The sequence below is a fragment of the Pseudarthrobacter lactosi genome (genome assembly GCF_055412785.1).
In genome coordinates, this window is record NZ_JBVAYS010000001.1 from 1484700 (window position 1) to 1541283 (window position 56584).

At 64.5% G+C, this 56584-nt stretch carries 54 protein-coding genes and 1 tRNA gene (2 of these 55 only partly in view); 24 read left to right on the forward strand and 31 right to left on the reverse strand.

Annotation, left to right across the window (positions count from 1 at the left end; all coding sequences use genetic code 11):
• Positions 1-164, forward strand: partial view of a hypothetical protein gene (locus tag ACZY0Q_RS06845; RefSeq protein ID WP_463915387.1) — the 3' portion only. Its footprint begins 112 nt before the window's first position; 164 of the gene's 276 nt are visible here — the last part of the coding sequence; its start codon lies beyond the left edge, outside the window; its stop codon occupies positions 162-164.
• 197 nt (positions 165-361) lie between these two features.
• Here ACZY0Q_RS06845 and tuf read toward each other — a convergent pair whose 3' ends face one another.
• The 7 genes from tuf to ACZY0Q_RS06880 form a co-directional block, all read right to left on the reverse strand.
• Positions 362-1552, reverse strand: a complete 1191-nt coding sequence (gene tuf, locus ACZY0Q_RS06850; protein WP_056344396.1) for an elongation factor Tu — start codon at positions 1550-1552, stop codon at positions 362-364.
• Between the two features lie 245 nt (positions 1553-1797).
• On the reverse strand, positions 1798-3912 hold the full coding sequence (gene fusA / locus ACZY0Q_RS06855) for an elongation factor G (RefSeq protein WP_463915388.1): 2115 nt from the start codon (positions 3910-3912) through the stop codon (positions 1798-1800).
• A gap of 69 nt (positions 3913-3981) precedes the next feature.
• Entirely contained in the window at positions 3982-4452 is a 471-nt protein-coding gene (gene rpsG / locus ACZY0Q_RS06860; protein ID WP_011692813.1) for a 30S ribosomal protein S7, read from the reverse strand.
• Between the two features lies 1 nt (position 4453).
• Positions 4454-4828 (reverse strand): 30S ribosomal protein S12, encoded by a 375-nt coding sequence (gene rpsL, locus ACZY0Q_RS06865; protein WP_011692814.1) that lies wholly within the window; start codon positions 4826-4828, stop codon positions 4454-4456.
• Positions 4829-5161: 333 nt separating this feature from the next.
• Positions 5162-9061, reverse strand: a complete 3900-nt coding sequence (locus ACZY0Q_RS06870; RefSeq protein WP_354222843.1) for a DNA-directed RNA polymerase subunit beta' — start codon at positions 9059-9061, stop codon at positions 5162-5164.
• Between the two features lie 111 nt (positions 9062-9172).
• A complete protein-coding gene (gene rpoB, locus ACZY0Q_RS06875) occupies positions 9173-12682 on the reverse strand; it encodes a DNA-directed RNA polymerase subunit beta (RefSeq protein ID WP_463915389.1) in 3510 nt (1169 codons plus the stop codon).
• Positions 12683-12977: 295 nt separating this feature from the next.
• On the reverse strand, positions 12978-13448 hold the full coding sequence (locus ACZY0Q_RS06880) for a hypothetical protein (RefSeq protein ID WP_463915391.1): 471 nt from the start codon (positions 13446-13448) through the stop codon (positions 12978-12980).
• Between the two features lie 223 nt (positions 13449-13671).
• Between ACZY0Q_RS06880 and ACZY0Q_RS06885 the strand changes: the two genes are divergently transcribed.
• Positions 13672-14871 carry an acetyl-CoA C-acetyltransferase gene (locus ACZY0Q_RS06885; RefSeq protein ID WP_463915393.1) on the forward strand — a complete coding sequence of 400 codons (1200 nt, stop codon included), beginning with the start codon at positions 13672-13674 and terminating at the stop codon, positions 14869-14871.
• Between the two features lie 16 nt (positions 14872-14887).
• The gene (locus ACZY0Q_RS06890) at positions 14888-15385 is read left to right on the forward strand and encodes an aminoacyl-tRNA deacylase (protein WP_463915394.1); all 498 of its coding nucleotides are present in this window, start codon (positions 14888-14890) and stop codon (positions 15383-15385) included.
• Between the two features lie 69 nt (positions 15386-15454).
• On the opposite strand, the gene rplL is transcribed toward ACZY0Q_RS06890, so the two are convergent.
• The 9 genes from rplL to ACZY0Q_RS06935 all read right to left on the reverse strand — a co-directional run bounded on the left by rplL (position 15455) and on the right by ACZY0Q_RS06935 (position 22047).
• A complete protein-coding gene (gene rplL, locus ACZY0Q_RS06895; RefSeq protein WP_056344416.1) occupies positions 15455-15832 on the reverse strand; it encodes a 50S ribosomal protein L7/L12 in 378 nt (125 codons plus the stop codon).
• A gap of 80 nt (positions 15833-15912) precedes the next feature.
• On the reverse strand, positions 15913-16512 hold the full coding sequence (gene rplJ / locus ACZY0Q_RS06900) for a 50S ribosomal protein L10 (protein WP_058931710.1): 600 nt from the start codon (positions 16510-16512) through the stop codon (positions 15913-15915).
• 305 nt (positions 16513-16817) lie between these two features.
• Entirely contained in the window at positions 16818-17936 is a 1119-nt protein-coding gene (locus tag ACZY0Q_RS06905) for a GNAT family N-acetyltransferase (protein ID WP_463916274.1), read from the reverse strand.
• An 8-nt stretch (positions 17937-17944) separates the two neighbouring features.
• Positions 17945-19063 (reverse strand): GNAT family N-acetyltransferase, encoded by a 1119-nt coding sequence (locus tag ACZY0Q_RS06910; RefSeq protein WP_463915395.1) that lies wholly within the window; start codon positions 19061-19063, stop codon positions 17945-17947.
• A gap of 151 nt (positions 19064-19214) precedes the next feature.
• Entirely contained in the window at positions 19215-19922 is a 708-nt protein-coding gene (gene rplA / locus ACZY0Q_RS06915) for a 50S ribosomal protein L1 (protein WP_160673153.1), read from the reverse strand.
• Positions 19923-20064: 142 nt separating this feature from the next.
• On the reverse strand, positions 20065-20496 hold the full coding sequence (gene rplK / locus ACZY0Q_RS06920; protein WP_141141219.1) for a 50S ribosomal protein L11: 432 nt from the start codon (positions 20494-20496) through the stop codon (positions 20065-20067).
• A 129-nt stretch (positions 20497-20625) separates the two neighbouring features.
• Complete coding sequence (nusG, locus tag ACZY0Q_RS06925; protein WP_463915396.1) at positions 20626-21492, reverse strand: transcription termination/antitermination protein NusG; 867 nt, start codon at positions 21490-21492, stop codon at positions 20626-20628.
• 116 nt (positions 21493-21608) lie between these two features.
• Positions 21609-21893: a preprotein translocase subunit SecE gene (gene secE / locus ACZY0Q_RS06930; protein WP_463915397.1), complete on the reverse strand. Its 285-nt coding sequence runs from the start codon at positions 21891-21893 to the stop codon at positions 21609-21611.
• A gap of 81 nt (positions 21894-21974) precedes the next feature.
• Positions 21975-22047, reverse strand: a tRNA-Trp gene (locus tag ACZY0Q_RS06935).
• Between the two features lie 275 nt (positions 22048-22322).
• Here ACZY0Q_RS06935 and ACZY0Q_RS06940 point away from each other — a divergent pair.
• Positions 22323-23540, forward strand: coding sequence for a pyridoxal phosphate-dependent aminotransferase (locus ACZY0Q_RS06940; RefSeq protein ID WP_426987262.1), 1218 nt, complete (start codon positions 22323-22325; stop codon positions 23538-23540).
• Between the two features lie 209 nt (positions 23541-23749).
• Here the strand turns inward: ACZY0Q_RS06940 and ACZY0Q_RS06945 are convergent, their stop codons facing one another.
• Both ACZY0Q_RS06945 and ACZY0Q_RS06950 read right to left on the reverse strand, forming a co-directional pair.
• A complete protein-coding gene (locus tag ACZY0Q_RS06945) occupies positions 23750-24433 on the reverse strand; it encodes a LuxR C-terminal-related transcriptional regulator (protein ID WP_463915398.1) in 684 nt (227 codons plus the stop codon).
• Positions 24430-25875, reverse strand: a complete 1446-nt coding sequence (locus ACZY0Q_RS06950) for an ATP-binding protein (protein WP_463915399.1) — start codon at positions 25873-25875, stop codon at positions 24430-24432. Before ACZY0Q_RS06950 ends, ACZY0Q_RS06945 begins: the two co-directional genes overlap by 4 nt.
• A 124-nt stretch (positions 25876-25999) precedes the next feature.
• Here ACZY0Q_RS06950 and ACZY0Q_RS06955 point away from each other — a divergent pair, with 124 nt between their 5' ends.
• The 9 genes from ACZY0Q_RS06955 (at position 26000) to ACZY0Q_RS06995 (ending at position 34019) form a co-directional block, all read left to right on the forward strand.
• Positions 26000-27580, forward strand: coding sequence for a PspC domain-containing protein (locus ACZY0Q_RS06955; RefSeq protein WP_463915400.1), 1581 nt, complete (start codon positions 26000-26002; stop codon positions 27578-27580).
• A 1-nt stretch (position 27581) separates the two neighbouring features.
• On the forward strand, positions 27582-27875 hold the full coding sequence (locus tag ACZY0Q_RS06960) for a hypothetical protein (protein WP_463915401.1): 294 nt from the start codon (positions 27582-27584) through the stop codon (positions 27873-27875).
• 3 nt (positions 27876-27878) lie between these two features.
• Positions 27879-28130, forward strand: a complete 252-nt coding sequence (locus ACZY0Q_RS06965) for a PspC domain-containing protein (protein WP_463915402.1) — start codon at positions 27879-27881, stop codon at positions 28128-28130.
• Positions 28131-28308: 178 nt separating this feature from the next.
• On the forward strand, positions 28309-29271 hold the full coding sequence (locus ACZY0Q_RS06970) for an ABC transporter ATP-binding protein (RefSeq protein ID WP_463915403.1): 963 nt from the start codon (positions 28309-28311) through the stop codon (positions 29269-29271).
• On the forward strand, positions 29268-30134 hold the full coding sequence (locus ACZY0Q_RS06975; protein ID WP_463915404.1) for an ABC transporter permease: 867 nt from the start codon (positions 29268-29270) through the stop codon (positions 30132-30134). The genes ACZY0Q_RS06970 and ACZY0Q_RS06975 overlap by 4 nt, the downstream gene beginning before the upstream one ends.
• Before the next feature lie 64 nt (positions 30135-30198).
• Positions 30199-31458 (forward strand): sensor histidine kinase, encoded by a 1260-nt coding sequence (locus ACZY0Q_RS06980; RefSeq protein ID WP_463915405.1) that lies wholly within the window; start codon positions 30199-30201, stop codon positions 31456-31458.
• Entirely contained in the window at positions 31455-32087 is a 633-nt protein-coding gene (locus ACZY0Q_RS06985; protein WP_463915407.1) for a response regulator, read from the forward strand. The genes ACZY0Q_RS06980 and ACZY0Q_RS06985 overlap by 4 nt, the downstream gene beginning before the upstream one ends.
• A gap of 96 nt (positions 32088-32183) precedes the next feature.
• Positions 32184-33209 (forward strand): ATP-dependent 6-phosphofructokinase, encoded by a 1026-nt coding sequence (locus tag ACZY0Q_RS06990; protein ID WP_463915408.1) that lies wholly within the window; start codon positions 32184-32186, stop codon positions 33207-33209.
• 93 nt (positions 33210-33302) lie between these two features.
• Entirely contained in the window at positions 33303-34019 is a 717-nt protein-coding gene (locus tag ACZY0Q_RS06995) for a GNAT family N-acetyltransferase (RefSeq protein ID WP_463915409.1), read from the forward strand.
• A 27-nt stretch (positions 34020-34046) separates the two neighbouring features.
• Here ACZY0Q_RS06995 and ACZY0Q_RS07000 read toward each other — a convergent pair whose 3' ends face one another.
• The 6 genes from ACZY0Q_RS07000 to ACZY0Q_RS07025 all read right to left on the reverse strand — a co-directional run bounded on the left by ACZY0Q_RS07000 (position 34047) and on the right by ACZY0Q_RS07025 (position 39481).
• Positions 34047-35552, reverse strand: a complete 1506-nt coding sequence (locus tag ACZY0Q_RS07000) for a DHA2 family efflux MFS transporter permease subunit (RefSeq protein WP_463915411.1) — start codon at positions 35550-35552, stop codon at positions 34047-34049.
• A gap of 3 nt (positions 35553-35555) precedes the next feature.
• A complete protein-coding gene (locus ACZY0Q_RS07005) occupies positions 35556-35996 on the reverse strand; it encodes an ankyrin repeat domain-containing protein (protein WP_463915413.1) in 441 nt (146 codons plus the stop codon).
• Positions 35996-37078: a CAF17-like 4Fe-4S cluster assembly/insertion protein YgfZ gene (gene ygfZ, locus ACZY0Q_RS07010; protein WP_463915415.1), complete on the reverse strand. Its 1083-nt coding sequence runs from the start codon at positions 37076-37078 to the stop codon at positions 35996-35998. Before ygfZ ends, ACZY0Q_RS07005 begins: the two co-directional genes overlap by 1 nt.
• A 51-nt stretch (positions 37079-37129) precedes the next feature.
• The gene (locus tag ACZY0Q_RS07015; protein WP_463915416.1) at positions 37130-37852 is read right to left on the reverse strand and encodes a flavodoxin family protein; all 723 of its coding nucleotides are present in this window, start codon (positions 37850-37852) and stop codon (positions 37130-37132) included.
• Between the two features lie 74 nt (positions 37853-37926).
• Positions 37927-38541: a nitrobindin family protein gene (locus tag ACZY0Q_RS07020; RefSeq protein ID WP_463915417.1), complete on the reverse strand. Its 615-nt coding sequence runs from the start codon at positions 38539-38541 to the stop codon at positions 37927-37929.
• A 172-nt stretch (positions 38542-38713) separates the two neighbouring features.
• Positions 38714-39481, reverse strand: a complete 768-nt coding sequence (locus ACZY0Q_RS07025) for a permease (RefSeq protein ID WP_463916276.1) — start codon at positions 39479-39481, stop codon at positions 38714-38716.
• 348 nt (positions 39482-39829) lie between these two features.
• On the opposite strand from ACZY0Q_RS07025, the gene ACZY0Q_RS07030 reads away from it, so the two are divergent.
• From ACZY0Q_RS07030 to asd, 8 genes are all read left to right on the forward strand, one after another.
• Positions 39830-40528 carry a winged helix-turn-helix transcriptional regulator gene (locus ACZY0Q_RS07030; RefSeq protein ID WP_056344481.1) on the forward strand — a complete coding sequence of 233 codons (699 nt, stop codon included), beginning with the start codon at positions 39830-39832 and terminating at the stop codon, positions 40526-40528.
• Positions 40529-40768: 240 nt separating this feature from the next.
• Positions 40769-41740: a mycothiol synthase gene (gene mshD / locus ACZY0Q_RS07035; protein ID WP_463915418.1), complete on the forward strand. Its 972-nt coding sequence runs from the start codon at positions 40769-40771 to the stop codon at positions 41738-41740.
• A gap of 148 nt (positions 41741-41888) precedes the next feature.
• The gene (locus ACZY0Q_RS07040) at positions 41889-44138 is read left to right on the forward strand and encodes an RNA degradosome polyphosphate kinase (RefSeq protein ID WP_463915419.1); all 2250 of its coding nucleotides are present in this window, start codon (positions 41889-41891) and stop codon (positions 44136-44138) included.
• 10 nt (positions 44139-44148) lie between these two features.
• A complete protein-coding gene (locus tag ACZY0Q_RS07045; RefSeq protein WP_463915420.1) occupies positions 44149-45117 on the forward strand; it encodes an NUDIX hydrolase in 969 nt (322 codons plus the stop codon).
• A 251-nt stretch (positions 45118-45368) separates the two neighbouring features.
• Positions 45369-46172 carry a thymidylate synthase gene (locus tag ACZY0Q_RS07050; RefSeq protein WP_463915421.1) on the forward strand — a complete coding sequence of 268 codons (804 nt, stop codon included), beginning with the start codon at positions 45369-45371 and terminating at the stop codon, positions 46170-46172.
• Entirely contained in the window at positions 46169-46753 is a 585-nt protein-coding gene (locus ACZY0Q_RS07055; protein WP_463915422.1) for a dihydrofolate reductase, read from the forward strand. Before ACZY0Q_RS07050 ends, ACZY0Q_RS07055 begins: the two co-directional genes overlap by 4 nt.
• 1 nt (position 46754) lies before the next feature.
• Positions 46755-46973, forward strand: coding sequence for an NF038396 family protein (locus ACZY0Q_RS07060; RefSeq protein ID WP_463915424.1), 219 nt, complete (start codon positions 46755-46757; stop codon positions 46971-46973).
• 91 nt (positions 46974-47064) lie between these two features.
• The gene (gene asd, locus ACZY0Q_RS07065) at positions 47065-48207 is read left to right on the forward strand and encodes an aspartate-semialdehyde dehydrogenase (protein ID WP_463915426.1); all 1143 of its coding nucleotides are present in this window, start codon (positions 47065-47067) and stop codon (positions 48205-48207) included.
• Between the two features lie 88 nt (positions 48208-48295).
• Here asd and ACZY0Q_RS07070 read toward each other — a convergent pair whose 3' ends face one another.
• Together ACZY0Q_RS07070 and ACZY0Q_RS07075 are read right to left on the reverse strand one after the other, a co-directional pair.
• Positions 48296-49273 (reverse strand): hypothetical protein, encoded by a 978-nt coding sequence (locus tag ACZY0Q_RS07070; RefSeq protein ID WP_463915427.1) that lies wholly within the window; start codon positions 49271-49273, stop codon positions 48296-48298.
• A 235-nt stretch (positions 49274-49508) separates the two neighbouring features.
• The gene (locus ACZY0Q_RS07075) at positions 49509-50606 is read right to left on the reverse strand and encodes a winged helix DNA-binding domain-containing protein (protein WP_463915428.1); all 1098 of its coding nucleotides are present in this window, start codon (positions 50604-50606) and stop codon (positions 49509-49511) included.
• Between the two features lie 37 nt (positions 50607-50643).
• Between ACZY0Q_RS07075 and ACZY0Q_RS07080 the strand changes: the two genes are divergently transcribed.
• Positions 50644-51144, forward strand: a complete 501-nt coding sequence (locus tag ACZY0Q_RS07080) for a hypothetical protein (protein WP_463915429.1) — start codon at positions 50644-50646, stop codon at positions 51142-51144.
• Positions 51145-51146: 2 nt separating this feature from the next.
• On the opposite strand, the gene ACZY0Q_RS07085 is transcribed toward ACZY0Q_RS07080, so the two are convergent.
• Genes ACZY0Q_RS07085 through ACZY0Q_RS07100 form a run of 4 tightly spaced genes read right to left on the reverse strand, consistent with a single transcriptional unit; the run spans position 51147 to position 54422 of the window.
• A complete protein-coding gene (locus ACZY0Q_RS07085) occupies positions 51147-52214 on the reverse strand; it encodes a UDP-N-acetylmuramate dehydrogenase (protein WP_463915430.1) in 1068 nt (355 codons plus the stop codon).
• Positions 52215-52235: 21 nt separating this feature from the next.
• Positions 52236-53510 (reverse strand): MFS transporter, encoded by a 1275-nt coding sequence (locus ACZY0Q_RS07090; RefSeq protein WP_463915431.1) that lies wholly within the window; start codon positions 53508-53510, stop codon positions 52236-52238.
• Between the two features lie 4 nt (positions 53511-53514).
• Positions 53515-53952, reverse strand: a complete 438-nt coding sequence (locus ACZY0Q_RS07095; protein ID WP_463915432.1) for a MaoC family dehydratase — start codon at positions 53950-53952, stop codon at positions 53515-53517.
• Between the two features lie 2 nt (positions 53953-53954).
• On the reverse strand, positions 53955-54422 hold the full coding sequence (locus ACZY0Q_RS07100; RefSeq protein WP_463915433.1) for an FAS1-like dehydratase domain-containing protein: 468 nt from the start codon (positions 54420-54422) through the stop codon (positions 53955-53957).
• Between the two features lie 103 nt (positions 54423-54525).
• Between ACZY0Q_RS07100 and ACZY0Q_RS07105 the strand changes: the two genes are divergently transcribed.
• The gene (locus ACZY0Q_RS07105; RefSeq protein ID WP_463915434.1) at positions 54526-54903 is read left to right on the forward strand and encodes an ArsR/SmtB family transcription factor; all 378 of its coding nucleotides are present in this window, start codon (positions 54526-54528) and stop codon (positions 54901-54903) included.
• Positions 54900-56561: a SulP family inorganic anion transporter gene (locus ACZY0Q_RS07110; protein ID WP_463915435.1), complete on the forward strand. Its 1662-nt coding sequence runs from the start codon at positions 54900-54902 to the stop codon at positions 56559-56561. Before ACZY0Q_RS07105 ends, ACZY0Q_RS07110 begins: the two co-directional genes overlap by 4 nt.
• Here the strand turns inward: ACZY0Q_RS07110 and ACZY0Q_RS07115 are convergent.
• Positions 56551-56584, reverse strand: the end of a protein-coding gene (locus ACZY0Q_RS07115; RefSeq protein ID WP_463915436.1) for a DUF3188 domain-containing protein. It continues 191 nt past the right edge of the window; 34 of the gene's 225 nt are visible here — the last part of the coding sequence; its start codon lies off the right edge, out of view; its stop codon occupies positions 56551-56553. The genes ACZY0Q_RS07110 and ACZY0Q_RS07115 overlap by 11 nt on opposite strands.

A 56584-nucleotide genomic window follows, 5' to 3' on the forward strand; every position in this document is an offset into this window, starting at 1 on the left:
TAGCCGCCGTAGGCACGTTGCTGGCTGCCGCCGTCGCACCTCCCCGCACAGCCGGGACCTCCCCCAGCGGCGAGTCTGCGCCGGCGGAACCTGCCGCTGGCGTGGCGCCCCTACCTGGCTGGCTTGGCGCCTGGAGCTTGGCCACGGCGTCAAGCCACCCCTGAAGGTGACCGGCACGGTAACCCGCTTCATAAGATTCGTCCCTCACGGCATTCCCTCCAAAGGGCAGGCCTGCCTGCACAGTAAATCCATTGATTGGATTAATAGTAACAAAGAACAGCCCCGCTGCACTAGCAGCGGGGCTGTTCCAAACTTTGCGTCAAGCCGTCAGACGGCCATCGGCTCCGTAATCAACAAGTTATTACTTGATGATCTTGGTAACGCGTCCTGAACCAACGGTGCGGCCGCCTTCGCGGATAGCGAAGCCGAGGCCCTCTTCCATGGCGATGGGCTGGATGAGCGCAACGGTCATCTCAGTGTTGTCGCCAGGCATAACCATTTCCGTGCCTTCCGGCAGGGTGATAACGCCGGTTACGTCCGTGGTGCGGAAGTAGAACTGCGGGCGGTAGTTCGAGTAGAACGGGTTGTGGCGTCCGCCTTCATCCTTGGAGAGGATGTAGACGTTGGCCTCGAAGTCGGTGTGCGGGGTGATGGAACCCGGCTTGACGACAACCTGGCCACGCTCTACGTCATCGCGCTTCAGACCGCGGAGCAGGAGGCCACAGTTCTCGCCGGCCCATGCTTCGTCGAGCTGCTTGTGGAACATCTCGATACCGGTAACCGTGGTCTTCTGGACCGGACGGATGCCGACGATCTCGACCTCGGAGTTGATGGCGAGGGTGCCACGCTCGGCGCGGCCCGTAACAACGGTGCCACGGCCGGTGATGGTGAAGACGTCCTCGATAGGCATCAGGAACGGCTTGTCACGGTCACGTACCGGGTCCGGAACGGACTCGTCAACAGCAGCCATCAGGTCCTCAACGGACTTGACCCAGATGGGGTCGCCTTCGAGAGCCTTCAGACCGGAAACGCGAACAACCGGTGCCTCATCGCCATCGAAGCCCTGAGCCGAAAGCAGCTCACGAACTTCCATTTCAACGAGGTCCAGCAGCTCTTCGTCATCAACCATGTCGGACTTGTTCAGCGCGACCAGCAGGTAGGGAACGCCAACCTGGCGGGCAAGCAGAACGTGCTCGCGGGTCTGAGCCATCGGGCCGTCAGTGGCGGCAACCACGAGGATTGCACCGTCCATCTGTGCAGCACCGGTGATCATGTTCTTGATGTAGTCAGCGTGACCCGGAGCGTCTACGTGTGCGTAGTGGCGCTTCTCGGTCTGGTACTCAACGTGGGAAATGTTGATCGTGATGCCACGCTGGCGCTCTTCCGGAGCAGAGTCAATCGACGCGAAGTCGCGCTGCTCGTTGAGAGTCGGGTACTTGTCGTACAGCACCTTGGAAATGGCGGCAGTCAGCGTCGTCTTACCGTGGTCAACGTGACCAATGGTGCCGATGTTGACGTGCGGCTTAGTCCGCTCGAACTTTGCCTTTGCCACAGGTTCCTCCTAGAACGTTTTCAAATGACTTACCCTTCAACCGCGCTTATCGCGGCAGAAACTCAGGCAAGTCTACTTGGGGGGCTTTGGATTGGTGAAATTGCAGATTCAGGAACTAATACTAGTCCCTAGAGCCTGTTCGTGCAGGTGGCCGGGGCCCGGCAGGACCGAACCCGGCCACCTGCACCAGGTGAGTTTCCGTGAACCGGAAACGCACCCGAGTTTTTGCTGCGAAAGTCCGGAGACTACTCGCCGCGATTCTTCTGGATGATCTCGTCGGCAAATGCCTTGGGGACCTCCGCGTAGCTGTGGAACGTCATGGAGTACACAGCGCGGCCCTGGGTCTTCGAGCGCAGGTCACCGATGTAGCCGAACATGCCGGACAGCGGGACGTGCGCACGGATGACCTTGACACCCTGTGCGTCTTCCATGGACTGCATCTGGCCACGGCGGGAGTTGAGGTCACCGATTACTTCACCCATGTATTCCTCAGGGGTGCGGACCTCTACATCCATCAGCGGTTCGAGCAGAATGGGGTTCGCCTTGCGTGCGGCTTCCTTGAAAGCCATACGCCCGGCGATCTTGAACGCCATTTCCGAAGAGTCAACATCGTGGTAAGCGCCGTCAATCAGCGTCGCCTTGATGCCAACAACCGGGTAACCGGCCAGGACGCCGTCGTTCAGTGCATCCTGGATACCGGCGTCAACCGACGGGATGTATTCGCGCGGAATACGGCCACCGGTGACCTTGTTCTCGAACTCGTAGAGCTCGCCCTCGGAAGTATCCAGCGGCCCAATGGCAATCTGGATCTTTGCGAACTGACCCGAACCACCGGTCTGCTTCTTGTGCGTGTAGTCGTGACGCGCAACAACATTCTTGATGGTTTCGCGGTAAGCGACCTGCGGCTTGCCGACGTTGGCCTCGACCTTGAATTCGCGGCGCATGCGGTCCACCAGGATATCCAGGTGAAGCTCGCCCATGCCGGCGATGATGGTCTGACCGGTGTCTTCGTTGAGGGAAACCTGGAAGGTCGGGTCCTCAGCGGAGAGCTTCTGGATAGCCAGTGAGAGCTTCTCCTGGTCACCCTTGGTGTTCGGTTCGATGGCAACCGAGATCACAGGCTCCGGGAAGCTCATGGACTCGAGGACGATCTGGGCGGCGGAGTCACACAGGGTGTCGCCCGTGGTGGTGTCCTTCAGCCCGATCGCTGCGTAGATGTGGCCGGCGGTAGCGCCCTCAACGGGCATTTCCTTGTTGGCGTGCATCTGGAACAGCTTGCCGATGCGCTCCTTCTTGCCCTTGGTGGAGTTGACCACCTGGGCACCCGCTTCGACGTGACCGGAGTACACGCGGATGAAGGTGAGCTGGCCGAAGAACGGGTGCGCAGCAATCTTGAACGCCAGAGCCGAGAACGGCTCCTCGGAGGAAGGCGCGCGCGTGAGTTCCTTCTCTTCGTCGCGAGGATCGTGACCGATCATCGGCGGAACGTCGAGCGGGTTCGGCAGGTAGTCAACCACGGCGTCAAGCATCGGCTGAACGCCGCGGTTCTTGAACGCGGAGCCACAGAAGACCGGGTAGAGCTCAGAGTTGATCGTCATCTTGCGGATGCCGGCCTTGAGCTCCTCGACGGTGAGTTCTTCACCTTCGAGGTACTTCTCCATGAGCTCTTCGGTAGCGTCAGCCACCGTCTCAACGAGGGCAGCCCGGTATTCCTTGGCCTTCTCCAGCAGATCCGCGGGGATCTCCTGGACCTCGTACTTGGCACCCATGGTGACGTCACCCTTGGAGTCGCCCGGCCATACCAACGCGCGCATTTCCAGGATGTCGACAACGCCGATGAAGTCGTTCTCGGCACCGATCGGCAGCTGCATAACGAGCGGCTTGGCACCGAGGCGGCTGATGATGGTATCTACCGTGTAGTAGAAATCAGCACCGAGCTTGTCCATCTTGTTGACGAAGCAGATACGCGGAACGTTGTACTTGTCAGCCTGGCGCCAAACGGTCTCAGACTGGGGCTCGACGCCCTCTTTACCATCGAACACGGCAACGGCGCCGTCGAGGACGCGCAGTGAGCGCTCAACCTCGACGGTGAAGTCAACGTGGCCGGGGGTGTCAATGATGTTGATCTGGTTGTTGTCCCAGAAACAGGTCACGGCGGCAGACGTGATGGTGATGCCGCGCTCCTTTTCCTGTTCCATCCAGTCAGTCGTCGAAGCGCCGTCGTGCGTTTCGCCGATCTTGTGGTTCACACCTGTGTAGAACAGAATGCGCTCGGTGGTGGTGGTCTTGCCAGCATCGATGTGGGCCATGATGCCGATGTTGCGGACCTTACTAAGGTCTGTAAGCACGTCCTGTGCCACGGTGTCTCCCTTTCGGATGGACTACGCGTTCGCCGCCGGCTCAGTCGAGCCGGCGGCGTCCGGGAAGTATTACCAGCGGTAGTGTGCGAAGGCCTTGTTGGACTCGGCCATCTTGTGGGTGTCTTCGCGACGCTTCACAGCGGCACCGAGACCGTTGGAGGCATCCAGGATTTCGTTCTGGAGGCGCTCGGTCATGGTCTTTTCCCGGCGGGCCTTGGAGTAGCCAACCAGCCAACGCAGGGCGAGGGCGGTGGAGCGGCCCGGCTTGACCTCAACCGGAACCTGGTAGGTGGCGCCACCAACGCGGCGTGAGCGGACCTCGAGGGAAGGCTTGACGTTCTCCATGGCCTTCTTGAGGGCTGCTACGGGGTCGCCGCCGGACTTGGCGCGGGCGCCTTCGAGGGCACCGTAAACAATGCGCTCTGCGGTGGACTTCTTGCCGTCAACCAGCACCTTGTTGATCAGCTGCGTGACCAACGGGGAGCCGTAAACGGGATCTAGTACGAGCGGCCGCTTGGGGGCCGGACCCTTGCGAGGCATATTACTTCTTCTCCATCTTTGCGCCGTAACGGCTGCGTGCCTGCTTACGGTTCTTCACACCCTGGGTATCGAGGGCGCCACGGACGATCTTGTAACGGACACCGGGGAGGTCCTTCACGCGACCGCCGCGAACGAGCACAATGGAGTGCTCCTGCAGGTTGTGGCCTACACCGGGGATGTAAGCGGTAACTTCAACGCCACCGTTGAGGCGCACACGTGCAACCTTACGAAGAGCCGAGTTCGGCTTCTTGGGGGTGGTGGTGTAAACGCGGGTGCAAACACCGCGGCGCATCGGGCTGCCGTTAAGCGCGGGAGCCTTGGTCTTTTTGACCTTAGGCGTGCGGCCCTTGCGGACCAGCTGGTTAATCGTAGGCACTCTCGTGTTCTCCGTTGGTTTGATCTCTACCTTCACGCTCAGGCGCCAGCCTGAGCACAATGGTTTTGGCGTTGTTCCTTGCAGCTGCGGCTCTGGAAGCGTGCGTAGGCGTGCAAAAGCGTGGCATTCGTTGCGCACCTTACCCGCAACCCGGAAACAAGCTCCACCCAGCATCATGAGAACAAAACCAAAATGATGCTGCGGCGGCCTTCATCCACTGCCACACAGAACAATTACACAAAGTCTAGCACGGCTGGACCCAGGCCCTTAAACGGGTGTAGACGAAAGGCCCCGCCTCCACGGAGTGGAAGCGGGGCCTTTCAACGCAATCGACTAGCGGAAATCGTTGCCGAGATCGTAGTCATCCAGCGGGATGGCGTGGAACTCAGGAGCTCCGTCGCCGCCCAGGGAGTCGTACGAGAAGTCACTGAATGCGCTGGGGCCGGTGAACAGGTTGGCCTTTGCTTCTTCAGTGGGCTCCACGGTGACCTCGGTGTAGCGCGGGAGACCCGTGCCAGCCGGGATCAGCTTACCGATGATGACGTTCTCCTTGAGGCCGAGCAGCGGGTCGCTCTTGCCTTCCATGGCCGCCTGCGTCAGGACGCGGGTGGTCTCCTGGAAGGAAGCTGCCGACAGCCAGGACTCGGTGGCCAGGGACGCCTTGGTGATGCCCATGAGCTCAGGACGTCCGGAAGCCGGAGTCTTGCCCTCGGAGACAACACGGCGGTTGGCCTCCTCGAAGCGGCTGCGCTCGGCGAGCTCGCCGGGGAGCAGATCCGATTCGCCGGACTCGATGACCGTGACGCGGCGCAGCATCTGGCGGACGATAACCTCGACGTGCTTGTCGTGGATACCGATGCCCTGGCTGCGGTACACGCCCTGGACCTCGTCCACCAGGAACTTCTGCGCGGCACGGGGACCCATGATGCGCAGAACCTGCTTGGGATCCACCGGACCGTTGATGAGCTTCTGGCCTACTGTGACGTGCTCGCCATCCTCGATGAGGAGGCGTGAACGGCGCAGTACCGGGTAGGCGATCTCTTCAGAGCCGTCATCCGGGGTGATAACCAGGCGCATCTGACGCTCGGACTCTTCGATGGCGATGCGGCCGGCTGCTTCAGCAATCGGTGCGACACCCTTCGGAGTACGGGCTTCGAAGAGCTCCTGGATACGGGGCAGACCCTGGGTGATGTCGTCGCCACCGCTGGCGGAAACAGCACCACCGGTGTGGAACGTACGCATGGTCAGCTGGGTACCGGGCTCACCGATGGACTGTGCGGCGATGATGCCGACAGCCTCGCCGATGTCCACGGTCTTGCCGGTGGCCAGTGAACGGCCGTAGCACAGGGCGCAGGTGCCAACGCTGGACTCACAGGTGAGTACGGAGCGGACCTTGACCTCGGTGATGCCGGCTGCGAACAGTTCAGCGATAACGACGTCGCCGCAGTCGGTGCCGCCGGCCGCAAGGACATTGCCCTTGGAGTCCACAACATCAACAGCGAGCGTACGGGCGTAGGCGCTGTTCTCGACGTTCTCGTCCAGGACCAGCTCGCCGTTGGCGTCGGGCACGGCGATTGCCGTGACCAGGCCGCGCTCGGTGCCGCAGTCCTCTTCGCGGACGATGACGTCCTGCGACACGTCCACCAGACGACGGGTCAGGTAACCCGAGTTGGCGGTACGCAGCGCGGTGTCAGCCAGACCCTTACGGGCACCGTGCGTGGCGATGAAGTATTCCAGCACCGACAGGCCCTCGCGGTAGGAGGACTTGATGGGACGCGGGATGATTTCACCCTTAGGGTTGGCCACCAGGCCACGGATACCCGCGATCTGACGGACCTGCATCCAGTTACCACGTGCACCGGAGGACACCATGCGGTTGATGGTGTTCATCGGCGACAGGTTGTCACGCATCACCTGCGCGATTTCGTTGGTTGCCTTGTTCCAGATCTCGATCAGTTCCTGGCGACGCTCGTCGTCGTCGATCAGGCCCTTGTCGTACTGGCCCTGGATCTTGGCAGCCATGGTTTCGTAACCGGCGAGGATCCGCGGCTTGTCCTTGGGTACCTCGATGTCCGAGATGGCGACGGTAACGCCCGAGCGGGTGGCCCAGTAGAAACCGGCGTCCTTCAGGTTGTCCAGCGTTGCCGCCGTAACCACCTTCGGGTAGCGCTCGGCGAGATCGTTGACGATCGTGGACAGTTCGCCCTTGTCCGCAACGTTCTCAACCCACGGGTAATCCGCCGGCAGCGTCTGGTTGAAGATGACCTGTCCCAGGGAGGTCTGGACGATTACCGGCTGGCCGGCTTCCCAGCCTTCCGGGGCTTCCCAGCCCGCGTACGGAACGAAGCCTTCGAGACGGATCCGGACCTGCGAGTTCAAGTGCAGCTCGCGGAGGTCGTAGGCCATGATGGCTTCCGAAACCGAAGAGAAGACGCGGCCTTCGCCAGCTGAACCGACACGCTTGGTGGTCAGGTGGTAGAGGCCGATGATCATATCCTGCGAAGGCAGGGTGACCGGGCGGCCGTCGGACGGCTTCAGGATGTTGTTCGAGGACAGCATCAGGATGCGTGCCTCAGCCTGGGCCTCGGGGCTCAGCGGCAGGTGGACTGCCATCTGGTCACCGTCGAAGTCAGCATTGAAGGCGCCACAAACCAGCGGGTGGAGCTGGATTGCCTTACCTTCAACAAGCTGCGGTTCGAAGGCCTGGATGCCGAGGCGGTGCAGGGTGGGTGCACGGTTGAGCAGCACCGGGTGTTCGGTGATGATCTCTTCCAGCACGTCCCAGACCTGCGGACGGTAACGCTCGACCATACGCTTAGCCGACTTGATGTTCTGTGCGTGGTTGAGGTCAACCAGGCGCTTCATCACGAACGGCTTGAAGAGCTCCAGTGCCATCTGCTTGGGCAGGCCACACTGGTGCAGCTTCAGCTGCGGGCCGACAACGATGACCGAACGGCCGGAGTAGTCAACGCGCTTGCCGAGGAGGTTCTGGCGGAAACGGCCCTGCTTGCCCTTGAGCATGTCGCTCAGGGACTTCAGCGGACGGTTGCCAGGACCGGTGACCGGACGGCCGCGACGGCCGTTGTCGAAGAGGCTGTCAACAGCTTCCTGAAGCATGCGCTTCTCGTTGTTGACGATGATCTCCGGGGCACCGAGATCAAGCAGGCGCTTGAGGCGGTTGTTGCGGTTGATCACACGACGGTAGAGGTCGTTGAGGTCGGAGGTCGCGAAGCGGCCACCGTCCAGCTGGACCATCGGGCGCAGTTCCGGCGGGATCACCGGGACGGCGTCCAGGACCATGCCGAGCGGGCTGTTGTTGGTGGTCAGGAACGCGTTGACCACCTTCAGGCGCTTCAGGGCGCGGGTCTTGCGCTGGCCCTTGCCGTTGGCAATGATGTCGCGCAGCAGGTCAGACTCGGCCTGCATGTCGAAGTTCTCAAGACGCTTCTTGATGGCTTCGGCACCCATGGAGCCTTCGAAGTACATGCCGTAGCGGTCGCGCAGCTCGCGGTAGAGGCCTTCGTCGCCTTCGAGGTCTGCGACCTTGAGGTTCTTGAAACGGTCCCAGACCTGCTCGAGGCGTTCGATCTCGGCATCGGCGCGCTTACGCACGTTCGCCATCTGACGGTCCGCGGAGTCGCGGGCCTTCTTCTTGTCGGCAGCCTTGGCACCTTCACCTTCGAGGCGCGCGATCTCGTTTTCGAGGTCACGGGCGATCGTGGCGATGTCGGAGTCGCGGTTGTCGATCAGCTGCTTCTTCTCGATGTCGTGCTCAACCTGCAGGTTGGGCAGTTCCTCGTGGCGGCTGTCGGCGTCGACGCTGGTGATCATGTAGGCAGCGAAGTAAATGACCTTTTCGAGGTCCTTCGGTGCCAGGTCAAGGAGGTAGCCCAGACGGGACGGAACACCCTTGAAGTACCAGATGTGCGTGACCGGGGCGGCCAGCTCGATGTGGCCCATGCGCTCACGGCGGACCTTCGCACGGGTGACTTCAACGCCACACCGCTCGCAGATGATGCCCTTGAAGCGCACGCGCTTGTACTTACCGCAGTAGCATTCCCAGTCGCGGGAAGGGCCGAAGATCTTCTCGCAGAAGAGGCCGTCCTTCTCGGGCTTGAGCGTGCGGTAGTTGATGGTTTCCGGCTTCTTAACCTCGCCGTAAGACCAGCCACGGATGTCATCCGCGGTGGCGAGGCCGATCTGCATGAGGCCGAAGGAGGATTCGCTGGACATATGGTCCCTGTTCTCTCTTGTTCTCTAAATTCTGAAGTCTTGGTTACGGGAAGAGGGAGAGGTCCTGGAAAGGCAGCGCGGCGGCGCCGTCTGCCTTCCCCGGACGCTCTGCTAAACCTCTTCTACGGAACTGGGCTCTGCACGAGACAGATCGATGCCCAGTTCTTCCGCAGCCGTGAAGACTGCGTCATCAGAGTCACGCATTTCAATTGTGGTTCCGTCCGTGGAGAGTACTTCCACGTTCAGGCACAGCGACTGCATTTCCTTGATCAAGACCTTGAAGGACTCAGGAACGCCCGGCTCGGGGATGTTCTCGCCCTTGACGATTGCTTCGTAGACCTTGACACGACCGTGGATATCATCCGACTTGATGGTGAGGAGTTCCTGGAGGGTGTACGCGGCGCCATAAGCTTCGAGCGCCCACACTTCCATCTCACCGAAGCGCTGGCCACCGAACTGTGCCTTACCACCCAGCGGCTGCTGCGTGATCATGGAGTACGGGCCAGTGGAACGGGCGTGGATCTTGTCGTCCACCAGGTGGTGGAGCTTCAGGATGTACATGTAGCCGACCGAGATCGGATCCGGGAACGGCTCGCCGGAGCGGCCGTCAAAGAGGCGGGTCTTGCCTGAGGAGTTGATCAGGCGGTCGCCGTCGCGGGTGACGTTGGTGGAGTCCAGCAGACCCGTGATTTCTTCCTCACGGGCGCCGTCGAACACCGGCGTTGCAACAGTGGTCGAGCCACTCTCGCGCGGCAGGTTCGGCAGCTGCTTCATCCACTCGGGCTCGCCTTCGATCTTCCAACCGGTCTTGGCAACCCAGCCGAGGTGCGTTTCCAGCACCTGGCCGACGTTCATACGGCCCGGAACACCCAGCGGGTTCAGGACAATATCAACGGGGGTACCGTCGGCAAGGAAGGGCATGTCCTCGATCGGGAGGATCTTGGAGATAACACCCTTGTTGCCGTGACGGCCGGCGAGCTTGTCGCCGTCGGTGATCTTGCGCTTGGCAGCCACGTAGACGCGCACCAGCTGGTTCACGCCGGGGGGCAGTTCGTCGTCGTTGTCGCGGTCGAAGACGCGGACGCCGATGACGGTGCCGGACTCGCCGTGCGGAACCTTCAGGGAGGTGTCGCGCACTTCGCGGGACTTCTCACCGAAGATGGCGCGCAGCAGGCGCTCTTCCGGGGTCAGTTCGGTTTCACCCTTCGGGGTGACCTTTCCGACCAGGATGTCGCCGGCTTCAACCTCGGCACCGATGTGGATGATGCCGCGCTCGTCCAGGCCTGCCAGGACTTCCTCGGACACGTTGGGGATGTCACGGGTGATTTCCTCGGCACCAAGCTTGGTGTCGCGGGCATCGATCTCGTGCTCCTCGATGTGGATGGAGGAAAGGACGTCCTCGGCAACAATGCGCTGCGAGAGGATGATGGCGTCCTCGAAGTTGTGGCCTTCCCATGACATGAATGCCACGAGCAGGTTCTTACCGAGGGCGAGTTCGCCCTGGTCCGTTGCCGGACCGTCAGCGATGATGCCGCCGACTTCGAGGCGCTGGCCTTCGTTCACCAGGACACGGTTGTTGTAGCAGTTGCCCTGGTTGGAGCGTGCGAACTTGTTGATGCGGTAGTTGGTTTCCGTACCGTCGTCGTTAAGCATGATGACGAGCTCAGCGGAGACCTCGGTAACCACACCGGCCTTCTTCGCGATGGTGACATCACCGGCGTCGACGGCGGCGGCGCGCTCCATGCCGGTGCCCACGAACGGGGCCTCGGAACGGACCAGCGGCACGGCCTGGCGCTGCATGTTGGCACCCATGAGTGCGCGGTTTGCATCGTCATGCTCGAGGAACGGGATCAGGGCCGTAGCCACGGACACCATCTGGCGCGGGGAAACGTCCATGAACTCGACCTCGCCGGCGGGAACGAGCACAGGCTCGCCTCCACCACCACGGGCGCGGACCAGGACGGTCTCTTCGGCGAACTTCTTGTTCTCATCCAGCGGAGCGTTGGCCTGAGCGATCAGGACCTCTGCCTCGTCGTCGGCCGTGAGGTACTGGACCTCATCGGAGACAACGCCTTCAGCGACGAGACGGTAAGGAGTCTCGATAAAGCCGAACGGGTTGATGCGGCCGTAGGATGCCAGCGAACCGATCAGACCAATGTTCGGGCCTTCAGGGGTTTCGATGGGGCACATACGCCCGTAGTGGGACGGGTGAACGTCTCGAACTTCCATGCCTGCGCGGTCACGGGACAGACCACCCGGGCCAAGCGCGGACAGACGGCGCTTGTGGGTCAGACCCGACAGCGGGTTGTTCTGGTCCATGAACTGTGACAGCTGGGAAGTTCCGAAGAACTCCTTGATGGCTGCAACGACGGGGCGGATGTTGATCAGTGTCTGCGGCGTGATGGCCTCGACGTCCTGGGTGGTCATACGCTCGCGGACAACGCGCTCCATACGGGACAGGCCGGTGCGGACCTGGTTCTCGATGAGCTCGCCGACGGCGCGGATACGACGGTTGCCGAAGTGGTCGATGTCATCGATATCGACGCGCAGTTCGTGGTCCTGGCCGTCGCGCTTGCCCGTGAGGGTCTTCTCGCCGGCGTGCAGGGCAACCAGGAACTTGATCATGGCCACGATGTCTTCAACGTGCAGGACCGAAGCTTCCTTGTCGCCAAGGGAGCGGTCGATGCCAAGCTTGCGGTTGATCTTGTAACGGCCGACCTTGGCCAGATCGTAGCGCTTGGAGTTGAAGTACAGGTTGTCCAGGAGGGACTGGGCAGCCTCGACTGTGGGCGGCTCGCCCGGTCGCAGCTTCCGGTAGATGTCCAGCAAAGCGTCTTCGCGGGTCTCGGTGGCGTCCTTCTCCAGCGTTGCGCGCATGGAGTCGTACTGGCCGAACTCTTCGAGGATCTGGCCTTCGGTCCAGCCGAGGGCCTTCAGCAGAACGGTGACGGACTGCTTGCGCTTGCGGTCGAGGCGAACGCCGACCTGGTCGCGCTTGTCGATCTCGAGTTCAAACCATGCACCGCGGGACGGGATGATCTTGGCAGTGAAGATGTCCTTGTCACTGGTCTTGTCGGCGGTGCGCTCAAAGTAGGCGCCCGGTGAACGGACAAGCTGGGAGACGACCACACGCTCGGTGCCGTTGACGACGAAGGTGCCCTTCTCCGTCATGAGGGGGAAGTCGCCCATGAACACGGTCTGCTGCTTGATTTCGCCCGTGTTGTTGTTCATGAACTCGGCCTTAACGTACAGAGGCGCCGAGTACGTAGCGTCCCGGTCCTTGCACTCGGCCATGGTGTACTTCGGGTCAGCGAACTCCGGATCGGAGAAGCTCAGGGACATGGTGCCCTGGAAGTCCTCGATCGGGGAGATCTCTTCAAAGATGTCCGACAGTCCGGACGAGGTGGCGACGCTGAGATCGTTTTCTTCGACGGCCTTCGCTACGCGCGCCTGCCAGCGTTCGTTTCCGACCAGCCAGTCGAAGCTGTCCGTCTGCAGGGCAAGAAGATTCGGAACGTCCAGCGGTTCGTGAATCTTTGCGAATGAGAGCCGGCGAGTGGCACCATCAGTGCTGTCGGCGGTGTTAGCGGTTTCGTTATTAGAGGTGCTCGAGGCGACCAAGAGGGATCCTTCCACAGACCTTCAGGCGTTTTCAGATCTCCCCCGCTGTGCACCCTGCGGAATGACTCCGCAGTGCTACCATCCGGTTCCGCTATATGACCCGGGCCGGGGCTTTCCATACAATGACGTTGTTGACGGCACGTTGATGGTCAGCTGCCAGGCAAAGCCCACCGCTATATGAAGGCTGAAGGTAAACAGGGAAGACGCAAATATCTACGATACGGCAAAACCAATTACGTGTCTACCCCACAACCGAACTTATTGCAAGCACTGATTTTTTGTGCCGCACGAGGCGTCAGAGCCGCAGCGTAACGCCCGCTGCTGTGCATTCGCCGGCGTTGGCGAACACGGCGTCACGCACAGCGTCCTTTGATTCCTGCTCGGGCGCGGCGCCCTTATTAACTGCAGATGAGTGATCGATGGCGAGGACCTTCAGCGACGCGAACAGACCCACCAGGTTCCCTGTCACCGTATCTTGGGCGTCGTCCGCGGCTAAATAGATGTCCTCGTAGGCGTTCGAATCGCCCTGGATCGCTTTGTAGTCGGCGTAGAGGGCGTTAAAGGTCTCGCAGGCCCCTTTTACGCCGCCGGCCTGAGGCGCGGCTGACGGGCTGGAAGAGCGCGACGGCGACGCAGTGGAGGGCGCGGAAGTGGACGCCGTGGGGGCTGCTGCTGATGAAGAGCTCTCCGGCGCAGGAGTGGCAACGCTGCAGGCGGTGAGTCCGGCGAGGCTGGCCATGGCTGCCGCGGCGAGGATTTTCTTCAAGATGCTGCTCCCTGTTTTTGGTGTTGCTCTGATGCTTTCGTCTCCGCCGTCCACCCTACGCACCGCCGCGACCACGCGCACATCCGGCGGATGGGTAGTTCTCCCCTATGGGCCTCGGCCGGCACGACTGGAATCACCGGCGCCCATTTGGCGTTTGGATTAATGGGTGACATGCCTCACGGTAGCCTTGGAAGTACATCAATTCAGAGCGGAAGAGATCACTATGGGCAACTCCAACGAGACCACTGACGTTGTCATTCTGGCCGGTGCGCGCACACCGCAGGGCCGGCTCAACGGGCAACTGGCGAGCTTCACCGCCGTCGAACTCGGAGCGCACGCGATCAGGTCCGCTGTTGCCGCGAGCGGCGTGCAGGCCGGCCAGGTGGATGCCGTCATCATGGGCCAGGTACTGCAGGCCGGTGCCGGGCAGAACCCCGCGCGCCAGAGCGCCATTGGTGCAGGGATCGGCTGGAACGTTCCCACTCTTACCATCAACAAGGTGTGTCTCTCCGGGCTGACTGCGGTGATCGACGCCGCCAGGATGATCCGCAGCGGCGATGCCACCGTGGTGGTGGCCGGTGGCCAGGAATCCATGTCCCGTGCGCCCCACCTCCTGCCCGGTTCGCGCCAGGGTTGGACCTACGGCGCCATCCAGGCGCTGGATGTCGCGGCGCACGACGGACTCACGGATGCGTTCGATGGCCAGTCCATGGGGTTGTCCACCGAAACCAAGAACCTGACGCTGGGCATCGACCGGACCTCGCAGGACAACGTGGCCGCCCAATCGCACCAGCGCGCGGCGCTGGCGGCGAAGAACGGCATCTTCGATGACGAGATCGCACCCATCAGTGTCAAACAGCGCAAGGGAGATCCCATCGTTGTGGACACCGATGAAGGCGTTCGCCCGAATACCTCCATCGAGTCCTTGGCCGTGCTTCGGGCAGCCTTCGTCAGCGACGGAACCATCACGGCCGGCAACTCCTCTCCCCTGTCGGACGGCGCCTCCGCACTGGTCCTGGCATCGCGCGAGTTTGCCGAGGAGCACGGCCTGGAATACCTGGCTGTGGTGGGAAAGCCCGGCCAGGTTGCCGGTCCGGACAACTCCCTGCATTCGCAGCCGTCCCACGCCATCATGAACGCACTGCAGCGGGCGGAATGGAGCACCACCGACCTGGACTTCATCGAGATTAACGAAGCGTTTGGTTCGGTTGCAGTGCAGTCGCTGAAGGATCTGGACTACCCGCTGGAAAAGTGCAACATCCACGGCGGTGCCATTGCGCTGGGCCACCCGATCGGGGCGTCCGGTGCGCGGCTGGCGCTGCATGCGGCCTACGAACTCAAGCGGCGCGGCAGCGGCAAGGCCGCGGTCTCCCTGTGCGGCGGCGGCGGTCAGGGCGAAGCCCTCCTGCTGTACCGCGACTGATGGCGGGCAGGGACTGATGGCGGGGCAGGCCGGCAACGAGAGCGCCGCCGTCGGACGTCAACGCTTCCTTGCTGACGCCGCCGCGCGCGGACTGGCCGTGCAGGTTGTGGAGCGCCTCGCCGCCCGGAGCCTCGACGAGGCTGCCGGGATCCTGGGCATCACGCCTGCGGACATCGTGAAGTCCCTGGTGGTCAAACACAAGGACGGAACGTTCCTGTTCGCGCTGATTCCCGGTGACCGGCAAATCTCCTGGCCAAAACTGCGGACCCTGGTGGGCGTTAACAAACTCTCGTTGCCGCCCGCGGACGTGGCGCTCGACGCAACCGGCTACGAACGGGGCACCATCACTCCACTCGGCAGCACTACCGCCTGGCCGGTGTACGCGGACGCCACCATTGCCGGACGCCGCATCTCCATGGGCGCCGGGGAACACGGCTACAGTGCGTTTGTGGACGCCGACGCCCTCACCGCAGCACTCGGCGCCGTCGTCGCAGATATCTCCGAGCCGAACTAGCCGGCCCACCGTTAAATGCAGGAAACCCCGCCCACCGAAGTGGACGGGGTTTCCGTGAAGCGGCGTGAGTTACTTGAGGGTAACGGTTGCGCCGGCAGCCTGGAGCTGCTCCACTGCCTTCTCGGCAGCTTCCTTCGTGACGCCTTCGAGAACAGCCTTCGGGGCGCTGTCAACAACGTCCTTAGCTTCCTTCAGACCCAGGGAAGTGATTGCGCGAACTTCCTTGATCACTGCGATCTTCTTTTCGCCAGCTGATTCGAGGATAACGTCGAATTCAGTCTGCTCTTCAGCTTCTTCAGCTGCGCCGCCACCGGCGGGGCCAGCAACAGCAACTGCAGCTGCAGTAACTTCGAAGGTCTCTTCGAAGAGCTTGACGAACTCGGAGAGCTCGATGATGGTCAGTTCCTTGAAAGCTTCAATGAGCTCTTCGTTGGTGAGCTTCGCCATGGTGTGGCGTCCTTCCTATAGGTGGTGCTTGGCGGCCTGGGCCATTGCCTTCACACCGGAATCTGGTGGGTAAAGAGAAACTAGTTCTCTTCGGCAGCGGGTGCTTCGGCGGGAGCCTCTGCAGCTGCTTCGGGAGCTTCGTCTGCGGCCGGAGCTTCTTCCGCGGCGGGAGCCTCGGCTGCTGCCGGTGCACCGTTCGCTTCTTCGAGCTTGAGGCGCAGTGCGTCAATGGTGCGTGCAGCGGCGGCAGCAGGAGCCTTGAGGATGCCTGCAACCTTTGCGAGCTGCAGCTCGCGGGACTCGAGTGCTGCCAGGGCAGCAACTTCGCTCGCGTTCAGTGCCTTGCCCTCGAAGTAACCGGTCTTGATAACCAGCTGCTTGTTGGCCTTGGCAAAATCCGTCAGGCTCTTGGCAGCGGCAACTGCGTCACCCTTGATGAACGCGATTGCAGTAGGGCCGGAGAGCTGGTCGTTGAATGCTTCGACACCAGCTTCCTTGGCTGCAATTGCGGTCAGGGTGTTCTTGACGACCGAGAACTTGGTGTCCTGGCCGAGAGAAACACGCAGCTGCTTGAGCTGTGCAACGGTGAGCCCACGGTATTCGGTCAGGACAGCGGCGTTCGATTCCTTGAAATCGTTAGTGATCTCAGCTACTGCTGAAACCTTTGTAGGCGTTGCCATAACCCTCCTTCCGGGGATAGTGCCGGTATGCGACGGTCCCCGCTCAGATGAGCTAAAACTAAAAAACGCCCCGCGCAGATGCACGGGGCTTGGCTCGACACGGCTTTCACTGTGGAGCGTTGCTTCGTTCACCTGCGCCGGCCGCCCTATGTTCAGGGTCCTTCGTCCAGAAATACATTTGGCCTCCCGCACACAACTGCAGAGTTGAGCTGCGCTCAGGAGAATGGATTTCCAACAACCGACGGTCTTTGGTACTCCAAGCTTACGGGACGGGCCGCCCCTCTACCAAATCGTGCAAATCGGCCTCAGCTCTTACTGGTACCCAGATACGGAAGCTCTTTCTGCCATATGCCCGTCACACCGGCCGTGGTGAAGCCAAGCTGCTGGTTGACCGTCAGCAGGTACCTGTTCTCCGGCGCATTCCAGGTGTAGATCACCCTGGCATCGGGGAACTGTTCGGTGAGCCGCTCCATGTTGGCCACCTTGATCAGCAGCCCCAGCTTGTTCCCGCGGTGCTCCTGCAGGACCAGGGTGTCGTCCTGGAACACCACATCGGGCCGGTGCGCCAGGACGCTGATGGTGGTCAGGCCCACCAGGGCACCGGTGGCCAGGTGCTCGACGGCGGTGACCACCGTCCGCCTTCCCTGTGCGATGGTGACCCCTTCCGCCTCGCGGAGGATGCCGCCGTCGAACACCATGTCCTGCTCAACGGGGGTCTCCAGGGAAGGGTCGACGTCGGCGCCCGCCTGGTTCTCGAGCACGGCCACGGCTTCCAGCCACTCATCGGGGCAGCGGTCAGTCCAGTGATGGAGCCGGTACCGCCCGTTGTTGGCTTCATCGGCCTCGGCCTGGAGATCGGCCACGAGTTTGGTGTCCAGCGGCAGTGCGCAGGCGCTGAACTGTTCGATGTGCTGCAGCGTGTAGCCCGTCCGGCGCGCGAATGCGACTTCCCGGCTGTCCAGCGGCACAAAGCCCTGGCCCGAACCCGGCACCAGCTGGGCAGCCTCGAATTCGTGCAGGGACGCGCCGGGATGGTTGGTGTCCACGAGGATCAGCGTGCGGCCCTCGCTGCGCGCCAGCTGTTCAGCGGCGAGGAGCAGCTTGCGGCCCACACCCTGGCGCTGGAATTCAGGCAGGATGTCCAGGGTGAACTCCGCCGTGTCCAGGTTGTCCGTCAGCGGCAGGGCGATATCCACCGCTCCGATGATCTGGTCTCCGGCTTTGGCCACCAGGATGATCTGGCGCTCATAGGGATCGGCCAGTTCAAGGAGCTTCTCGAGCGCCGTGTACGCGAGGTCATCGCTCCCCCAGGTCTGCATCCGTACCTTGCGGCCCACCTCCACGGCAGCCAGAAAATCCGTTGCGTCAGGCGCGTCCAAGGTGTCCGGGATCCACAGCTGCTCGATCCGTACGTCTTCTGCCATCAGGTGCGTCATCCCAGCCGTTTCTGCCATTCGCCCTCATAACCAGCAGGTTTGAATCCAAGCAAATTATTTATCGACAGCATATGCCGGTTTTCCACGGCGTTCCATGTCAGCACCGATCGCGCCGCGGGCCATCGATGCTGGGCGGCCCGAAGGTTCGCCGCCTTGATCAGCAATCCCAGCCTCTTGCCGCGGTGCTCGGACGAGACCAGGGTGTCCTGCTGGGCAATGGTGGCAGGAATGCCCGCCCGCCAGTTCAGGACCGTGTAAGCCACAAGCTTGCCGGTAGGCCTGTGGAGCGCTGCCGCGACCTGGCTTTGCAGGCCGCCGCGGCTGTTCGACTGCTCCTCCTGCCGGACCCGGGCCGGATCCCAGTCCTCGGCTTCCCAGTCCAGCCCGGCAATGGGGACATCCGTGCTCATCCGGTTCTTGAGGACTGCGTATTCCGCCACCAGTTCGACAGGACACCTGTCAGACCAGCCCACCAAGGCGTAGCCGGTTGCCCGGGAAGACGCTTCCATCTCCAGGGCGTCGAGTTGGTTCGCCGGGACCGGAAGCGTGAGCCTGCTGGCCCTCTCCACCTGCTCGAGCTCGTAACCCGCACGGGCCGCAAAGGCCACGGCAGGGTCGTCCGCGGGGAGCCCGCCCGCGCCCGATTTGGCGGGGATCAGCCGGGCCGCATTCTCCGCCGCCCCGGCAGGCAACTCACAGTAGGCATCCAGGGAAGTCCGGCCGGCGTCCGCGGCCACCGCCTCGACGTGTGCCAGCAGCCGGCGGCCCAAACCCAGCCGCCGGAAGCGTGCAGCCACATCCACCTGGATCCCTGCCGTGGACGTGTTTTCACGAAGGGGGAGGGTTACGGAGCAGGTTCCCACGGTCTGCTGGCCCAGCCGTGCGATGAAGAGCCGGCGATCTTCGTACTCATTGCCGCGCCAGTATTCCAGGCTCTCCATGGCCGTGGGGCAGCGATCCAGATCGCCCCATTTCTCCAGCTCGTGTTTCTCGCGCAAGGCGTGGCACTCGTGGAAGTCCATGACGCCGGCGGTGCCGCCCGCACTTTGGTCGGTCCCGGCGTCGAGCGCTGAAGGAATGGCGACTGCGGTGATCTTCAGCTGCTGGCCGGTCATGCCCCATCCTAACCATCTGCGGGGTTTGGTCGAGGGCGGACCGGACGCCGTTTGGTCCGTGGCTGTCGGGCTAAAACCAAAGAACCGCCCGGCGCAGTGCCGGGCGGTCCTTTGGTAGGCCAGAATATTCCGGCCGAAGTGCTGCTGAGGACTAGACCTCGGTCAGGACCTTCGTGACGTTGGGGTCCACGGCGATGCCGGGACCGAACGTCGTGGCCACGGTGGCCTTCTGGATGTAGCGGCCCTTGGAAGCGGACGGCTTCAAACGAAGCACCTCTTCCAGTGCTGCTGCGTAGTTCTCGGCCAGCTTGAGGGCGTCGAAGGAAACCTTGCCGATGATGAAGTGCAGGTTCGAGTGCTTGTCGACGCGGAAGTCGATCTTGCCACCCTTGATGTCGTTGACAGCCTTGGCGACGTCTGCGGTCACGGTGCCGGTCTTCGGGTTCGGCATCAGGTTACGGGGACCCAGGACCTTACCAAGACGGCCAACCTTGCCCATGAGGTCAGGGGTTGCTACGGCTGCATCGAAGTCGGTCCAGCCGGCTGCGATCTTTTCGATCAGGTCATCGGAACCAACGAAGTCGGCGCCGGCAGCGATTGCTGCTTCAGCCTTGTCGCCCGTTGCGAAGACCAGGACGCGGGAGACCTTACCGGTGCCGTGGGGCAGGATAACGGTGCCGCGGACCATCTGGTCAGCCTTGCGAGGGTCAACGCCCAGGCGGAAGGCAACCTCAACGGTGGCGTCGAACTTGGACGGGTTGGTGTCCTTGGCGAGCGTTACTGCCTCGAACGGCGCGTAGAAGTTCTCCGCGTCGATCTTGGCGGCTGCTGCCTCATATGCTTTGCTGCGCTTTGCCATGCTGCTTATTTCTCCTTGTGCAGTTGTGGTCTGCGGACCGCGCTGGGCCCTGCCACAGCCGAAGATCCTGCATGGATCCTGCGGCGTTACGGTTTGTGCCGGTTGTCCGGCAGTGGTGCCGGTTTCCCGACGGTGAAGGCTATTAGCCTTCTACGGTGATACCCATGGAGCGGGCGGTACCGGCGATGATCTTCGCTGCGCCTTCGAGGCTGGTGGCGTTGAGATCTTCCATCTTGGTGGTGGCGATCTCGTTGACCTGGGCCTTAGTCAGCTTGGCAACCTTGACGGTGTGCGGGGTGGGTGAACCCTTGGCAACGCCTGCAGCCTTCTTGATGAGCTCTGCAGCCGGCGGGGTCTTGGTGATGAACGTAAAGGAACGGTCTTCGTAGACCGTGATTTCCACGGGGATAACGTTTCCGCGCTGGGCTTCTGTGGCAGCGTTGTACGCCTTGCAGAATTCCATGATGTTGACACCGTGCTGGCCAAGTGCAGGACCGATCGGCGGGGCCGGGTTAGCGGCGCCTGCCTGGATCTGCAGCTTGATGAGGCCGGTGACCTTCTTCTTGGGAGCCAATGTAAGGTCCTTCTCTCAATATCTTCCTGGGACACAGGAGCGTGCCTCAGGTTGTTGGCCGCCATGGCGAGGCGGCCGGCCGTTCCGGGTCTGCTAAGCGGGCAGTCCGGAACGAATTATGTGCGTTTATTAGATCTTGCTGACCTGATTGAATGCCAGCGTGACCGGGGTTTCGCGCTCGAAGATCGACACGAGCACCACGAGAGTCTGGGATTCCACCTTGATCTCGGAGATCGTGGCGGGGAGGGTCTCGAACGGACCTTCCTTGACGATGACCGATTCGCCGACCTCGAAGTCGACGTCGATCTGGGCGGCAGCGTGCTTGACGGGCTTGCCCTTTTCGGCCTGCTCTTCTTCGAAGACCGGCGCGAGCATGGAGAAGACTTCGTCAAGTCGCAGCGGCACCGGGTTGTGGGCGTTGCCCACGAAGCCGGTAACACCGGGAGTGTGGCGGACGGCGCCCCAGGAGGCATCCGTCAGGTCCATGCGGACCAGGACGTAGCCGGGGATCCGGACGCGGTTGATGACCTTGCGCTGAGCGTTCTTGATCTCAACGACCTCTTCCATGGGCACCTGGATTTCGAAGATGTAATCTTCCATGTCCAGGGTCTGGATGCGGGTCTCAAGGTTGGCCTTGACGCGGTTTTCGTAGCCGGCGTAGGAGTGGATGACGTACCAGTCACCCTCCTGGCGGCGCAGCTTGGCTTTGAATTCGTCGGCGGGGTCAACCTCGGCCTTGGCGGCCGCGGCTGCCAGGGCGTCTGCATCAGCGTCGTCGCCCTCTGAGTCGCCTTCAGCAGGTTCGCCTTCTACGGCGTCACCCTCTGAATCGGCATCCTCTGAATCGTCTGAATCGTCGGCGGAATCGGCGTCGGCGGAATCGGGCGCAGCGGACTCAACCTCGGACTCTTCACCGGCTTCAACCGTGGGGGCCGCCGTGTTGTCCGTGGACTCTTCCAGCTCAGTCTCGGTTACCTCGAGCTCCTGCTCAGACACTTGGTCTCCTGCTTCCTCATTGCCTAACATGCCTATTTAAATGGCTCAATTCCGCACACCGCGTGGATTCTTCCGGTTTTGCCGGACAAGGCCACGCGGCCTGCGGACGATATGCCTTAGCGGTCCGTGGGAGCGATCCCGCCAAAGACCCAGCTGACAGCGGTTCCAAAACCGATGTCCAGCAGGCTGACGATCACCATCATGATGGCCACGAACACCAGCACCACGAGCGTGTAATTGATCAGTTCCTTGCGGGTTGGTGCAACAACCTTCTTCAGTTCACCGATGACCTGGCGCATGAAGAGTGCAATACGAGCGAAGAAGTTTGCCTTGGCGTCCTTCTTAGCTGGGCGGCCCTTGGAGCTGCTGGCAGCTGTTTCGGTCACCTGATCCTCGCTCATCTTTGCAATGTTGGGTTACCCGGTCCTGATCAGAACCATGGTTGCTGCGCATGCTCCGGCATTCCGCCGGAACAGCTTGCGCAGGGCAGACAGGACTCGAACCTGCAACCTGCGGTTTTGGAGACCGCTGCGCTACCAATTGCGCCACTACCCTATGGATCGAAAACAGCATCCTGACAAACTTCCGCAGTTTTCACTGGGGCGCACGTCATCATCCGTGTTTTCAACACCGGAGAACCAGTCTACGCAACAACTTCGTCTACGTCGAACCAGCCTCATTCCGGACCGTCCAATCCGCCCTGGTGGGTGAGTTGACCTGCAGTCACATCCACGCCGGCAGCCCGAACGATCCGCTGAACAGCATAGAGTAGATCACGTCGAATTCCACCATTCAGCCTTCCGGGCTGCAAGCGAAGAACGGACCCCGCCATGTCTGCCGCCCGCGTTTCCAAGCGCATTTCCGCAATTGCCGAATCCGCAACCCTGGCTGTTGATGCCAAGGCCAAGGCGCTGAAGGCAGCCGGCCGGCCGGTTATTGGCTTCGGGGCAGGGGAACCGGACTTCCCCACTCCGGACTACATCGTCAAGGCGTCCATCGAGGCCGCCAGCCAGCCCAAGTACCACCGCTACTCCCCCGCCGCCGGCCTGCCGGAGCTCAAAAAGGCCATCGCCGAGAAGACGCTCCGCGACTCCGGCTACGCCGTGGATCCCTCCCAGGTCCTGGTGACGAACGGCGGCAAGCAGGCTGTGTACAACACCTTCGCGACGCTGGTGGATCCGGGCGACGAAGTGATTGTCCCCACGCCGTTCTGGACCACCTACCCGGAGGCCATCAGGCTCGCCGGCGGTGTCCCGGTTGAGGTGTTCGCCGGACCTGAGCAGGACTATTTGGTCACCGTTGAGCAGCTTGAGGCCGCTGTGACGGACAAAAGCAAGATCCTGCTGTTTGTCTCGCCGTCCAACCCCACAGGATCCGTCTACAGCCCGGAGCAGGTGGCTGAGATCGGCAAGTGGGCCGCCGCCAAGGGCCTCTGGGTGGTCACCGACGAGATCTACGAGCACCTGACCTACGACGGCGTCCCGTTCACCTCGATCGCCACCGCAGCCCCGGAACTCGGCGACAAAGTGGTCATCCTCAACGGCGTGGCCAAGACCTATGCGATGACCGGCTGGCGCGTCGGCTGGATGATCGGCCCGGCCGATGTCATCAAGGCGGCCACCAACCTGCAGTCGCACGCCACCTCCAACGTTTCGAACATCATGCAGATCGCAGCCCTCGCCGCTGTCTCCGGACCGCTGACCGCCGTCGACGAGATGAAGGTGGCGTTTGACCGCCGCCGCAAGGCGATCGTGGCCGGCCTGAACGCGATTGACGGTGTTGAGTGCCCGACGCCGAAGGGTGCGTTCTACGTCTATGCGGACGTCCGTGCGCTGCTGGGGAAGGAATTCCCGACGGCGGCAGGCACCGCTACGCCGTCGACCTCCGCCGAACTGGCTGCTTTGATCCTGGATGAGGTTGAGGTGGCCGTGGTGCCGGGTGAGGCCTTCGGCCCGTCCGGCTACCTGCGGCTCTCCTACGCACTGGGCGACGAGGACCTGGCCACCGGTGTGGCCCGGCTCCAGGACTTCCTGGGCCAGGCCAAGTAGGCACGCTCTCTCACTTCCTGCACGAAAAACGCAAACGCTCTATCACTTACTGCAGGAAAACCCCAAACGCTCTATCACTTACTGCAGGAAAACCCCAAACGCTCTATCACTTTCTTTAGGGGAGTGATAGAGCGTTCCGGTTTAAGCCGCACTAAGTGATAGAGCGTCTGGGAAAAGGGCGCTTTAAGTGAGAGAGCGTCCTGGGTGGGTTAGAGGAGGCGGCGTTCGGCGGCCCACTTGGTGAGCTCGTGCCGGCTGGAAAGCTGGAGTTTGCGCAGCACGGCCGACACATGGGTTTCCACGGTCTTGATGCTGATGAACAGCTCCTTGGCCACCTCCTTGTAGCTGTAGCCGCGGGCGATCAGGCGCATCACTTCGAGCTCACGGGCGGAAAGCCTGTCTAGCTCGTCGTCGGCAATGTCTGCGGGAGCGGTACCGAAGGCGTCCAGCACGAAGCCGGCAAGCCGGGGCGAGAACACGGTGTCGCCGCCGGCCACGCGGTACACAGCATCGGTGATTTCGGCACCGGAGATGGTCTTGGTGACATACCCCCGGGCGCCGGCGCGGATGACCGACACCACGTCCTCGGCGGCGTCGGAGACGCTCAGGGCCAGGAACTTGGTGGTGCCCAGGAGCGCCGCGGAACCTGCGATGACTTCCCGGCCGCCGCCGCCCAGGCCACCCGGCAGATGCACGTCCAGGAGCACCACCTCCGGACGCTCCCGCGCTATCACGGCGATGGCCTGCTCAACCGTGGCCGCTTCCCCGACGACGTGGATGCTCTGATCGAGGTCGGCTTTGAGTCCCGAACGGAAGATGGCGTGGTCGTCCACGATCACCACCCGGACCGGCTGTGCGGGGCGGATGGGTCCGGTCCCCTGTACGTTGTTCATGATTTCCCTTCCGCGTTGTCCGTTTGGAGCACCGGCATTCCCAGCCGCACCTCCGTGCCGTCCGGCGTGCTGGTGATGGACGCAGATCCGCCGTGCCGTTTCATGCGTCCGATGATCGACTCACGGACGCCCAGCCGGTCTTCGGGTACATCCTGCAGGTCGAAGCCCGGACCCCTGTCCTTGATGAAGATTTCCGTGCGCCCGTCGGACACTTCGAGGTAGACGGCGACAGTACCGCCACCGTGACGGGACGCATTGAGCATGGCCTCACGGCTGGCCTGGACCAGCGCCTCGTGGGATTCAGTCATGGCGGTGTCCCCGACGCTCACCACCTCCACGGCGTTACCGAGGGAGTCTTCCACCTCGGCAGCCACCGCCTTGATGCGGTCCGAAAGCTGGCCTGCCTCCTTACCGGGGTCCTGGAACAGCCAGCTCCTGAGTTCGCGTTCCTGGGCCCGGGCGAGCCGGACAACGTCGTGCTCGTTTCCCGCCCGCCGCTGGATCAGGGCGAGGGTCTGGAGGACGGAGTCGTGCAGGTGGGCAGCAATCTCGGCCCGCTCCGTTTCGCGGATACGCCCCGCACGCTCCGTTTCCAGGTCCCGCCAGAATTTGAGGGCCCACGGAAGGAGCACCAGAACCACGCCGCCCAGCACCGCCACCGATGCCAGCAGCGCCAGCCAGGTCTGTTCCCAGGATCCGGAGCCGGACACCATCACCAGCACGCCGGCGACCACCAGAGCCAAACCGGCGGCCAGACGCGCCCAGCCGCCTGCCTGGTCTGCCTTGGTTTTGTCCACGAGCCCCGCGCGGCGGGTTTCGTCGAGCTGCATCCAGGCTATGGCGGCACCGCCCAGCACGGCAGCGGCGGGGATAAGCGTCTCCAGGGGCACGTCCACACCGAGCAGCCGGGCAATCATGATGCCCGCCACCAGGAGGAGCCCGGCGCCCAACAGTATTTCCTTGCCGTACCGCATGCTGCGGACTCGGAACCACGGCGGCCGCACGGCGGCCGGATAGCCGGCCGGATAGCCGGCTGGGTAGCCAGCACGGGGCCCGCCGCCGGAGACACCGCCGGGGGCGAAACTGGGGGCGGAAGCACCGGCGTCGGGATTTCCCCACCAGGGGGCGGCCGCGGGCGCACCGGGCAAGAGCGACACAGGCGGCGGTACGGCACCGAAGGCCGGGTCCAGGCTGACGGCGGGGGCAATGGGCGACGCCGGACGCCTGGCGTTGCGCCGGGCGCTTTCGTCGGCTGTGGGGACCATGATCCAGAGCCACCCATAGAAGGCCAACCCGGCGCCGCCGGCGAGGGTTGCGAGCGCCATGCCGATCCGCACGCTTTTCACCGGCCAGCCCAGATGGGCCGCAAGGCCGGCGCATACGCCCGCGATGACGCGGTCGCTGCTGCGGACAAGCGGCGGGCGGGTAAGGGCGGTGGTCATGTGTCAATCCAAGCACGGATCAGGGTTCCCCGGACCCGATTCCGGCCTGAACCGGGGGTAACTCAGGGGCGAGTCAGGGTGTTCCCCAGTAGAGCTGCGCCGCCCCGGACGGCAGGATCGAAGTATGAACTCCCAGACCCCTACCCCCGATGATGGCCAGCCCACGGCACCGCTCCCCCCACGCGACCCGGACCAGCCAACCGAACCCCTGCTGCCGTCCCCGGCTTCCCCGCAGGACACACCCCCGGCCGCCGGCCCCTACGGCGACACGAATGCCGGACCCGATGCCGGCCCGTATTCAGGCCCCTATTCCAGCCAATCTGCAGGCCAGTACTCCGGCCCGTATGCCAGCGCCAAGGCGCCTGGCCAGTCCAATGACTTCTTCACCTGGGTCCGGAGCCACGGCATCCAGCGCGGACGCGACCGGTGGATCGGCGGCGTCTCCAGCGGCATCGCACACCGGATGGGCATCGACCCGCTGATTGTGCGCGGCATCTTCATTGTCCTTACCCTCTTCGCCGGAGTCGGCGTCCTGCTCTACGGCCTGGCCTGGGCATTCCTTCCCGAACCCGACGGGCGCATCCACGTCCAGGAAGCCGGCGCCGGCCGCTGGTCCAGCGGCATGACAGGCTCGCTGATCACCACCGTGGTGGGGCTCACCGGGCTCGGCGGCGGATTCTGGGGCTGGAGCCGCAACGGCTTCGGCGGATTCCTCTGGACCGTCTTCTGGGTGGGCGGCGCCATCTACTTCATCTACTACCTGACCCAACGCAGCAAGGCCCGGAATGGAGCACCCATGAACGCCACACCGCAGCCGGCCGGCGGAAGCTCCGGTTATTCGGCCGCCTACCCCACAACCCCCTACGCCTCGCCGTTTGCGGCCACGGATTCCGCTTCGACGCGCACGTCCGGCACGCCCGGCAGCGCGCCTTACCTTCCGGTCCCGCCGTCGGGCGTCAACCCGCCTTACGGCGGCGGAAGCTACGGCAGCGGCAGCTTTGGTGGCGGCGGTAGCGACGGCGGTGCCTACGGCGGCTACCAGCCACCGCAAGGCCCGGCCCGCGCACCCAAGATCCGCCCCTCCGGGCCCGGCGCCCCGGCAGTGGCCATCACCGCCGGAACAGCGCTCCTGGTGGGTGGCGGGCTCAAAGCCCTGGACGCCGGCAACCTGATCAACCTCGGCGACGCCACCAACGCGATCGTCTGGGCCAGCGGCGCAGCCGTCCTGGGCCTGGGCATCCTCATCGCCGGCCTGCGCGGCAGGACGTCCGGAATCCTCGGCTTCTTCGCCGTGGTTGCCCTGGTGATCGGCGGCATCTTCAATGCTGTGGGTAACAGAGACCGGGTCCGCTTCACCCAGGTCGACTGGGCCCCCGTCAGCATCGAACAGGCAAGGGACGGCTACGACGTCACCGCAGGCCGCGGGACTGTTGACCTCACGGAGCTCAACGTCACCGCCCCGCTGCCCTCCGACGTCGTAGTTCCCCTCGACATCACCGCCAGCAACGTCACGGTGGTCATCCCGGACAACGTCCCCGTGGACATCAAGGCGGACATGACCATGGGGAACCTCACCGAAGGCAGCGACCACCGCAGCGGCATCTCCACACGGGAGAGCAGCTACAACACCGACAAGCCCGGCGCCAAGATGATCGTGGAGATCGACGGCACCTTCAGCAACGTCACCATCCAGGAAGGGAACTGACATGAGCAACGTCAATCCGTCACCAGATCCATACACTCCGGAAGGCACGACGGCGGCCGGCCACGCAGCAGCCGACGCACCGCAGCAGCCATCCGCCCGCGTGGGCACCATAGTCTGGGGCCTCATCGTGATGGCGCTGGCCGCCCTGATCATCATCGCCCAGCTGGGCGTGGTGACCCTGAACGGCACCTACGTCCTGATCGGCCTGATGATCGGCGCCGGCGCCGCCCTGGTGGTCGGCGGGCTGCTATCGGCCAGGAAACGTGACAACGAACCCACAACAGGGAAGTCTTGAACCATGGACAAGTTCTTCAGCATCGTCAGGGGCTTCGGCCTGAAACGTGGACCCCAACGCTGGATAGGCGGCGTGTGCGGCGGAATCGCTGCAAAGCTCAACGTGGATGTGGCCTTCGTGCGGATCGCGTTCCTGGTCTTCTGCCTCCTCCCCGGTCCCGCAGTGGTCCTGTACCTCGCGGCGTGGCTGGTCCTCCCGGACCAGCAGAACTCCATTCCGTTGCAGAACTTCCTGGACCGCCGCTCCATCAGCTGACGCCCCAGGCGAGCTGACACCCAGGCTGGAACCGTCAGGCCCCCGCTCCCCGGAACCGTTCCGGGAGCGGGGGCCTTTCTGCTGCCCTTGTCCACCGCTGTTGTCCACCGGCCGGTGGACAACAGGTTCAACCGGCCGGGCCTGTTGGCCGGCACCCCGGGACTGCCACGCTGGAAGCATGAACACTTCCCTCAGCACCGGGCAGCGGCAAGCCCCTGATGCCATCACCGTGCGTGGCCTCAACAAAACGTACGGCCTGCCCAAAGGCGGGACCCTCACGGCAGTGGACCAGCTGGACCTGACCGTCCGTGCCGGCGAAACCTACGCCCTCCTGGGCCCCAACGGCGCCGGCAAGTCCACCACCATCGAGATCCTGGAAGGCCACCGGAAACCGGACAGCGGCGAGGTCATGGTTCTGGGAACCCGCCCCTGGAAGGCGGCACCGTCCTTCCGTGCCAGGATCGGCATTGTGCTCCAGGAGGCCACAGATTCCGGGGAACTCAGGGTTTCCGAGGCGCTGCGGTCGCTGGCTGCCTGTTTCCCCGCGCCCCGGCCGGTGGACGAGGTCATTGAGGCCGTAGGGCTGGGCGGCAAGGGCGGGGTCCGGATCTCGACCCTTTCGGGCGGCCAGCGGCGCCGGCTGGACGTGGCGCTGGGGATCATCGGCAACCCGGAAGTCCTGTTCCTGGACGAACCCACTACAGGCTTCGATCCCGAGGCCCGGCGGCAGTTCTGGGACCTCATCCGCCAACTGAGCAGCGGCGGCACCACCATTGTCCTCACCACGCACTACCTTGACGAGGCCGAGCAACTGGCGGACCGGATCGGCATCATCAACCAGGGGCGGTTGATCGCCGAAGGCGGCCCGCAGGACATCGGCGGCCCGGGCCTCCGCGTGCCACGTGTCCGGTGGCGGGATGCTTCCGGCCTGCGGGAAGTGGTGACCGAGCAGCCGGCTTCCCTGGTCGCGTCGCTGTCCGACGGCGGCGCACTAGAGCCGGCGGAGCTCGCCGTCGTCCGTCCCAGCCTGGAGGACATTTACCTCCAACTGATCGGCGCCGCCGGCTCCGCCGATCTCAGCGCCGAATCGTCTCAGAAACCTTCCAACGCAACACCATCCGTTTCAGGAGCCCTCCGATGAGTGCAGCAGTCCCCGCCACCGTCTCTCCCGCCACGGACCGTCCCGCCTGGCGTCCATCAGTCCTGCGCCTGGGACTTGGCCGGGTACTGTTGGAGATCAAACTATTTAACCGTGACGTGCTATCTCTGGTCCTGGTCCTCTTCTTCCCAATCCTGATGATGTCCCTGTTCGGGACTGTCTTCGGTGACGAGCCGGACTTCGGGGCCGGTCCGGACGGGCAGGGCGGCATCACCCCGGCGCATTACTACCTGCCCGGCATGCTTGCGCTGAGTACCATCCTCAGCGGGTTCCAGAACCTCAGCAGCTATGTGGCCACGGAGCGTTTTAACGGCACGGTGAAGCGGCTGGCCGGAACGCCGTTGCCCGCGGCCTCGTACTTCATCGGGAAAACAGGCCAGACGCTCTACCTGATCGTGGCGCAGACTGTTCTCCTGCTGCTCGCGGCAGCCGTGCTGTTCGACGTCCCGCTCCCCCGGGATGCCGGGCAGTGGGGCCTGGTGGCGCTGCTGATGCTCCTGGCAACGGCAGCCTGGGCCACCGTGGCCATCGCCTTCACCGCCCTGCCCAAATCGGCACAAAGCGCTTCCACCCTGGCGGTCCTGCCGGTATTGCTCCTGTCCTTCACGTCGGGCGTGTACTTCCCGTTCTCCCAGCTTCCGGACTGGCTGCAGTCCGTGACCAATTTCTTCCCGTTGCGCTGGACGGCGAGCGCCTTCAGGTCTGTTTTCCTGCCTGCCGGCTTTGAAGCCGTTGAGCCCGGCGGCACGTACAACCTGCCGCTGACATTCGTGGTGCTGGGCATCTGGGTGGTCGCGGGTGCGGTGCTGGCCCGGTTGGCGTTCAAGTGGCCGCCGCAGAAGTAGCCGGTTCCGTGCCGCACCGATCGTTGATCTTGGTGGCCCCGCGGCACACGGATAGGGTGCACCCATGAGCTATATGAGCGGACGGACCGAGCGGCTGCTGCCGGCACGGTCCGTATGGACAACCTCCATGGTCTGGTGGCACGTCGGCTTCTACGCTGCGCTCGCGAGCGTGTCCTATTTCGCCCTCTTCGGCAACGAGCGCGAGCCCGGGACATCCCTGGTCATCGGTTCTCTGGCGCTTCTGGGGGCCGCCTACCCGTTCCTCACCCGGACCAGGGATCTGAGGACACGGAGGCCCAGCATCTACGTGGCATTGCTGGTGGCCGTGGTGGTGTTCCTGTCGTTTGTGTACGACGGCGCCGGGGTCCTGCTTTTCGTGGCCTTCCCGCAGGTCTGGATGTTCACGTCCTCGCAGAGGCAGGGCGTGGTGGCCACCGCCGTGTTGTGCATCGGCGTGGCCGTGGGCCAGATCAGCCGCTGGGGACTCGCCGGCACGGAGGTCTACGGCATCACGGCCCAGCTGGTGACCTCGTTTGTGGCCAGCTGCATGATCGGCCTCTGGATCTCGAAAGTCATTGAGCAAAGCGAACAGCGTGCCGAACTGCTGGCCGAACTCGAGGCCACGCGCCACGAACTGAACAACGCCGAGCAGGCACGCGGTGCCTTGGCTGAGCGGGAGCGGATGGCCCGGGAAATCCACGACACCCTGGCCCAAGGGTTCACGTCCATCGCCATGCTTTCCGAGGCCGCGCAGGCCCAACTCAGGGCACAACCCGAGGCACCTTCCGGACTCGTGCGCAGCCTCACCGCCATTTCGCGGACGGCCCGGGAGAACCTGGCCGAAGCCCGTGCCCTGGTGGCCTCAGGCGTCCCGTCCGATGTCCAGGGCGGCGACCTCCTGGCGGCGCTGAAGCGGCTGCCGGACACCCTGCACCTGGACAGCATCCGGCTGACAATCACAATGCCCGGCAGCCTGCCCCCGCTGCCGTCCACGCAGCAGGTGGCCCTGCTCCGGACCGCCCAGGAGGCCCTGAACAATGTCCGCAGGCATTCCGGAGCCACAGCGGCGGAGGTTCTCATGGATATCCCCGCCGGTGACCCGCCGCTGCTCCGGCTGACAGTCACGGACAACGGCCAGGGTTTCGACGTCGCGGCGGACCACCAGGGGTTCGGCCTGAAATCGATGGCTGCCCGGCTGGACGAAATCGGCGGCCGGCTCCAGGTCACGTCCGCGCCCGGCGCCACCCGGCTGGTGGCGGAGGTCCCCACCGTTGCTACAGGGCCCGGCGGCACTGAGGCAATCATGCCCGGAGCCACGGCATGAGGGCCCCGGAAACTGTGACGGTGGTCCTCGCCGATGACCACCCCGTGGTGCGGAGCGGCCTCACTGCCCTGCTGGAAACCGCGGACGGCATCGACGTGGTGGCCGCCGCGGCCAACGGCGAGGAGGCGGTGGACGCCGTCAGCCGGCTGCGCCCCGCCGTCGTACTCATGGACCTCCGGATGCCCGTCCTGGACGGCGCCGGCGCCACCGCGCAGATCCGGGACCGGTTTCCTGACACCAAGGTGCTGGTGCTGACCACCTACGACGACGACTCCGACATCATGCGCGCCGTGGAGTCAGGGGCGGTGGGCTACCTCCTGAAGGACACCGCCGGGGACCGCATCATCGAGGCCGTGCGCGCCGCAGCGCGCGGTGAGACGGTTCTCGCCCCGCCGGTGGCGGCACGTCTCGTCTCGCGGATGCGTGCGCCCGAACTGCCGCGGCTGACAGCCCGGGAGGTGGAGGTCCTTCGCTGCGTGGCGCAGGGATTGAGCAATCCCGAAGTGGCCACGGCGCTCCACATTGCCGAAGCGACGGTCAAGACCCACCTGCTGCGGGTCTTCAACAAACTGGATGTGGACGACAGGACGCGTGCCGTGGTCCTTGCCATGGAACGGGGCCTTTTGTAACCGGTTTGTGTCGTAACGCACACCGCCGACTACAATCTAGGTGAGCTCAGCGTGGCGCTCTGCCTGTATACCTTCACACCAGGATTTGAGCGAGACATGAAAATTGGAATTCTTACCAGCGGTGGCGACTGCCCCGGACTGAACGCTGTCATCCGCGGAGCCGTACTCAAGGGCATCGCCATCCACGGCCACGAATTCGTGGGGTTCCTGGATGGCTGGCGGGGCGTCGTCGAAGGCGACATCATCGACATCCCCCGCACCATGGTCCGCGGCATCGCCAAGCAGGGCGGCACCATCCTGGGCACTTCCCGCACCAACCCCTTTGAAAACGGCGGCGGGCCGGAGGTCATCAAAGCCCACATGGACCGCCTCGGCATCGACGCCATCATCGCGATCGGCGGCGAAGGAACCCTCGCCGCCGCGAAGCGCCTCACGGATGCCGGCCTGAAGATCGTGGGCGTCCCCAAGACCGTGGACAACGACCTCGACGCCACGGATTACACCTTCGGTTTCGACACCGCCGTGCAGATCGCCACCGAGGCCATCGACCGGCTCCGGACCACGGGCGAGTCCCACCACCGCTGCATGATCGCCGAGGTCATGGGCCGCCACGTGGGCTGGATTGCCCTGCACGCCGGCATGGCCGCCGGCGCGCACGCCATCCTGATCCCCGAGCAGAAGGTCAGCATCGAGCAGATCACCGAGTGGGTCCAGGAAGCCCACGACCGTGGCCGCGCGCCGCTGATTGTGGTGGCCGAGGGCTTTGTGCCGGACCACATGGAATCCCCGCACTCCGAGCGCGGCCTGGACACGTTCGGCCGGCCCCGGCTGGGCGGCATCGCGGACCAGCTCGCCCCCGAGATTGAAAGCCGCACCGGCATCGAAACCCGCGCCACCATCCTGGGGCACATCCAGCGCGGCGGCGTGCCGTCCGCGTTCGACCGTGTGCTCGCCACCCGCCTGGGCATGGCCGCGATCGACTCCGTCGTGGAAGGCTACTGGGGCACCATGGTGGCGCTCAAAGGCACCGACATTGAACACGTGAGCTTCGACAAGGCCCTGGGCCAGCTCAAGACCGTTCCGCAGAAGCGCTACGACGAGGCTGCGGTCCTCTTCGGCTGAGCCGTCTCTCAGCGCGAACGGACACTTGGGGCCCTTCCGCGGTGGGGCCCCAAGTGTCCGTTCGCGCTTCTCTGTGCTGGGTAGGCTGGAGACATGACTCTTGACCCCGGTTCCGCCGCCATCATCCAGCTCGCTTGGGCCCGGCATTTGGGGCTCGACGACGGCGCTTTCGCTGCGTCGCTGAGTTCCGGCGAGCGGATGGTCAGGGCGGACGACGCCGCAGAGACTGTGGAGTTCGTCAGGCTGTTCGGCAGTTCTGCGCTGGTGGGACCGCAATGGGTCATTGACGCGGCCGCGGAAATTCCGGACGAGGAGATGGCCCAGCATGTGACGCTCCTGACCCTGACCCGGTCCCACGGAGGCCACGGCCTCGGCGCGGCAGCGTTGTTCTTCGCCGACGACCTGCCCCTACGCCAGCCCTCCGAAGAGCTCACTGTGTCCCACGGAAATCCTGAGGCGATCGAGCTCGAAGGCCTGTGCCCGCCGGATGACGTCAACGAAGTGCACCTGTCAGACCTTGAGAACCGGTACACGATCCTCCACGAGGTGGACGGGCGGCGCCTTCCGGTGGCGTGCGGCGCCTACGGTGAATGGGAAGGACTTCTCGCACAGATGGGAGTCCTCGTGGACCCCGAGTGGCGCCGCCGCGGCCTGGGCTCCGTCGCCGCATCCATTGCCGCCCACGAGGCCCTCGCGGCGGGCCTCACCGTTCAGTGGCGCGCCGAAGTCAGCAACACCGGGGCGGTGGCCCTGGCCCGGCAGCTGGGCCTGTCCGCGGGCGGCATCCAGACCAGCGTGCACCTGGGCTGACGCGCTAAGATGCCCGCCGACTGACCCTCAAATCGCCCGGTCGGCGGTCTCTACGGCGGCAGGAGCCGCCGGCTGACCGCCCCATCCAGCCACTGCCTTGGGCTTGGCGAAGAACAGTGCCACGGCTGCGCCCACCAGGATCACCCCGGCAGGCAGCAGGATGGACTGGCCCATCGCCGTCGAGAATCCCTCATGGAGAGCTTCGGGCAACTGGCCGGAGAATTCCATTCCGCCCGCCCCGGGACCTTGCGCGGGAAGCTCGGCGGCGAGGCGCGCCTGGATAAGGACGGCGACGGCCGCACTGCCCAGTACCGCGCCGATCTGGCGGGTGGTGTTGTAAACGCCGGAGCCAGCCCCTGCCTGGCGCGGCGGCAGATTGCGCGTAGCCGTGGAGCTCAGGGGCGCCCAGATGCCGGCGTTTGCGAACCCGAGGACGGCACTGGGCAGGAGGAAGAGCAGGATGGGGGTGTCCGGGTGCATCAGGGCCGAGTTCCAGAACAGCGCCACAGCCATCAGGACCAACCCGCCGGAAGCGATGTATTTCGGATTAACGCGGTCGATGATCTTACCCACCACGGGCGCCAGGCCACCGGAGATGAGTGCCATGGGAACCATCATGAGCGCCGACTCGGTGGGTGTCATGCCCCGCACCAGCTGGTAGTAGAAGATGAGCGGCAGCGCAAAGGCCGTGACGGTGAAGCCAACGGTGGTGATCCCGATGTTTGCCAGGGAGAAGTTCCGGTCCCGGAACAGGTCCAGCGGCAGGAGCGGCTCGCCCTTGTTGAAGCGCTGCCACACGATAAACGCACCGAGCACCACTATCCCGGCGATGATGAGGCCCCAGACGCTGATGGGGCCAACGATGGTCCCCCAGTTGTACGTCTCGCCTTCCTGGATGCCGAACACCAGGAGGAAGAGCCCGACGGCGCTGAGCAGCACGCCCGGGATGTCGAACTTGTGCGGGTGCGTGCTGAGCGTGGGGACAAACCGCCAGGCGAGGATAAATCCGACAATGCCGACCGGCACGTTGATGAAGAAGATCCATTCCCACCCGAGGCTGTCCACCAACAGGCCGCCCAGGATTGGACCCACCAGCGTGGCCAGGCCCGCAGTGGCGCCCCAGAGGCCCATCGCGGCGCCCCGGCGGTCCGGCGGGAAGATCCTGGTAATCACGGCCATGGTCTGGGGTGTCATGATGGCGGCACCCAGACCCTGGAAGATCCGTGCGGTGATCAGGGTCTGGACGTCACCGGCCAGCCCGCACCAGAGGGAGGCGAGCGTGAAGACCACGAGGCCGGAGAGGTAGAGCTTCTTGGGTCCGAAGCGGTCGCCGAGCCGTCCAGTGATCAGCAGCGGCACCGCGTAAGCCAGCAGGTAGGCGCTGGTCACCCAGATCACGGCGTTGATGTCTGTTCCCAGCCCCTCCATGATGCTGGGGTTGGCCACCGACACGATGGTGGTGTCGATCAGGATCATAAAGAACCCGATGACCAGTGACCAGAGGGCTGGCCAAGGCCGCTTTACATTTTCCAAGCGTCAGTTCCCCAGCAGATCGAGGATGTCCGCGCGGGCGAACATCTGCGCGGCGGCCCGGGCGGACGGGCTGCCAGCGTCGGGATCCGCACCGGCGTCCAGCAGCACGCGGGACACGTCCACGTACCCCTTGAATGCGGCACCGGCCAAGGGGGTCTGGCCGCGGTCGTTGGCCGTATTGGCTTCGCCGCCGTGCTCCAGGATCAGCTGCACCGTCTCGGCGTGCCCGTGGTAGGCGGCCAGCATCAGCAGGGAATCGCCCGCCGCGTTGGTCATCGTGGCCGGAGCCCCGGCGTCCAGATAGGTGCGCAGCAGCCCGGTGTCCCCCTCCCTTGCCGCCTCGAAGAGCCGGTGCGCCAGCGCCACGGCCTCGTCGTCAGGCGTTGAGGCGTCGGCTTTGGCGTCGTCGGGTGAACCGGCGCCGGTTGCGGTGTTCTCGGTCATCAGCGGGTCCCCCTCAGGAATCCAGTCTGGCGCCCCACTACCTGGCCGGCATCGGGGGCAACAATTACCTCCTGGGCAGCGATGTAAGGCTCCTCGCCGTCCAGCACTGTCAGCATTTCATCCGGCGCAACGGACCGCTTGATGACGGCCAGCGCCACCGGGCCCATTTCGTAGTGCTGGGCAACGGACGTCACTGTCCCGACCTTCCGCTCGCCGAGCATGACCTGGCTGCCGGGAGCCGGCATGGTGTGCTGCGAGCCGTCCAGCTGCAGGAACACCAGGCGCCGCGGCGGATGGCCCAGGTTGTGCACGCGGGCGATGGTCTCCTGCCCCTTGTAGCAGCCCTTGGACAGGTGCACGGCGGTGCGGAGCAGGTCCAGTTCGTGCGGAATGGTTTTGTCATCGGTTTCGGCGCCCAGCCTGGGGCGCCACGCAGCGATGCGGAGGGCTTCGGCCGCCATTACACCGGCAAGCGGGCGGTCGGCCAGGGTTTCCTCAAGTTCGGCGACCGGCACCAGGTACTCGATCCAGGGCCGCTCCAGCCCCGGGTGTCCCTCTTCCGGAACCACAGCGTAGGAGTAGCCGCCGGCGCCGACGTGCGGCCACGGATCCCGCCACGCCAGCAGGCCGGACCATTCCTCCACAGTCTTGGTGGACCCGAGCACGGCCCAGTCGGCGGAGGCGTCAGTGATCTCGACGCGCAGCATGAACTTCATTTTGTTCAGCCACTCAGCCAGCGGTGCAGCCTCGGCGGCCTCAACAACCAGCCAGGTGGTCCCGCCGTCGTCCACTACGCGGGCGTCAAACTCGATCCGGCCCTGGACACTCAGCAACAGCAGCTCGCTTGACTCCCCCGGCTGCAGGCCCGTGACCTGCTGGGAAGACAGGGTGTTCAGCCAGGTCAAGCGGTCCGGACCGCTGACCGTCACCACGCCGCGGTGGGAGAGGTCGACGACGGCGGCACCGGCCGCGAGGGCGCGCTGCTCACGCAGGGGCTCGCCGTAGTGGGATGCGACGCCGGCGTCCGCGCCGGTAGCCTCGACGGCGCCGGGGCGCGACAGTAGGGGGCTGGGAGTAGTCATACTTGGGGGAACGTCCTTAGGTGGGTAGGTATTCCGGTTTCGGGCAGCCGGTCAGCGGTATTCGGGGTTCTCGAAGTCGAAGCGTGTCCCGGCTTTCCATTCTTCAGGAAGATTGCCGAAGGCGGGGATCCCGCCGGCGTCCTTGAGCATCCGGGCGAAATGCAACAGGTTCCAGGTCATAAACGTGGTGTTGCGGTTGGTGAAGTCGGATTCGGGGCCGCCGGAGCCTTCGTCGAGATAGCTCGGGCCGGGGCCCACCGGGCCGATCCACCCGGCGTCGGCCTGCGGCGGGATGGTGAAGCCGACATGCTGCAGGCTGTACAGGACGTTCATGGAACAGTGCTTGATGCCGTCTTCGTTGCCGGTGATCAGGCAGCCGCCAACCTTGGGGTAGAACACCCATTGGCCCTTGCTGTTGAGCTGCCCGGAGTGGGCGTAGAGCCGTTCGATCAGCTTCTTGGTCTGCGAGGAGTTGTCGCCGAGCCAGATGGGACCGGCAACCACCACAATGTCGGCTTCTTCCACAGCCGGGTACAGTTCCGGCCACGCATCGGAGGGCCAGCCGTGCTCGGTCATGTCGGGGTAGACACCGCTGGCGATGTCGTGATCCACAGTCCTGATCACACGGGTACTGACACCCTGCTTCTCCATGATGAGGCGGCTGACGTTGATCAGGCCCTCGGTGTTGCTGGTCTCCGGCGACCGTTTAAGGGTCCCATTGAAGAACACAGCCTTCAGGTCGCTGTAATCCGTGGAGTCCTGCGGTGCTGCCATGACGCTCCCTTGATTCACTCGCCGATGAAGCCCAGGATGCCAAGTCTACTGAGAATCGGTGGCGCAGCAGGGCGTCAGGAAACCTTTTTCAGGAAGGCCGAGGCGTGCGCTTCGAGACCCTTGCCAGGCTGTGATGTTCCGCCGGTTGCAACGTCCCAGCGCCAGAGCAGGTTGCCGTCCACCAGACCGAAGATCCGGGTGGCGGCGCTGTAGTCCTTGGAATGGCTGCCGCGCATCACCATGTCGGTGGTGAGGTGGACCTGCGGGCCCTTGATCTGCCCGTAGTACAGCTCAGAGATCCCGCCGGGATGTGAGATGGACACCGAGATGTCGAACCCGCCGTCTCTATTGCGCTGCGCTTCGACTTCGTCTGCGCTCTTGAGTGCGGGAACAATATCGGCCGGAATCAGGCCTGGTCCGCCGTCGGCATCAAGCTGTTTGCGCTCCAGCGCCCAAAAACCGGTCTCAACTGTCAGCGGCCGCAGGCGCGTGCCGTCGTCGTCAGTTAGCCAGCTCTCCGCGCGGTACTGAAGATACGGCAGGCCGTTGTGCGTGAAAGACACATGCTGGAAGAAGTGTTCCGAGTCCTCGTCCCCGCTGCCGAGCCGGCCGCTGCCTTCCCACTCACCAATGAGCCAGGAAAGCGGAACAAGTTCCGGTGTCAGGTCTGTAGGAATTTCTATAGGCACGACAATTACCTCAGGAAAATGCTAGCTCGTTGAAAGGGGGTTTACTTCTGGCCTTTGAAGAGGCGGTAAACCACAAAGCCGGCGAACCAGGCCATGGACAGGCTGGCGATGCCGAGCAGGACAAGGAAGAAGATTTCAAATGCAAGTACGGACATGATGCCATCCTAACCGGTTAGTAGATGAGTAGTTTATCTATGAAGTAAGCCAGGGAGCCCACGGCCGAAACCGGTGCAAGCCCCATGCTAACCGCAGCCAAAAGATTCAGTGGCCCGCCGCGGAGTGTTACGAGGCGGCGGAAGCTGACCAGTACAGCGCCCACTACAACGCCGAAGATCGCCGCCGGCAGAACAGCAATGTCGGAGAAGACCAGGCCAGCGAGCGGCCCGGCAAGTCCTGCCATCACGATGCCGAGGGGGGCAACTATGCTGTCCGGCCAGCGGATCAGGCCGGCCAACAGTGCCACGGCGGCGCTGATGGCTGCCACGAGGAGCATCTCCCGCACGCCGTTAAAGCGCGCGCCGGCGATCCAGCCCGCACCCAAGCAAGAGAGGAGCACCCCCGCACAGCAGCCCAGGGTGGATTCAAGCCGTTGGGCCTGGCCGGTGCCTCGGATGAGCTGGACCACAAACACGGCCATCATGCCCAGCGCCACGAAAGCAGGCGTCCAATTCAGGAAACCCGGGGCGGGGACAAAGCCTGCAGCGAGCGCCGCTCCGACGCCGGGCAGTGCGATGACGGCAGCCAGGGTCTTCTTTGCGGGGATGCGGAGGAAGTGGGGCCAGCCGATGCCGACGGCCACAGCTATCACCGCGGCGACGCCGATAAGTGCCTCTCGTGAGGCGTAGACTCCGGCGATGATCGCCACAAGACCCGCCACTCCGACAACACCGATGACCCAGGAGCCCAGTGATTTTACCGGGGCCCGCACCTCGGCGGTCATCGGGGACCCGGCCGGCCGGGTCGCGGCGGCTTCGACTCTGCACTCAATTCGTGGCATCCAATTCTGGCTGTGGACCCGGCGGCTCTGCCTACCGCGTCAGGGCGTTCTGCCCCACGGCTCAATCCTGCCTTATATGACCCGGATATGTCGCAAAGCGAAGGTTTGCACGGGCGAAATCCATGCCGTGGGGCAGGCCGGTGGGTATACTCAAAGTTCAGCTACGCTTCCTGCTGCGGATGCCCGCCGGATAGATTCCTCGTCGGCCAAGTCAGCTGCAGTGAGATAGTACCGGCCGGTGAAAACCCGGTTCAGTCGCCCGAAGATGCGCGGACGCCCCTTGGAGGAACAATGTCGCACATCCTGTTATTGACGAACAGCACCGGTTCTTCGGTAGACATTCTGCCTGCCCTGGAATTGCTGAACCACCGCGTGCACATCCTCGCCGCGGAACCCACAGCACTTCTGGAGACGGATCCCTGTGACATTGTGCTTCTCGACGCCCGCAAGGACCTGGTAGGCGCCCGTTCCCTCACGCAGTTGCTGAAAGCCACCGGACTGAGCGCACCCCTGGTCCTGATCCTGACCGAGGGCGGCATGGCTGCTGTTTCCTCAGCCTGGGCCGTGGATGACATCGTGCTCGATTCAGCCGGTCCCGCCGAAGTGGAAGCCCGCATCAGGCTCTCCGTGGCGCGGGCCGTTCCGGACAAAGATGACGCCCCCACGGAGATCCGCGCGGCAGGCGTGGTCATCGATGAAGCGAGCTACACGGCCCGCGTCAACGGAGCGCCCCTGAACCTGACGTTCAAGGAATTCGAACTCCTCAAATACCTGGCCCAGCACCCCGGCCGTGTCTTCACCCGCCAGCAGCTGCTCACCGAGGTGTGGGGCTATGACTACTACGGCGGCACGCGCACCGTGGATGTCCACGTCCGGCGGCTGCGTGCCAAACTCGGCGCCGACCACGAAAACCTGATCAGCACGGTCCGGAACGTCGGCTACCGCCTGACTCTGGTGCGGCAGCAGGAAGACGAACTGACGGAAGCCTGACACTGTTCAAACCTGACATCCGTTAAGACAGGAGTAGCCCCGGACCACTGGTCCGGGGCTACTCCTGTCTTAGTGAAAATTTATTGGTGGAGGACATACGGGTCGAACGTATCGAGGCCACCCCACTGGTGGATCCCCCTCGTTCCCGCCGTGACCGGCGGGTGAGATAACGACTATACGTGCCTGCCCGTGGGCCATCAAATCGGAGCGCCTTCCGGCCGGGGCGTATAGCCTAGCCTCATGAGTCCTGCGCACCCGGAAAAATGGCCCGTCCTTGTTGTCCACGGCGGCGTGGAGGCACAACTACTGAAGGACTGCGTGGCGCTCCTGGCCGCTGCCGAGGAATCTGACGGCAACCCCTCGCTGTCCGAACAGACTGTGGTGACGCTCCGTGCAGGGGACTCTGCAGAGCATTCCCTCCTGACCCTGGCGCTCTACGCGCCGGACGAAGATTCCGACCCCTCCTCCGGCCAGGACCTGGCCGGGATTGCGGTTGTTGTGGAGGAAGCGGACGGCAGCGGCGTGCTGGAAATTGCCGTGCATCCGAGCTATCGCAACCAGGGCGTGGCGGACCGCCTTGTGGGCGCGCTTAGGGCCGGGCGTGGCCTGGACGGCCTGAAGGCCTGGTCCCACGGCAACCACGAGGCGGCAGCGGACCTCGCCGCCCGCTACGGCTACGGTCCGGTGCGTGAGCTTTGGAAGATGAGGCTGACTACCGTCACTGCGGAACTGCCCGACGCCGGCCTCCCGGAGGGCGTCACGCTCCGCGCCTTTGTGCCGGGCCAGGACGAGGACGCCTGGCTGGCTGCGAACCGCGCCGCCTTTGCCCACCACCCAGAGCAGGGTTCCATGTCCCGCGCGGACCTGGATGCCCGGATGGCCGAGGACTGGTTTGACCCCGCCGGCTTCCTGCTGGCGGTGGACGCCGAGGACCGGTTGTTGGGATTCCACTGGACCAAGGTGCATCCGCGCCACGGCGCCCACCCGGCGATCGGCGAGGTCTACGCTGTGGGCGTCACGCCGGCCGCGCAGGGCATGGGCCTGGGCAAAGCGCTCACGGTGGCCGGCATAAGGCACCTGCAGGGCCTGGGGCTTCACGCCGTCATGCTTTACACGGATGCTGACAACACCGCGGCCGTTTCCCTCTACCGAGGCCTCGGCTTCACACGCTGGGACATGGACGTGATGTACGGCCCGCTGACTTCCGCTTGAGGGAGCCCGGGTGAGTTAGCCCACTCGTGTGACTAAGGGCTTCGGATGGGCCGAAATCTAGGGCTCACGGACGCTGATTGATTGTAAGGTTGGTAGAGAACCGCGCCGGCCGAGGGCCAGCATCAAGCGCCAGGTATGAGGAGAGACCATGAAACCGGAACCCGCCGGAACAGTCACGTCCGAGGGCGCTTCAGCGCCGGTGCGCGCGCGCTTCGGCTCGTCTGAGGTCCCTGCCTCGCGTGCAACGCAGGACCGGATCGACATCCCCGAGTTTGCGCCCAACCTGGTGCCCGAAGGGGACATCCGGCCGGACCGTTTCCTGGACCGCGAGCTCAGCTGGCTGGCGTTCAACTCGCGCGTCCTGGAACTCGCCGAAGATCCCTCCCTCCACCTGCTGGAACGCGTGGCATTCCTGTCCATCTTCGCGTCCAACCTGGACGAGTTCTTTATGGTCCGGGTGGCAGGCCTGAAGCGGCGCATCGCCACGAACCTCGCGGTGCCCTCGCCTGCCGGCCTCAGCCCGGTGGAGGTCTTGGAGAAGATCGGTGACGAAGCCCACCGCCTCCAGCAGCGCCATGCCCAGGTTTACGCCGAGCAAATCCGCCCTGCCTTGGCCTATGAGCACATCCACTTGATGCACTGGGACGAACTGGACGACGCCGCCAAGCAGCAGCTGAGCGCCATGTTCGCCGAAAAGGTCTTCCCTATCCTGACGCCCCTGGCCGTGGACCCGGCGCACCCGTTCCCCTACATTTCGGGGCTGTCCCTGAACCTCGCCGTGGTGGTGCGCAACCCGGTGAGCGACAAGGAACTCTTCGCCCGCCTCAAGGTTCCGGACCAGCTTCCCCGCCTGATCTCCATCGACGGGCCGCGGGCCGGGGCTGTCGCGGGACGCGTGGCGCGTTTTATCGCGCTTGAGGAAGTCATCGCCGTCCACCTGGACAAGCTCTTCGCCGGCATGGAAGTCCTGGAACACCACATCTTCCGCGTCACCCGTAACGAGGACCTCGAGGTGGAAGAGGACGACGCCGAGAACCTCCTGCAGGCGTTGGAGAAGGAACTGCTGCGCCGCCGGTTTGGCCCTCCCGTCCGGCTTGAGGTCACCCACGACATCAACCCGAATATCCGGGCCCTGCTCATCCGTGAGCTCGGCGTGGAAGAGTCCGAGGTGTACTCGCTGCCGGCTCCGTTGGACCTCCGCGGGTTGTCCGTCATTGCCGGAATTGACCGTGCCGACCTTCATTACCCCAAGCAGTTGCCGCACACGTCCCGGTTCCTCAACGAGTCCGAGACGTCCAAGGCCGCCAATGTTTTCTCGGCGATGCGTCGCCGCGACATTCTGCTCCACCACCCCTACGACTCCTTCTCCACCTCAGTGCAGGCGTTCCTGGAACAGGCAGCCGCGGACCCCAAGGTCCAGGCCATCAAGCAGACCCTGTACAGGACCTCCGGCGACTCCCCCATCGTTGACGCCCTGATCGACGCCGCCGAGGCCGGCAAACAGGTGCTGGCCCTCGTAGAGATCAAAGCCCGGTTCGATGAGCAGGCCAACATCTCCTGGGCGCGCAAGCTGGAACAGGCGGGCGTCCATGTGGTCTACGGCATCGTTGGCCTGAAAACGCATTGCAAGCTGTCGCTGGTGGTCCGCCAGGAAGTGGACGGGCTGCGCCGCTACTGCCACATCGGCACCGGCAACTATCACCCCCGCACGGCCCGCTACTACGAGGACCTTGGCCTGCTGACCGCAAACGACCAGGTGGGCGAGGACCTTTCCAAGCTGTTCAACCAGCTCTCCGGCTATGCACCCAAGTCCACATTCAAGCGGCTCCTGGTTGCCCCCCGCTCTGTCCGCTCCGGACTGATCGACCGCATCGAGACTGAGATCCGCAACGCCCGTGCCGGGCTGGCCGCCAGGGTGCAGATCAAGGTCAACTCCATGGTGGACGAAGCCATCATCGACTCGCTGTACCGCGCCTCCCAGGCCGGCGTGATGGTGGACGTCATTGTGCGCGGCATCTGCTCACTGCGTCCCGGTGTCCCGGGCCTCAGCGACAACATCACCGTGCGCTCGGTGTTGGGGCGCTTCCTGGAACACTCCCGGGTATTCGCCTTTGCCAACGGCGGCGATCCCGTGGTTTACATCGGCTCGGCCGACATGATGCACCGGAACCTGGACCGCAGGGTGGAGGCCCTGGTCCAGCTGTCCAATCCTGACGACATCCGCTACGTCCTTGACCTGCTGCGGCGCTACATGGACCCGGAAACAGCCAGCTGGCATCTGGATAACCAGGGCCTGTGGAACCGGCACCACATTGCCGACGACGGCAGCCCTCTCGACGACATCCAGTCCTGGCTGCTGGCTTCGCGTACGCGCCAGCGCAGCCTGAGCCGGCGGTAGGGCTACGGCGTTGGCGAGCGACACCCTCGTAGCAGACCAAACAGACCATCCCGGCGAGGCAGTTGCCGTCGTCGCTGCCGGAGCGCTGCCCTGGCGGATCAACTCGGATGGTCTTGAAGTCCTGCTGATCCACCGTCCGCGGTATGACGACTGGTCGTGGCCCAAGGGCAAGATCGACCCCGGCGAGACCATCCCCGAATGCGCCGCGCGCGAGGTGCAGGAGGAGATCGGACTTGCCGCGCCCCTGGGCATCCCGCTGCCGCCCATCCACTACCACGTGGCGTCCGGGCTGAAGGTGGTCCACTACTGGGCGGTCCACGTCAACGGTGCCCGCCTCGTTCCTGATGGCAAGGAGGTGGACCGTGTGGTCTGGTGCGCCCCGGAAACGGCCGCCGGTCTGCTGACCAACCCGTCCGACGTCGTTCCCCTGGAGCATCTGCAGGCCGCCCATAACCGCGGCGAACTGAACACGTGGCCTCTGATCGTGGTGCGGCATGCGAAGGCCAAACCGCGCTCGTCCTGGTCCAAAGCCGAGGGCGAACGGCCCCTGGCCGCGACGGGGATTAGGCAGGCTCAGGCCGTGGGCCGGCTCCTGCAGGCCTGGAAGCCGGCGCGTGTGGTGACAAGTCCCTGGCAGCGCTGCGTGTCAACTGTGGCGCCGTACCTGAGAGCAACGGGGGCCAAAGTAAAACTCGTGGATGCGCTGACAGAACACAAGCACGCCCGGACGCCCAAAAAAACCGCTGCCATCATCGACTCGCTCCTGGAAAAGGCACAGCCCGTCGCCATCTGCACGCACCGACCTGCACTGCCCACAGTATTGGGCCAGCTGGGCAAGCACATGCCGGGCCGTCTGCGCGCGCTCCTGCCGGACTCCGACCCTTACCTTTCCCCAGGCGAGCTGGTGGTGTGCCACGTGGCCGTCGGCAACAAGCAGCGCATCGTGGCCGTGGAGCAGTTCAAGCCCTTCGACGACTGAGGTTATCAGCGCCCCGCCGGCACAGGGTGGCTCCAGCCAGGCAGGCGGGCCGGTGCCCGAAGCGGTGACTGCCGCCGTCGACCTTTTGGTCAATGCCGGGCGCGACGCGCGGCTCACCGATGAGCTCCTGCTGGATCTGGTCCGCGGCAAGCTGAGGAAGGGCTGATCCGATGCGCGGCCGGCGGCCAACGCTGAGGCCAGCCGCGGGGCCGTTGCGGGGTCGGCGGGGCTTGGCCCGGTAGACTTTAGCCGTGAGCATCCCGACGCCTTATGAAGACCTCCTGCGTGACGTCCTGGCCCATGGCACGCACAAATCCGACCGCACGGGCACCGGAACCACCAGTGTTTTCGGCCGTCAACTGCGCTTTGACCTTGGCCTGAGCTTCCCGCTGATCACCACCAAACGCGTGCATTTCAAGTCCGTGGCGGTGGAGCTGTTGTGGTTCCTGCGCGGCGAATCGAACGTGAAGTGGATGCAGGACCAGGGCGTGAGCATCTGGAATGAGTGGGCTGACGCGGAAGGCGAACTGGGTCCCGTGTACGGCGTCCAGTGGCGCAGCTGGCCCACCCCCGACGGCGGCCATATTGACCAGATCGCCGAGCTCGTGCAGAACCTCAAATCCAACCCGGATTCACGCCGCCACATTGTGTCCGCGTGGAACGTCTCCGAGCTCAAGGACATGGCGCTGCCTCCGTGCCACGCGTTCTTCCAGTTCTACGTGGCTGACGGCAAACTGTCCTGCCAGCTCTACCAGCGCTCGGCGGACATGTTCCTCGGCGTGCCCTTCAACATCGCCTCTTACGCGCTGCTCACCTGCATGATTGCGCAGCAGGTGGGTCTGGAGCCCGGCGAGTTTGTATGGACCGGCGGCGACGTCCACATCTACGAGAACCACATGGACCAGGTCCTGAAGCAGCTGGACCGGGAACCGTATGAATACCCGCAGCTGAAGATTACCCGGAAGCCGGCGTCGATCTTCGACTACACGCTCGAGGACTTCGAGGTGGTGGGTTACCAGCACCACCCCACGATCAAGGCCCCGATCGCCGTATGAGCACCGGGAACGCAGCTGACCCCCAGTCCTTCGCGCAGGAGCTTGCCGGTTCCGTGACCGGCGTCGGCTTGGTGTGGGCGCAGACGTCCGGCGGCGTGATCGGCAAAAACGGCGACATGCCCTGGCACCTGCCCGAAGACCTGAAGCACTTCAACCGCCTGACCATGGGGCACCCGGTGATCATGGGCCGCAAAACGTGGCTGTCCTTCCCGGACAAATACCGTCCCCTGCCGGGCCGGACGAACATTGTGATTACGCGGCAGAAAAACTGGGGCGATTCGTCTGAGGCGGAGGGCGCCGTCGTGGTCCCTTCCCTGGATGATGCCCTCCTCGAGTCTCAGTTCGTCGACGGCGGCGAGACAGTGTGGATCCTGGGCGGCGGCGAAGTCTTCCGCCAGTCCACCGAACTCGCCAACGTTGCCGTGGTCACCACCATCGATGTGGAGGCCGACGGCGATACTTACGCTCCCGAGCTCGACGAGACCTGGGAGGCGGCCACGTCCGTCCCGCCGGACGGGTGGCTGACGGCAGCCAACGGAACGCGCTACAGGTTTACCAAATGGATTAGGACGCAGGGCTGAGATGTTGAAAAAACCGGAAACACTGTTTGTGCTGGGCTACATGCTGCTGCCGCTGCTCGCGCTGCTGTCTGCGATCGTTGGCCTGACGATGATCCTGGGCGGCAACAAGATCGCCGGGGCCATCGTGCTGGTGGTGGTCACGCAGGTGTTCGCCTTCGGCGCCTTCTACGCGTTGCGGCTCCGCAAAGCTGCGGTGCTGGAGGAAACCAAACGCGGCTGACTTTGCGGCTGCCACACTCCGTCGTACGCGTCCCTTACGGCAGTGACGTAACCGACTGCGCCCCGCTCGTTCCGGCGTCTAAACTGTACGAATGACTACAGCAGCTACCCCCTCCGTCGGCCTGGTCGGATGGCGCGGCATGGTCGGCTCCGTCCTGATGCAGCGCATGCAGGACGAGGGCGACTTCGCCAACATCAACCCGGTGTTCTTCTCCACGTCCAACGCGGGAGGTGCCGCCCCGGCTGTTGCCGGTGCTGCCGCCGGCGCGGCCGGCAAGCTTGAGGACGCGTTCGACGTCGACACGCTGGCTAAGCTGCCCATTATTGTCACCGCCCAGGGCGGGGACTACACCAAGCGCGTGCACACCGAGCTGCGCAGCCGCGGCTGGGACGGCCTCTGGATCGACGCCGCCTCGACTCTGCGCATGAACGACGACTCGATCATCGTGCTGGACCCGATCAACCGCGATGTCATCGACAAAGGCCTGGTCAACGGCACCAAGGACTTCATCGGCGGCAACTGCACCGTTTCCTGCATGCTGATGGGCCTCGGCGGGCTATTCAAGAACGGCCTCGTCGAATGGGGCACGTCCATGACCTATCAGGCTGCCTCCGGCGGCGGCGCCCGGCACATGCGCGAACTGCTCAGCCAGTTCGGCACACTCAACGCCGAGGTCAGCTCCGAACTGGACGACCCGGCGTCGGCCATCCTGGAAATTGACCGCAAGGTCCTGGCCCACCAGCGCACCGACATCGACGCCACCCAGTTCGGCGTGCCGCTGGCCGGTTCGCTGATCCCCTGGATCGACGCTGACCTGGGCAACGGGCAGTCCAAGGAGGAGTGGAAGGCCGGTGTTGAGACCAACAAGATCCTGGGCACCTCGGACGAGAACCGCATCATCATGGACGGCCTCTGCATCCGGATCGGCGCCATGCGCTCCCACTCCCAGGCCCTCACCCTCAAGCTCCGTGAGGACCTTTCCGTGGCCGAGATCGAGAAGCTCCTCGCGGAAGACAACGTGTGGGCCAAGGTCATCCCGAACACAAAGGAAGACTCCATGGCCGGCCTGACCCCCGTGGCCGCGTCCGGCACGCTGGACATCCCCGTGGGCCGCATCCGCAAGATGGAAATGGGACCGCAATACATCAGCGCCTTCACCGTGGGTGACCAGCTGCTCTGGGGCGCCGCCGAGCCGCTGCGCCGCATGCTCAACATCGCCACCGGGAACCTGTAACCCAAGCTTTCCCGCCACTTGAACGGCCCTGCCCCGCAGGAACGGTGCTGCCCCGCACCGCTCCTGCGGGGCAGAGCCGTCTTTGCGTTCAGCTGGCGAGGCCTGACGCACGCAGAATCATGGACCGATCCATCATTGCCGACAGTCGGCGCCCCACTTCCGCAGGGTACGCCAGGTGCCTCCATTCAAGCCGAAGGACCAGCCAGCCTTCTTCGATCAGTGCGTTTTCCCGGCGACGCTCTGCGAGCAGCACCTCTTCCGTCGGTCTGTAGTCGGTATATTTGCCGCTGCCATCAAACTCGATCACGATACGGGTTATCGGGTCTGCGAAGTCTGCCCTGAATCGACCGCCCTGGGTCTGAATCTCGAACTGCGGAATGAACATGTTCAGACCGAATGACCGCAGCAACAGCCTGGTGCGGGTCTCCCCCACCGATTCCGACCGTTCATCCAGGACAGCCAGCAGATCCAGCACCCGCCGGTTCCCGCGTTTGACCGGGCCCACGTCCAGCAGCTGTCGCAGACTGTCGATTTCGGCTCCCTTGCGCAGCGCGTGATCACCGATCACGGCTGCCTGCTCCAGTGGCAGGATACGGGCGCAGTCCAGGACAGTCCGTTCAATGCCGGTAGTCAGAATCTCTTTGCCATCCATGCTCCACAGAGTTGTAGTATCCGCAGGTTGCAGGTCCATCCGGTGCGTGCGAACGTCCGCGCCAGCACTTTTCGTTGCGTTGGCATAGGCCGTGGTGACGTGGACCAATGGCCCAACGTCCCAGACGTGGCACTCGTGCAGCCTGGCAGCGCTGACATGGCTGTAACGCGCCACTCCGCCGGTGGATAGGAAGTGCGCGTGGATCCGCAGCGCATCCTTGGTCCACGGCTCAGCTACCTTCCAATCGGCACTCCGGACGTAGGCGCCGCGTCGAAGCCGTCGGAGGATTCCGCCGCGGACTGCTGCCGTCAGGACACGTTCGTCCAGCCCGGCCGCTTCCAGCTGTTGGGTGGAAGCAACGGGGAACGCCGGCCAGCGCTCATCCAGGAGCACACGGATTTTGTCGCCATTCATGGTCCAAGGTTCTCGGACCAGCAGCGGTCCGGGTAGATTGCAGCCACGTTATGTGGACAACTCCGGCAGAAATACGCGCGTTTGCTTCTTTCGGCATCATCCGCTGCCCTGCCCCGCAGGAACGTTGCTGCCCCGCACCGCTTTTGCGGGGCCGGGCCGCCCGTGTGGGGCAGGGCCGTCTTTGTGGGGCAGGGCCGTCTTTGTGTTGCGGCGGGCCGCGCAGGCTAGGCCCGCCTCAGCTGTCCAGGAATGCGAGATACTGCGCGGCGGCACTGTCGAACGCCGCCTGGCCCGCGGGTCCCAGTGGCCGGGCCTCGTCAAAGAGTTCAGGCACGACGGCGGCGCTCCGGCTGGTGCCGGCCCGCACCCATGTGCCGATCACTTCTCCCCCGGCCACAACGGTCTTCTTGAACACTCCGTTGCCGCCAGGGACGATCTTGTTGGCGTGCTCCGGCGCCAATACGAGGCTGCGGTCCTGGTAGCCCAGCAGGAACTCGTCGAAGCCCGGCAGCAGCAGGACGGACCGCTGCCCGGGCACACCGTCGTCGAGCATTGACGCAGTCTCCGGTGACATCCAATAGTTGGCACCCCCGAATTCCAGCTCCACCAGCTGCCCACTGACCAGCTCAAACGCCGCCCGCACGTCGGTCAGGGGAATCTGGGTCCACCACGCGAAGTCGCGGACGGTAGCAGGCCCGTGGCTGCGGAAGTAACGCAGCATGAACTCGGCGATCGCTTCCTGCCGTTCAAGGTCCCGCGACACCGGGATCCAGTTATCGAACGCCACCAGCAGCTGCTGGTTCCCGGCCAACGGCCCTTGGACCAGCCAGGCGTGCCGGCACAACGTCCCCACGATGTGGATCCCACGCTGGCCGGTGGTGGGCTGCCCGGCCGCCTCAAACACCTCGAAGACTTCGACCCGGCTCACGGGACCTCCGGCCGCGATCCGTTCCAGGGCCACGTCGCGGCATTTCTCGATGTCAGCCCACGTGATGTCCAGTTCCCGGTGCCGGCCGGCGACGATGCGGCTCAGCCGTTCGGTGGTGAGGTCCAGCATCCAGCGCAGATCCTCCGGAGCCACGAAGTGCAGCGTGCCGCGCATCGGCCAGGACCGGACCACACTGCCGCTGTGCAGTGCAGCGCGCACGTCAGTCAACCCTGCGCCCGGAATTCGGCGACCGATGGCCCAGAGCGCTGCCTGCAGGTCCTGAGCCTGGGTGGCCGTCATCCAGCGAACCGCGTCCCCAGCTGTGCCAAGTCCCGGGCCAAGCAATCCTTGAGAGGCGAGCCGCAGCCTGCCCAGCACCTTGCGGTTTACGCGGTTCGCTGCCATGTCCTCATCGTAGGACCTGGCCCGTTAGGGTAGAAGCATGACTTTGGGGAGTTTGTGGCACTTGTTCGCGCGCGGAACACAGCTATGGCTGGTGGCAGGGAGCATTTCGGTCCTGGCCGGCGTGGCCATCGGCCTGGCCCCGGCGATGGGTTTCCTGCCCGCAGGAGGCGGCGGCGAGCTACCCCTGGAACTCTTATTGCCCTCCCTGTTCCTGTCGCTGGGCGGAGGGTACGCCGTACTGTTTCCCGGCATCCGGGTGGGCCGCGGCCGGGTCCGCATCCTGCGCGACTGGAAGCTCTATCCCATCAGCGGCCGGCTGCTCTGGATCCTCGCCCAGGCCACCGCCGTGATCGGTTTGGTAGCCTGCGTCCTCGCTGCCGCTACCAACCCGGCGCTTCCGGGCCTCATGGTCTGGCTGTTTATGGGTCCATATTTGGCGCTCACTGGCTGGGCCACTGCCCTGCTGGGCATGGCCACGAACGTGCGGCTGATGAGCACGGTTGACGGGCGCCTGGCGCCTGCCACTCAAGCTGGCTGACGCTAGAGAGCCAGCCCAATGAGCAGCGGTTCCGGGTGCAGTTCAATGCCAAAGCGTTCGACGACGCCGGCGCGAACCTCGCGCGCGATGGCCAGCATGTCCTTGGCGCTGGCGGAGCCGCGGTTGGTGATGGCCAGCGTGTGCTTCGTTGACAGTGCGGCCCGGCCACCGGAGGCGCTGTCCTCCTCCAGGCCATAGCCCTTGCCGAACCCTGCCTGGTCAATCAGCCACGCGGCGGACAGCTTCACCAGCCCGTCCCCTCCCGCGGGGTACTGCGGTGCGGACTCCGGCAGCGTTGCCGCCACGTCCACGGGGACTATCGGGTTGGTGAAGAAGGAACCGGTGGAATAGGTGTCCCTGTCGGCCGGGTCCAGCACCATACCCTTGGAGGCACGCAACCGCAGGACTTCCCGGCGGACATCGTTGGAGTACGCCCGCTTACCAGCCTCCACGCCCAGGGAACGGGCCAGTTCGGCGTAGCGGATGGGCGCACTCATCCGGCCCAGGGGCAGCTGGAATTCCACGGTGAGCACCACGTAGCGGGGGGATCCCCCGACAGTGGTCTGCTTCAGGATGGAGTCGCGGTAGCCGAACTTCAACTCGGAGTTGGTGAAGGTCTGGACCGCGTTCCGGGTCCGGTCCCAGGTGCGTACGGCCGCGATGGTCTGGGAGACGTCAGATCCATAGGCTCCGACGTTCTGCACGGGCGTGGCGCCGGTGGCGCCCGGGATGCCGGCGAGTGCTTCAAGGCCGGACCAGGCATGCAGCACGGCGTGTTCAACCAGGGCATCCCAGTTGTGGCCGGCCTGGACCACCACCGCCACGCCGCCGCAGGAATCCTCGGCGTTGACGGTGAACCCTTGCGAGGCGATCCTGACCACGGTGCCGGGGAATCCGTCGTCGGAAATCAGGAGGTTGGAGCCGCCGCCGATGATGAGGACCTGCTCCCCGGCAGCGTCAGCCGTGCGGACGGCGTCGATGATCTCCGCCTCGGTGGTGGCCTCAATGTACTTGCCGGCGGGTCCTCCGACGGCGGCAGTGGTTAGCTGGGAGAGCAAAATGGAAGTCACCAGACAACACTATCGGGAAACCTATGGAATCTTCCGGGCCACCGGTGACAGGAAGAAGGTGGCCACCAGCATCACCATCACGGCCAGCAGCGAGTGCAGGATGCCCACGTGTTCAGCCAGCAGCCCCAACAGCGGCGGTCCGCACAAGAAGGCACCGTAGCCGATGGTGGAGACCACGGAGACGCGGGCCGCAGCCTTGGCGGGATCATCCGCCGCGGCGGACATACCCACCGGGAACCCCAGCGAGGCGCCGAGTCCCCAGATGGCTAGCGCCATAAAGGCGAGCCAGGGAACGGGGGCAAACACAAACAGACCGAGCCCGAACACGGCCAGCGCGGCGCACCAGCGCATCACGGGGACGCGGCCGAAGCGGTCCAGGACCACTGTGCCGGCGAAGCGTCCGATGGTCATAAACGTCACGAAGAGCCCGTAGCCAGCGGCTCCGGCAGCGTCGGTCTGGCCATGCCCGTCGGCCAGGGCCAGTGCCACCCAGTCCCCTGCTGCACCTTCGGCCAAGGCAAGCCCCAGGACCATAACACCGAGCAGCAGGGTGCGCCGGTCGCGCCAGGCCTCCGCGATCTTGCGTTTGTTGTCCAGCGGGGCCCCGGAAACATCAGCCGGCGCGCCGGCGGTGACGATGGGGATGGGGCCGGTGAACGGGTCCTCGAAGTTGTCCGGGACATACTTCCGTTCCCCAGCGACCGGGGTGGCATCCGCACGGAACCAGGCTGCCGCCGTCGTCACGGAAACGGCAACCACGACGCCGGCCGCCACCAGGTGCCAAAACACCGGGACGGAGGCGGCCGCGGCCCACGCGCCAAGGCCTGCGCCTGCCACGGTGCCGAGGCTGAACGCGCCGTGGAGCCGGGGCATGATGTGCCGGCCCACCGCGCGTTCCACCGAGGCGCCCTCAACGTTGGAGGCCGTACTCCAGCTGGCGGAGCCCAACCCGATGACGGCAAGACCAACGGCCACCGCGACCGGCGTGGCCAGCACCGACGTTCCAAATCCGGTGATGGCCATGCCGCAGCCCACCATAATGGCGCCGGCGCGGATGGTCCGTTTGGAACCCAGGCGGAGCACGATCAGTCCCGACGCGGACACCGAGACGAACGACCCCAGCGTCATGCACAGCAACAGCAAACCGACCGTGCCGGGGGTCAGGTCCAGCCCGTCGCGGATCGCCGGAAGCCGGGAAACCCAGGACGCGAAGGCCAGTCCGCTGCCGGCGTAGGCAACCACCACGGCATTACGCCAAGCCGTGACCTCGGCCGAAGCGGTTGTGTTAACGGTCAAAGGATCATGAAAGCCTGACGACGGCCTGGGCCTTCATCAGCACTTTCTGGCCGGCAGCAACCACCGTGAGGTCAACGCGGGCGGTGCCCGCCTCGGCGTCGAGCTTTCCGATGGCGCCGCTGACCTCGATAGTGGCCCCGGGGTCCGTGGTTCCGGTGGTGTCCGTGACCAGGACCGGCTTGGTGAAGCGGGTCTGGAAGTCGACGACGGCAGCGGGGTCGCCTGCCCAGTCGGTCACCAGCTGCACGGCGGCACCCATGGTGAACATGCCGTGGGCGATGACGCCGGGCAGTTCCACGCCGGTGGCGAAGGCTTCGTTCCAGTGGATGGGGTTGAAGTCGCCGGATGCGCCGGCGTACTTGACCAGGTCGGTGCGGGTGACCTCAATGGTGCGGCTGCCGATGTCCTGCCCGGCGCTGAGTTCGTGGAAGCTGGGGCTCATGGTTACTGTCCCTCTCCGCGGACGAGGATGGATGACGTGGTGGTGGCGACAGCCTCGCGCGGCTCATCGCCGCCGTCGGTCAGGGCAAAGATTTCCTGGCGGGTGGTGATCATGGCACCGCCGCCCATGGCACGGACACCGTCAACGTGCAGTTCGGCAACGAGGCGGTCACCGGCAAAGATGGGGCGGTGGTGGATGAAGCGCTGGTCGGCGTGGACCACGCGGGAGAAGTCGATGCCGGCATCCGGATCCTCGATCAGCTGGGCATCGGCGCGCTGGGCGATGATGATGGCGAACGTGGGTGGGGCCACCAGGTCCTGGTGCCCCAGGGCCTTGGCGGCCTCGACGTCGAAGTGGGCTGGGTGCGTGGCCTTGACCGCGCGGGCGAACTCGCGGATCTTCTCGCGGCCAACGTCGTAAACCTCTGCGGCAGGGTAGCTGCGGCCCTGCAGGTCCGGATTGATAGTCATGGGTTCAAGCCTATCGTTCGCCAGGCGTCCGGGCGGGTCTTGCATCACTTTGATATGATGAATTCATCATTCCATCAAGTGGTTTCATCCAGGAGCGCCGCCCATGTTGTCCCCCGCCCAGGCTCCGCTCTACGAGATCAAAGCCAACCTGTTCAAGGCCCTTGCCCACCCGGCACGGATCCGGATCCTGGAACTGTTGGCTGCCGCGCCGGAGAACACAGCGGCCGTGAGCTACCTGCTTGCAGAAACCGGACTTGAGGCCTCCCACCTCTCCCAGCACCTGGCCACCCTGCGCAAGCACAAGGTGGTCACATCGGTGCGGTCCGCCAACTCCGTGACCTACCGCTTGGCACACCCGGGAGTTTCGGAACTTCTCGCCATCGCGCGGACCTTCCTGCTGGACAGCCTCACCGACTCCAACGAACAGCTCCGGCTGGCGCAGCAGCTGCCGGCGGGGCATCTGAATGGTTCACATTCATGAATGCCGCCTTGGCGCACCTCAGCCGGCTCCTCCCGTCCCGCCGTGACTACGACGGCCTGCGCTCGTCCTGGAAAACGGATCTGCTGGCCGGTATTACCGTGGGGATTGTGGCCCTGCCGCTGGCCCTGGCCTTCGGAGTGAGTTCGGGCGTCGGCGCCGAAGCCGGACTCATCACCGCCGTCGTGGCCGGCCTGGTGGCTGCGGTCATGGGCGGCTCGCATGTGCAGGTCTCCGGCCCCACCGGCGCGATGGTGGTGGTGCTGGCCCCGGTGGTTGCTACGCACGGCGTCGGCAGCATCGCTTTGGTGTCCCTGATCGCCGGGTTTCTCGTGGCTATCCTCGGCATCAGCGGGCTGGGGCGGGCGGTTGCCTTCATCCCGTGGCCGGTGGTGGAGGGCTTCACGCTCGGCATCGCAGCGATCATCTTCCTGCAGCAGGTCCCCATGGCCACCGGCACCGCGGGGATACCGGGCCACAACACCCTGCTGGCCGCCTTTGAGAGCGCCTCCCAGGCCACCTTGCCCGCGGTTCTCCAAACGCTCGGCGTCGTGGTGGGTGTGGCCGCCGTGATGCTCTTGCTCCCAAAACTGAACAAAGCCCTGCCCGCGAGCCTGATCGCAGTGCTGCTGGCCACTGTGGCGGCCGAGCTGCTGCGGCTGGACATTCCACGGATCGGCGCCCTGCCCCATTCCCTGTCCACACCGTCGATGCCGTCCCTTGATCCGGCAGCGCTGGGCGGGCTGCTCATGCCCGCGGTGTCTATCGCGACACTTGCCGCAATCGAGTCCCTGCTCTCGGCACGCGTGGCAGCCGGCATGGTTGGCCCTGACGGAAGGCCCTCGGGGGCTTACAGCCCCGACCGGGAGCTCATGGGGCAGGGACTCGCCTCCGTTGCGGCGGGGTTCTTCGGCGGCATGCCGGCCACCGGCGCCATCGCCCGGACCGCGGTCAACGTACGCTCCGGTGCGAAGACCCGGCTCTCCGCGATTGTTCACGCACTCGTGCTGCTGGCCATCATCTACCTGGCAGCCGGTCTGGTAGGGAAGATCCCGCTGGCGGTCTTGGCCGGGATCCTGATGGTCACGGCGACCCGCATGGTTTCACGGCACACGGTTACCGCCATCATGCGCTCCACCCGAGCCGACGCCTTCGTGTTCGTCCTGACCGCGCTCATTACCGTGGCCTTCGACCTGATCGTGGCCATCGAGATCGGGCTCGTCGGCGCGGCCCTCTTCACGCTGCGGAAGTTCGCCACGCTCAGCAGCGTCAAGCGTGAAGAGATTCCGGGACCACGCAGGGAGGGGGACGGACACATCGCGGTCTTCACACTGGACGGGGCCATGTTCTTTGGCGCCGCGGAACGCGTCCTCCAGGAAATCAGCCAGGTCCGGGACATCCAGGTGGCAATAATCCGGCTGTCCCAGGTGCGGATGCTGGACGCCACCGGAGCCCACATGCTGGTGGAGGTGATCTCAGCGCTGGAGCTGCGCGGCGTGACCGTTCTGCTGAAGGGCCTTCAGCCGCAACACCTCGAGCTTGTGACCAACGTCGGCGTCATCCGCTCGCTGCGGCATCACAAGCACCTGTTCACGTCCCTGCCCGAGGCTGTGGAGCACGCCCGCAGCCACGTCATCCGGAACGCTGCCGCTAACGCTTGAGGTTCTTCCGGATGGTCTGGCCG

Bases quoted from the DNA above. Each gene is read 5' to 3' on its own strand.
- rpsG (WP_011692813.1), bottom strand. From the start codon at position 4,452: ATGCCTCGCAAGGGTCCGGCCCCCAAGCGGCCGCTCGTACTAGATCCC.
- ACZY0Q_RS06870 (WP_354222843.1), bottom strand. From the start codon at position 9,061: ATGTCCAGCGAATCCTCCTTCGGCCTCATGCAGATCGGCCTCGCCACC.
- ACZY0Q_RS06885 (WP_463915393.1), top strand. From the start codon at position 13,672: ATGGGCAACTCCAACGAGACCACTGACGTTGTCATTCTGGCCGGTGCG.
- ACZY0Q_RS06890 (WP_463915394.1), top strand. From the start codon at position 14,888: ATGGCGGGGCAGGCCGGCAACGAGAGCGCCGCCGTCGGACGTCAACGC.
- rplL (WP_056344416.1), bottom strand. From the start codon at position 15,832: ATGGCGAAGCTCACCAACGAAGAGCTCATTGAAGCTTTCAAGGAACTG.
- rplJ (WP_058931710.1), bottom strand. From the start codon at position 16,512: ATGGCAACGCCTACAAAGGTTTCAGCAGTAGCTGAGATCACTAACGAT.
- ACZY0Q_RS06905 (WP_463916274.1), bottom strand. From the start codon at position 17,936: ATGGCAGAAGACGTACGGATCGAGCAGCTGTGGATCCCGGACACCTTG.
- ACZY0Q_RS06910 (WP_463915395.1), bottom strand. From the start codon at position 19,063: ATGACCGGCCAGCAGCTGAAGATCACCGCAGTCGCCATTCCTTCAGCG.
- rplA (WP_160673153.1), bottom strand. From the start codon at position 19,922: ATGGCAAAGCGCAGCAAAGCATATGAGGCAGCAGCCGCCAAGATCGAC.
- secE (WP_463915397.1), bottom strand. From the start codon at position 21,893: ATGAGCGAGGATCAGGTGACCGAAACAGCTGCCAGCAGCTCCAAGGGC.
- ACZY0Q_RS06940 (WP_426987262.1), top strand. From the start codon at position 22,323: ATGTCTGCCGCCCGCGTTTCCAAGCGCATTTCCGCAATTGCCGAATCC.
- ACZY0Q_RS06945 (WP_463915398.1), bottom strand. From the start codon at position 24,433: ATGAACAACGTACAGGGGACCGGACCCATCCGCCCCGCACAGCCGGTC.
- ACZY0Q_RS06950 (WP_463915399.1), bottom strand. From the start codon at position 25,875: ATGACCACCGCCCTTACCCGCCCGCCGCTTGTCCGCAGCAGCGACCGC.
- ACZY0Q_RS06955 (WP_463915400.1), top strand. From the start codon at position 26,000: ATGAACTCCCAGACCCCTACCCCCGATGATGGCCAGCCCACGGCACCG.
- ACZY0Q_RS06960 (WP_463915401.1), top strand. From the start codon at position 27,582: ATGAGCAACGTCAATCCGTCACCAGATCCATACACTCCGGAAGGCACG.
- ACZY0Q_RS06965 (WP_463915402.1), top strand. From the start codon at position 27,879: ATGGACAAGTTCTTCAGCATCGTCAGGGGCTTCGGCCTGAAACGTGGA.
- ACZY0Q_RS06970 (WP_463915403.1), top strand. From the start codon at position 28,309: ATGAACACTTCCCTCAGCACCGGGCAGCGGCAAGCCCCTGATGCCATC.
- ACZY0Q_RS06975 (WP_463915404.1), top strand. From the start codon at position 29,268: ATGAGTGCAGCAGTCCCCGCCACCGTCTCTCCCGCCACGGACCGTCCC.
- ACZY0Q_RS06980 (WP_463915405.1), top strand. From the start codon at position 30,199: ATGAGCTATATGAGCGGACGGACCGAGCGGCTGCTGCCGGCACGGTCC.
- ACZY0Q_RS06985 (WP_463915407.1), top strand. From the start codon at position 31,455: ATGAGGGCCCCGGAAACTGTGACGGTGGTCCTCGCCGATGACCACCCC.
- ACZY0Q_RS06990 (WP_463915408.1), top strand. From the start codon at position 32,184: ATGAAAATTGGAATTCTTACCAGCGGTGGCGACTGCCCCGGACTGAAC.
- ACZY0Q_RS06995 (WP_463915409.1), top strand. From the start codon at position 33,303: ATGACTCTTGACCCCGGTTCCGCCGCCATCATCCAGCTCGCTTGGGCC.
- ACZY0Q_RS07005 (WP_463915413.1), bottom strand. From the start codon at position 35,996: ATGACCGAGAACACCGCAACCGGCGCCGGTTCACCCGACGACGCCAAA.
- ygfZ (WP_463915415.1), bottom strand. From the start codon at position 37,078: ATGACTACTCCCAGCCCCCTACTGTCGCGCCCCGGCGCCGTCGAGGCT.
- ACZY0Q_RS07015 (WP_463915416.1), bottom strand. From the start codon at position 37,852: ATGGCAGCACCGCAGGACTCCACGGATTACAGCGACCTGAAGGCTGTG.
- ACZY0Q_RS07025 (WP_463916276.1), bottom strand. From the start codon at position 39,481: ATGACCGCCGAGGTGCGGGCCCCGGTAAAATCACTGGGCTCCTGGGTC.
- ACZY0Q_RS07030 (WP_056344481.1), top strand. From the start codon at position 39,830: ATGTCGCACATCCTGTTATTGACGAACAGCACCGGTTCTTCGGTAGAC.
- mshD (WP_463915418.1), top strand. From the start codon at position 40,769: ATGAGTCCTGCGCACCCGGAAAAATGGCCCGTCCTTGTTGTCCACGGC.
- ACZY0Q_RS07040 (WP_463915419.1), top strand. From the start codon at position 41,889: ATGAAACCGGAACCCGCCGGAACAGTCACGTCCGAGGGCGCTTCAGCG.
- ACZY0Q_RS07055 (WP_463915422.1), top strand. From the start codon at position 46,169: ATGAGCACCGGGAACGCAGCTGACCCCCAGTCCTTCGCGCAGGAGCTT.
- ACZY0Q_RS07060 (WP_463915424.1), top strand. From the start codon at position 46,755: ATGTTGAAAAAACCGGAAACACTGTTTGTGCTGGGCTACATGCTGCTG.
- asd (WP_463915426.1), top strand. From the start codon at position 47,065: ATGACTACAGCAGCTACCCCCTCCGTCGGCCTGGTCGGATGGCGCGGC.
- ACZY0Q_RS07070 (WP_463915427.1), bottom strand. From the start codon at position 49,273: ATGAATGGCGACAAAATCCGTGTGCTCCTGGATGAGCGCTGGCCGGCG.
- ACZY0Q_RS07075 (WP_463915428.1), bottom strand. From the start codon at position 50,606: ATGGCAGCGAACCGCGTAAACCGCAAGGTGCTGGGCAGGCTGCGGCTC.
- ACZY0Q_RS07080 (WP_463915429.1), top strand. From the start codon at position 50,644: ATGACTTTGGGGAGTTTGTGGCACTTGTTCGCGCGCGGAACACAGCTA.
- ACZY0Q_RS07095 (WP_463915432.1), bottom strand. From the start codon at position 53,952: ATGAGCCCCAGCTTCCACGAACTCAGCGCCGGGCAGGACATCGGCAGC.
- ACZY0Q_RS07100 (WP_463915433.1), bottom strand. From the start codon at position 54,422: ATGACTATCAATCCGGACCTGCAGGGCCGCAGCTACCCTGCCGCAGAG.
- ACZY0Q_RS07105 (WP_463915434.1), top strand. From the start codon at position 54,526: ATGTTGTCCCCCGCCCAGGCTCCGCTCTACGAGATCAAAGCCAACCTG.
- ACZY0Q_RS07110 (WP_463915435.1), top strand. From the start codon at position 54,900: ATGAATGCCGCCTTGGCGCACCTCAGCCGGCTCCTCCCGTCCCGCCGT.